The 55,043-nt window shown below is 69.0% G+C and carries 56 protein-coding genes and 1 pseudogene (2 of these 57 running past the window's edge); 27 read left to right on the forward strand and 30 right to left on the reverse strand.

Features of this window, described 5'->3' with window-relative positions:
- The 3 genes in view from EFJ44_RS03545 to EFJ44_RS03555 are tightly spaced (at most 11 nt apart) and all read right to left on the reverse strand, a layout consistent with a single transcriptional unit that may run on beyond the window.
- A protein-coding gene (locus tag EFJ44_RS03545; RefSeq protein ID WP_206426853.1) for a sensor histidine kinase crosses the window boundary here: on the reverse strand, positions 1-662 show its start. 1,264 nt of this gene lie to the left of the window's left edge; 662 of the gene's 1,926 nt are visible here — the first part of the coding sequence; its start codon is at positions 660-662; its stop codon lies beyond the left edge, outside the window.
- Between the two features lie 11 nt (positions 663-673).
- Entirely contained in the window at positions 674-1,294 is a 621-nt protein-coding gene (locus tag EFJ44_RS03550) for a response regulator (RefSeq protein WP_241209678.1), read from the reverse strand.
- Positions 1,295-1,296: 2 nt separating this feature from the next.
- The gene (locus tag EFJ44_RS03555) at positions 1,297-2,382 is read right to left on the reverse strand and encodes a sensor histidine kinase (RefSeq protein ID WP_125255788.1); all 1,086 of its coding nucleotides are present in this window, start codon (positions 2,380-2,382) and stop codon (positions 1,297-1,299) included.
- Between the two features lie 167 nt (positions 2,383-2,549).
- Here EFJ44_RS03555 and EFJ44_RS03560 point away from each other — a divergent pair, with 167 nt between their 5' ends.
- The 8 genes from EFJ44_RS03560 (at position 2,550) to EFJ44_RS03595 (ending at position 8,675) form a co-directional block, all read left to right on the forward strand.
- Positions 2,550-3,161 (forward strand): phosphoribosyl-AMP cyclohydrolase, encoded by a 612-nt coding sequence (locus EFJ44_RS03560; RefSeq protein WP_125255789.1) that lies wholly within the window; start codon positions 2,550-2,552, stop codon positions 3,159-3,161.
- Positions 3,162-3,223: 62 nt separating this feature from the next.
- Positions 3,224-3,901 carry an OmpW/AlkL family protein gene (locus tag EFJ44_RS03565; RefSeq protein WP_125255790.1) on the forward strand — a complete coding sequence of 226 codons (678 nt, stop codon included), beginning with the start codon at positions 3,224-3,226 and terminating at the stop codon, positions 3,899-3,901.
- A 93-nt stretch (positions 3,902-3,994) separates the two neighbouring features.
- Positions 3,995-4,648: a DUF2490 domain-containing protein gene (locus EFJ44_RS03570; protein ID WP_125255791.1), complete on the forward strand. Its 654-nt coding sequence runs from the start codon at positions 3,995-3,997 to the stop codon at positions 4,646-4,648.
- A gap of 213 nt (positions 4,649-4,861) precedes the next feature.
- Complete coding sequence (locus EFJ44_RS03575) at positions 4,862-5,053, forward strand: YdcH family protein (protein WP_125255792.1); 192 nt, start codon at positions 4,862-4,864, stop codon at positions 5,051-5,053.
- Positions 5,054-5,121: 68 nt separating this feature from the next.
- Complete coding sequence (locus tag EFJ44_RS03580; RefSeq protein WP_125255793.1) at positions 5,122-6,099, forward strand: TerC family protein; 978 nt, start codon at positions 5,122-5,124, stop codon at positions 6,097-6,099.
- Entirely contained in the window at positions 6,096-6,704 is a 609-nt protein-coding gene (locus EFJ44_RS03585) for a carbonic anhydrase (protein WP_125255794.1), read from the forward strand. Before EFJ44_RS03580 ends, EFJ44_RS03585 begins: the two co-directional genes overlap by 4 nt.
- A gap of 52 nt (positions 6,705-6,756) precedes the next feature.
- Complete coding sequence (locus tag EFJ44_RS03590; protein ID WP_241209664.1) at positions 6,757-7,608, forward strand: LysR family transcriptional regulator; 852 nt, start codon at positions 6,757-6,759, stop codon at positions 7,606-7,608.
- 101 nt (positions 7,609-7,709) lie between these two features.
- On the forward strand, positions 7,710-8,675 hold the full coding sequence (locus EFJ44_RS03595) for a sodium-dependent bicarbonate transport family permease (RefSeq protein ID WP_125255795.1): 966 nt from the start codon (positions 7,710-7,712) through the stop codon (positions 8,673-8,675).
- A gap of 287 nt (positions 8,676-8,962) precedes the next feature.
- On the opposite strand, the gene EFJ44_RS03600 is transcribed toward EFJ44_RS03595, so the two are convergent.
- Positions 8,963-11,320: an ATP-binding cassette domain-containing protein gene (locus tag EFJ44_RS03600; RefSeq protein WP_125255796.1), complete on the reverse strand. Its 2,358-nt coding sequence runs from the start codon at positions 11,318-11,320 to the stop codon at positions 8,963-8,965.
- Positions 11,321-11,435: 115 nt separating this feature from the next.
- Here EFJ44_RS03600 and EFJ44_RS03605 point away from each other — a divergent pair, with 115 nt between their 5' ends.
- The 7 genes and pseudogenes from EFJ44_RS03605 to EFJ44_RS13945 form a co-directional block, all read left to right on the forward strand.
- A complete protein-coding gene (locus EFJ44_RS03605) occupies positions 11,436-12,224 on the forward strand; it encodes a TetR/AcrR family transcriptional regulator C-terminal domain-containing protein (protein WP_125255797.1) in 789 nt (262 codons plus the stop codon).
- Positions 12,225-12,231: 7 nt separating this feature from the next.
- A complete protein-coding gene (locus tag EFJ44_RS03610; RefSeq protein ID WP_125255798.1) occupies positions 12,232-12,822 on the forward strand; it encodes an ASCH domain-containing protein in 591 nt (196 codons plus the stop codon).
- A gap of 13 nt (positions 12,823-12,835) precedes the next feature.
- Entirely contained in the window at positions 12,836-13,435 is a 600-nt protein-coding gene (locus tag EFJ44_RS03615; protein ID WP_125255799.1) for a uridine kinase family protein, read from the forward strand.
- Positions 13,436-13,671: 236 nt separating this feature from the next.
- A complete protein-coding gene (locus tag EFJ44_RS03620) occupies positions 13,672-14,187 on the forward strand; it encodes an RNA polymerase sigma factor (RefSeq protein ID WP_164511832.1) in 516 nt (171 codons plus the stop codon).
- A gap of 11 nt (positions 14,188-14,198) precedes the next feature.
- Positions 14,199-15,179, forward strand: coding sequence for a FecR family protein (locus tag EFJ44_RS03625; RefSeq protein WP_164511833.1), 981 nt, complete (start codon positions 14,199-14,201; stop codon positions 15,177-15,179).
- An 88-nt stretch (positions 15,180-15,267) separates the two neighbouring features.
- Positions 15,268-18,237 carry a TonB-dependent receptor gene (locus EFJ44_RS03630; protein WP_125255802.1) on the forward strand — a complete coding sequence of 990 codons (2,970 nt, stop codon included), beginning with the start codon at positions 15,268-15,270 and terminating at the stop codon, positions 18,235-18,237.
- 881 nt (positions 18,238-19,118) lie between these two features.
- Positions 19,119-20,519 (forward strand): annotated as a pseudogene (locus tag EFJ44_RS13945) (alpha/beta hydrolase family protein); the annotation flags it as partial.
- Positions 20,520-20,540: 21 nt separating this feature from the next.
- Here the strand turns inward: EFJ44_RS13945 and EFJ44_RS13950 are convergent.
- From EFJ44_RS13950 to EFJ44_RS03650, 5 genes are all read right to left on the reverse strand, one after another.
- Positions 20,541-22,304 carry an asparagine synthase-related protein gene (locus tag EFJ44_RS13950; protein ID WP_125255804.1) on the reverse strand — a complete coding sequence of 588 codons (1,764 nt, stop codon included), beginning with the start codon at positions 22,302-22,304 and terminating at the stop codon, positions 20,541-20,543.
- On the reverse strand, positions 22,304-22,972 hold the full coding sequence (locus tag EFJ44_RS03645; protein ID WP_125255805.1) for a lasso peptide biosynthesis B2 protein: 669 nt from the start codon (positions 22,970-22,972) through the stop codon (positions 22,304-22,306). Before EFJ44_RS03645 ends, EFJ44_RS13950 begins: the two co-directional genes overlap by 1 nt.
- Positions 22,973-23,021: 49 nt before the next feature.
- On the reverse strand, positions 23,022-23,153 hold the full coding sequence (locus EFJ44_RS14045) for a hypothetical protein (protein ID WP_277596043.1): 132 nt from the start codon (positions 23,151-23,153) through the stop codon (positions 23,022-23,024).
- A 12-nt stretch (positions 23,154-23,165) separates the two neighbouring features.
- Positions 23,166-23,291: a hypothetical protein gene (locus EFJ44_RS14050; RefSeq protein ID WP_277596044.1), complete on the reverse strand. Its 126-nt coding sequence runs from the start codon at positions 23,289-23,291 to the stop codon at positions 23,166-23,168.
- Positions 23,292-23,389: 98 nt separating this feature from the next.
- Positions 23,390-23,995, reverse strand: a complete 606-nt coding sequence (locus EFJ44_RS03650; protein WP_125255806.1) for a GntR family transcriptional regulator — start codon at positions 23,993-23,995, stop codon at positions 23,390-23,392.
- 216 nt (positions 23,996-24,211) lie between these two features.
- Between EFJ44_RS03650 and EFJ44_RS13755 the strand changes: the two genes are divergently transcribed.
- Positions 24,212-24,664 (forward strand): helix-turn-helix domain-containing protein, encoded by a 453-nt coding sequence (locus EFJ44_RS13755; RefSeq protein WP_164511834.1) that lies wholly within the window; start codon positions 24,212-24,214, stop codon positions 24,662-24,664.
- Positions 24,665-24,721: 57 nt separating this feature from the next.
- Here the strand turns inward: EFJ44_RS13755 and EFJ44_RS03660 are convergent, their stop codons facing one another.
- From EFJ44_RS03660 to EFJ44_RS03670, 3 genes are all read right to left on the reverse strand, one after another.
- Entirely contained in the window at positions 24,722-25,195 is a 474-nt protein-coding gene (locus EFJ44_RS03660) for a hypothetical protein (RefSeq protein ID WP_125255808.1), read from the reverse strand.
- Positions 25,196-25,571: 376 nt separating this feature from the next.
- On the reverse strand, positions 25,572-26,351 hold the full coding sequence (locus EFJ44_RS03665; RefSeq protein ID WP_125255809.1) for a hypothetical protein: 780 nt from the start codon (positions 26,349-26,351) through the stop codon (positions 25,572-25,574).
- Complete coding sequence (locus EFJ44_RS03670; protein ID WP_241209679.1) at positions 26,348-26,827, reverse strand: RNA polymerase sigma factor; 480 nt, start codon at positions 26,825-26,827, stop codon at positions 26,348-26,350. The genes EFJ44_RS03665 and EFJ44_RS03670 overlap by 4 nt, the downstream gene beginning before the upstream one ends.
- Before the next feature lie 130 nt (positions 26,828-26,957).
- Between EFJ44_RS03670 and EFJ44_RS03675 the strand changes: the two genes are divergently transcribed.
- Positions 26,958-28,250, forward strand: a complete 1,293-nt coding sequence (locus tag EFJ44_RS03675; RefSeq protein WP_241209665.1) for a S8 family serine peptidase — start codon at positions 26,958-26,960, stop codon at positions 28,248-28,250.
- Between the two features lie 101 nt (positions 28,251-28,351).
- Positions 28,352-29,038 (forward strand): hypothetical protein, encoded by a 687-nt coding sequence (locus EFJ44_RS03680; RefSeq protein ID WP_125255811.1) that lies wholly within the window; start codon positions 28,352-28,354, stop codon positions 29,036-29,038.
- A 171-nt stretch (positions 29,039-29,209) separates the two neighbouring features.
- On the opposite strand, the gene EFJ44_RS03685 is transcribed toward EFJ44_RS03680, so the two are convergent.
- Together EFJ44_RS03685 and EFJ44_RS03690 are read right to left on the reverse strand one after the other, a co-directional pair.
- The gene (locus EFJ44_RS03685) at positions 29,210-29,842 is read right to left on the reverse strand and encodes a DUF6082 family protein (protein ID WP_125255812.1); all 633 of its coding nucleotides are present in this window, start codon (positions 29,840-29,842) and stop codon (positions 29,210-29,212) included.
- 96 nt (positions 29,843-29,938) lie between these two features.
- Complete coding sequence (locus EFJ44_RS03690) at positions 29,939-31,072, reverse strand: cysteine desulfurase family protein (protein WP_125255813.1); 1,134 nt, start codon at positions 31,070-31,072, stop codon at positions 29,939-29,941.
- A gap of 83 nt (positions 31,073-31,155) precedes the next feature.
- Here EFJ44_RS03690 and EFJ44_RS03695 point away from each other — a divergent pair, with 83 nt between their 5' ends.
- From EFJ44_RS03695 to EFJ44_RS03705, 3 genes are read left to right on the forward strand one after another with little or no spacing between them, the layout of a single operon-like run.
- Positions 31,156-32,145: a DUF4007 family protein gene (locus EFJ44_RS03695; RefSeq protein WP_125255814.1), complete on the forward strand. Its 990-nt coding sequence runs from the start codon at positions 31,156-31,158 to the stop codon at positions 32,143-32,145.
- A complete protein-coding gene (locus EFJ44_RS03700) occupies positions 32,142-35,501 on the forward strand; it encodes an ATP-binding protein (protein WP_125255815.1) in 3,360 nt (1,119 codons plus the stop codon). Before EFJ44_RS03695 ends, EFJ44_RS03700 begins: the two co-directional genes overlap by 4 nt.
- Positions 35,498-36,325 (forward strand): phosphoadenosine phosphosulfate reductase family protein, encoded by an 828-nt coding sequence (locus EFJ44_RS03705; protein WP_125255816.1) that lies wholly within the window; start codon positions 35,498-35,500, stop codon positions 36,323-36,325. The genes EFJ44_RS03700 and EFJ44_RS03705 overlap by 4 nt, the downstream gene beginning before the upstream one ends.
- A gap of 11 nt (positions 36,326-36,336) precedes the next feature.
- Here the strand turns inward: EFJ44_RS03705 and EFJ44_RS03710 are convergent, their stop codons facing one another.
- The 4 genes from EFJ44_RS03710 to EFJ44_RS13760 form a co-directional block, all read right to left on the reverse strand.
- The gene (locus EFJ44_RS03710) at positions 36,337-38,397 is read right to left on the reverse strand and encodes a DEAD/DEAH box helicase family protein (RefSeq protein WP_164511835.1); all 2,061 of its coding nucleotides are present in this window, start codon (positions 38,395-38,397) and stop codon (positions 36,337-36,339) included.
- A gap of 110 nt (positions 38,398-38,507) precedes the next feature.
- Entirely contained in the window at positions 38,508-38,984 is a 477-nt protein-coding gene (locus EFJ44_RS03715) for a DNA phosphorothioation-associated protein 4 (RefSeq protein WP_125255818.1), read from the reverse strand.
- Positions 38,984-41,002, reverse strand: coding sequence for an AAA family ATPase (locus EFJ44_RS03720; RefSeq protein ID WP_125255819.1), 2,019 nt, complete (start codon positions 41,000-41,002; stop codon positions 38,984-38,986). The genes EFJ44_RS03715 and EFJ44_RS03720 overlap by 1 nt, the downstream gene beginning before the upstream one ends.
- Positions 41,003-41,004: 2 nt before the next feature.
- Positions 41,005-41,166 (reverse strand): hypothetical protein, encoded by a 162-nt coding sequence (locus EFJ44_RS13760; RefSeq protein ID WP_164511836.1) that lies wholly within the window; start codon positions 41,164-41,166, stop codon positions 41,005-41,007.
- Between the two features lie 358 nt (positions 41,167-41,524).
- Here EFJ44_RS13760 and EFJ44_RS03725 point away from each other — a divergent pair, with 358 nt between their 5' ends.
- Positions 41,525-42,499, forward strand: a complete 975-nt coding sequence (locus EFJ44_RS03725) for a hypothetical protein (RefSeq protein WP_125255820.1) — start codon at positions 41,525-41,527, stop codon at positions 42,497-42,499.
- A 62-nt stretch (positions 42,500-42,561) separates the two neighbouring features.
- Complete coding sequence (locus EFJ44_RS03730; protein WP_125255821.1) at positions 42,562-42,744, forward strand: hypothetical protein; 183 nt, start codon at positions 42,562-42,564, stop codon at positions 42,742-42,744.
- Positions 42,745-42,916: 172 nt separating this feature from the next.
- Here the strand turns inward: EFJ44_RS03730 and EFJ44_RS03735 are convergent, their stop codons facing one another.
- The gene (locus EFJ44_RS03735; RefSeq protein ID WP_125255822.1) at positions 42,917-44,383 is read right to left on the reverse strand and encodes a DUF2779 domain-containing protein; all 1,467 of its coding nucleotides are present in this window, start codon (positions 44,381-44,383) and stop codon (positions 42,917-42,919) included.
- Between the two features lie 130 nt (positions 44,384-44,513).
- Here EFJ44_RS03735 and EFJ44_RS03740 point away from each other — a divergent pair, with 130 nt between their 5' ends.
- Entirely contained in the window at positions 44,514-45,221 is a 708-nt protein-coding gene (locus tag EFJ44_RS03740) for an SOS response-associated peptidase (RefSeq protein WP_125255823.1), read from the forward strand.
- Positions 45,218-45,409 (forward strand): hypothetical protein, encoded by a 192-nt coding sequence (locus EFJ44_RS03745; RefSeq protein WP_125255824.1) that lies wholly within the window; start codon positions 45,218-45,220, stop codon positions 45,407-45,409. Before EFJ44_RS03740 ends, EFJ44_RS03745 begins: the two co-directional genes overlap by 4 nt.
- Here EFJ44_RS03745 and EFJ44_RS03750 read toward each other — a convergent pair.
- The 4 genes from EFJ44_RS03750 to EFJ44_RS03765 form a co-directional block, all read right to left on the reverse strand.
- Positions 45,406-45,762 carry a hypothetical protein gene (locus EFJ44_RS03750; protein WP_125255825.1) on the reverse strand — a complete coding sequence of 119 codons (357 nt, stop codon included), beginning with the start codon at positions 45,760-45,762 and terminating at the stop codon, positions 45,406-45,408. The two genes, EFJ44_RS03745 and EFJ44_RS03750, sit on opposite strands and share 4 nt — an antisense overlap.
- Before the next feature lie 22 nt (positions 45,763-45,784).
- On the reverse strand, positions 45,785-45,970 hold the full coding sequence (locus EFJ44_RS03755) for a hypothetical protein (RefSeq protein ID WP_125255826.1): 186 nt from the start codon (positions 45,968-45,970) through the stop codon (positions 45,785-45,787).
- Positions 45,971-46,246: 276 nt separating this feature from the next.
- On the reverse strand, positions 46,247-46,624 hold the full coding sequence (locus tag EFJ44_RS03760; RefSeq protein WP_125255827.1) for a hypothetical protein: 378 nt from the start codon (positions 46,622-46,624) through the stop codon (positions 46,247-46,249).
- Between the two features lie 979 nt (positions 46,625-47,603).
- Positions 47,604-48,377: a glutaredoxin family protein gene (locus EFJ44_RS03765; RefSeq protein WP_125255828.1), complete on the reverse strand. Its 774-nt coding sequence runs from the start codon at positions 48,375-48,377 to the stop codon at positions 47,604-47,606.
- A 68-nt stretch (positions 48,378-48,445) separates the two neighbouring features.
- Between EFJ44_RS03765 and EFJ44_RS03770 the strand changes: the two genes are divergently transcribed.
- Positions 48,446-48,859, forward strand: coding sequence for a MerR family transcriptional regulator (locus EFJ44_RS03770; RefSeq protein WP_125255829.1), 414 nt, complete (start codon positions 48,446-48,448; stop codon positions 48,857-48,859).
- A 3-nt stretch (positions 48,860-48,862) separates the two neighbouring features.
- Here the strand turns inward: EFJ44_RS03770 and EFJ44_RS03775 are convergent, their stop codons facing one another.
- The 7 genes from EFJ44_RS03775 to EFJ44_RS03805 form a co-directional block, all read right to left on the reverse strand.
- Positions 48,863-49,318, reverse strand: a complete 456-nt coding sequence (locus EFJ44_RS03775; RefSeq protein WP_164511837.1) for a DUF411 domain-containing protein — start codon at positions 49,316-49,318, stop codon at positions 48,863-48,865.
- Positions 49,318-49,752 carry a copper resistance CopC family protein gene (locus EFJ44_RS03780; RefSeq protein ID WP_125255830.1) on the reverse strand — a complete coding sequence of 145 codons (435 nt, stop codon included), beginning with the start codon at positions 49,750-49,752 and terminating at the stop codon, positions 49,318-49,320. The genes EFJ44_RS03775 and EFJ44_RS03780 overlap by 1 nt, the downstream gene beginning before the upstream one ends.
- Positions 49,753-49,763: 11 nt before the next feature.
- Complete coding sequence (locus tag EFJ44_RS03785) at positions 49,764-50,714, reverse strand: copper resistance protein B (protein ID WP_241209666.1); 951 nt, start codon at positions 50,712-50,714, stop codon at positions 49,764-49,766.
- 230 nt (positions 50,715-50,944) lie between these two features.
- Positions 50,945-52,750, reverse strand: a complete 1,806-nt coding sequence (locus EFJ44_RS03790) for a copper resistance system multicopper oxidase (protein ID WP_125255832.1) — start codon at positions 52,748-52,750, stop codon at positions 50,945-50,947.
- 128 nt (positions 52,751-52,878) lie between these two features.
- A complete protein-coding gene (locus tag EFJ44_RS03795) occupies positions 52,879-53,448 on the reverse strand; it encodes an RNA polymerase sigma factor (RefSeq protein ID WP_125255833.1) in 570 nt (189 codons plus the stop codon).
- An 8-nt stretch (positions 53,449-53,456) separates the two neighbouring features.
- Complete coding sequence (locus tag EFJ44_RS03800) at positions 53,457-53,870, reverse strand: Spy/CpxP family protein refolding chaperone (protein WP_338142274.1); 414 nt, start codon at positions 53,868-53,870, stop codon at positions 53,457-53,459.
- 23 nt (positions 53,871-53,893) lie between these two features.
- Positions 53,894-54,157: a hypothetical protein gene (locus EFJ44_RS03805; RefSeq protein ID WP_241209667.1), complete on the reverse strand. Its 264-nt coding sequence runs from the start codon at positions 54,155-54,157 to the stop codon at positions 53,894-53,896.
- A gap of 205 nt (positions 54,158-54,362) precedes the next feature.
- On the opposite strand from EFJ44_RS03805, the gene EFJ44_RS03810 reads away from it, so the two are divergent.
- Positions 54,363-55,043: the 5' portion of an acyltransferase family protein gene (locus EFJ44_RS03810; RefSeq protein WP_125255836.1), read on the forward strand. It continues 411 nt past the right edge of the window; only the first 681 of its 1,092 coding nucleotides appear in the window; it begins with the start codon at positions 54,363-54,365; the stop codon falls past the right edge of the window.

A 55,043-nucleotide genomic window follows, 5' to 3' on the forward strand; every position in this document is an offset into this window, starting at 1 on the left:
CGGACGATGCCGGTGAACAGCAGCTGGGCGGCGGCCAATCCGCCCAGCAGGCCTATGCCCGCCATCACCGCGGTCAGGATCCAGGTCCGTCGGCGCTCGGCGTCAGCGCGAGCCCGCCGTTGTTCAAGAAGTTCCGCTTCTCGACGCTGCATGGCGTCGATCTCGGCCCTGAGCTCGTCGAGAACGGCTTTGTTCGCGACAAGGGCTCGGGCCACGTCGGGCGCCTCAAGGCCTGCGGACGTGCCGGCCCCCGGCATGGCCGCCAGTTGCGCCAGCCCTTCGCGCTTAAGCACGACGAGGGCGTCGACCCGAGCCAGTCGGCTTCGGATCTCCGGGTCGCGCGCCGTCCGGCGCAGACGATCCAGCGTCGTCGGCAACAGGGCCTCCGCCTTCACGTAGGGCTCCAGAAAGGCCCGGCGCCCGGTCAGGCGGTACCCGCGAACGCCGCTTGCCGCCTCCGCCAAAAGGGCATGAACCTCGTGGATGTCGCGCTGGATGGCGAAGGTCAGCCGGACGCGGTCTTCGGCTTCCGCCTCGGCTCGCCCTGAAAGGTGCAGAGCGCCGATGCCGGCCAGAAGGATCGCCAGAGGCAGGGCGACCACGATCAGTCCCTTTGCTCCGAGACCTAGGTCCGACCAGGCCTTCGCGACGCGCCTCCCCACGGATCGCGCCGTCATGTCGGGGCCCGGGCGGCGAACACGGCAGCCTGGGTCCGGTCGGCGACGCCCAGTTTGGCGATGAGCTTCTCGACGTGAGCCTTCACAGTCCCCGGCCCTATGCCGAGCTTTCGGCCGATCTCCTTGTTCGTCATGCCCTCGGCGATCAGGGACAGCACTTCACGCTCACGCGGCGTCAGCCGCGCGAGATCGTCGGCGGTCGGACCTGAAGCGGGCGCCACGGCCATGCGCAGCAGGCCATGCGGCAAGGCGGTCCGTCCGGCCCCCACTGCGCGTACCGCGTGCAGCAGCTCCTCACGCCCGGCGTCTTTGAGCACATAGCCGGTCGCCCCGGCCGCGAGGGCGCTGCGGACATATTCCGGCGTGTCGTGCAGCGTCAGCAGCAGCACCCTCGCCGCGGACTCCGCGAGGATCCGGCTCGCCGCCTCGAGGCCGTTCATTCCCGGCCCGAAACGGACGTCGAGGACGGCGACGTCGACGTCGCCTTCGGCGCAGCGCGCGACGGCGGCTTCGGCGGTGGCGGCCTCGGCCACGACCTGCAGATCGGCCTCGCGCTCGAACACCGCCCGCAGGCCCGCGCGGGTCAACTCGTGGTCGTCGGCGATCAGGATCCGCACCGTCAAGTCCCCGTCAACGGCACGACCGCCCGCACGCGAAACCCGTGAGCGGTCGGGCCGGCCTCCAGACGGCCGGCGACGGCAGACAACCGCTCGCGCATGATGTCCAGTCCGAACCGCGGCGCGACGCTCCCTGAAGAGTCGATCGACCCAGGCCCGCCCGTGTCCTCCACGGTCAGGGCCACGAAGCCGCCATCCCCGTCCTGGGCGAGATCGAGCCGGACCGTCGCACCCGGCGCGTGCTTCGCCACATTGTTCAGAGCCTCCTGGCCGATGCGGAACAGGAGCGTTTCCAGCCAGGCCGGCAGACGCCCGGACAAGGCGTCCGAAACGCTGACCGCGTGCCCTTCCCCCTCCAGCCGTCTCGCTTCTTCACGCAGAGCGGCGGCGGCGCCCAGATCGTCCAGGCTGGGGGGGCGCAGGCCGGCGATGATGCCTCGCAGATCGGAGACGGCTCGCCGTGCTCCGTCGATCAGCGCGTCCAGCTCCCGAGCCTGAAGCGTCTCCGGCCCCGCGTCGAGGCGCAGAAGTTCCAACCTGCGATGCAGGGCCGCGACCTGCTGCGCCACGCCATCATGGAGATCGGCCGAAATCGCGGCCCTCTCGGCTTCCTGCGCCCCGACGACCTTGGACAAAACCTGCTCGAGCTCCCTCTCGCGACGTTCGAGTCGGCCGAGCAGTTCACTCTCCTTGCGGCCTTGCAGATCGACCGTCAGACGCGCCTCGATCATCTCGACGAGAAGGCGCAGCGTCTCCGCATCTTCGGGGGCGGAGATCGCGCCGGAGTTCAGCGGCCGGGAAAAGACCAGGCTGACCCCGGGACGCCCCTTTGCCGCCAGGGCGTCCAGTGGGACGACCAGAACGCCTTCGATCCCCGCCTTCGCTCCCTCGGAAATCATCCCGTCCGCATAGCCCGCGAACATGGCGGCGCGCCGCGCGGCATGGCTCAGGACGCGCTCCAGCCGATCCGGGCCGGCGCCCGCGAGATCGCGGCTGACCTCGATGAGCAGCCGCAGCCGGGCCGCGCGCGCTTCCGAGTCCCGAAAGAGGGAACGAAGGTCCGTGGTCAGGGCGGGGTCGGCGGACACAGCAGAGGCTCCGGACGGCGTCCAACCCTCCTAGCTCACCTGCGGCGAGCCGTCATATGCCGAGCGGCATAGGTCGTCCGGCCCGCCGTCAGGCCGATGTGGGCTTGGAGGCCGGGCGACATCTTCCCGCCGTCGCCGCGCCCTGCGGCTCACGAAAGGACGAACCGATGCGCAAGACCTTCGCTCTCACCGCCGTGGCCGGACTGCTGGTCGCCGGCTCCGCCTTCGCCCAGGCTCAGGGCCCCGTCGCCCAGACCAACGACGCCTATGCCGTCGCCAACCTGACCGGCTCCACGGCCGCCGCACCGATCACGGTGGCCGAAGTCGAAGCCGCTCAGCGCGCCTGGGGCGACGCCCTGGTGGCCATTTCCACCGAGTATGAGCGCAACGGCCATGCCGCCGCGACCCGGCTGGCCGGACAGGTCCTGGACGGCGCCTACGGCTATGGCTTGGGCCCCGTCGCCTTCAAGCCGACCCTGGCCTCGGGCGACACCACCTTCCGCACCTCGCGTGACGGTGCCCTTGCTTACTTCGTCGGCGGCGACGCCCGCTTCCCGGGCGACACCGGGTTCGCCCTGAAGGGCTGGCGCTCCTACGAGATCGACAATGCCGCGATCGTGATCAACGGCTCGACGGCCATCTCGACCGGCAACGTCATGCTGACCAACCGCGACGGTACGGTCACCACGGTCGACAAGACGTGGGGCTACGTCCGCGACCGCGACGGCGTCCTGCGCATCGTCCTGCACCACTCGTCGCTGCCCTACGCGCCGAACTGAACACTCAGAACGCCGGCCGCCGCTGCGCGCGGCCGGCGTTCGTCCTCTCAACCGGTGTCATCATGAAATTCCCCATCGCCGGCGCGGCGTTGACCGCCCTCGTCGCCTTGTCTGCCGCGCCCGCCCTCGCCCAGAACCCAGAGGGGCGCTTTCAGGTCAAGGGCTTCCTGACCGGCGTCCTTCCCGACGGAGAGATCACTGGGGTTCGGACCGACGCCATCGGCCTGCCCTCCGGTTCCCAAGTCAGCGCCTCGGATTCCTACGTCCCGACCGTCGCCGTCGAGTACTTCGTCACGCCGTCCTTCTCGGTCGAGACGATCTGCTGCGTGACGCCGCACGACGTCGAAGGCGAAGGCGCACTGGCCGGCGCGACGCTCATCGAGGACGCCATCATCCTGCCGGCGACGGTCACGGCGAAGTACCATTTCATCCTGGACGGCGGCTTCAAGCCCTATGTGGGCGGCGGCGTCACCCACTTCTTCATCTTCGACGAGGAAGTGGGATCCGACGCCGCTTCGCTGGGGGCCACGGACGTCGACCTGTCCGACGAGTTCGGCTTCGTGGTGCAGGCCGGCTTCGACGTTTCCATCAACGATCGCGGCCTCAGCTTCTCGGTGGACGCCAAGCGCTACTTCGTCGACACCACGGCGACGTTCCGTGCCGGTTCGGCGACGGCGCTGCAGACCGAGCATGCGCTCGACCCCTGGGTCATCAGCGCCGGCCTCAGCTACCGCTTCTGACGAAGAGGGCCGGAGAGGAAGGATTCTCTCCGGCGCCTTCTCCTTTGTGGCGAACGATCAGGTCGCCGCATCCCCCCATCCGAAAGACCCGACATGCACGCGCTGAAGCTTTCCCTGATGGCGGCCGGCTTTCTCGCCCTCGCCGCTCAGCCGGCGATCGCTCAGGACGAGGACGCTGAGCTTTGGTTCAATCCCGCCTTCGTCAAGACGATCGACGACCGCACCTCGGTCGAGCTGGAGACCGCCCAGCGCCTGCGGGCCGACCCGCGTCTCGACACCTATTTCGCCCGGCTTTGGTTGAACCGGGAGGACGGAAAGGGGCGCGAGTGGAGCTTCGGCGTGGAGCAGCGCTGGAACGGGCCCGACGAGCAGGAGATGCGCCTGCTGCAGCAGGTCGGCTATGACTGGGGGCCGGTGGAGTTTCGCACACGCCTCGAGCAGCGGTTCGTCGACGTCGATCCGCAGACCGGCTGGCGTCTGCGCCAAAGAATCGGAACCACCATTCCGCTGAGCGACGGCGAAGACGGGTGGGCCGTGACCGGGGACGTCGAGCTTTTCGTGACGCTTCGCAACACCGAGCCGGGCGGCCAGACCGGCGTCACGGGTCTACGCACCTTCGTCGGCTTCGAGCGCAGTTTCGGGCGCTACGATCTCAGCGTCGGCTACCTGCGCCAGCAGGACATCCGGGACGGCGTCGAAGACCGCGTCGGCCACGCGCCCTTCCTGGGCCTGACAGTTAACTTTTGATGAGAGCGTGAACCATAACGATCCGTGATGTCCGCGTTGCGCCTTTCTGATTGGCGCTCCGGCTGGCGCGTCACCAGACTGAACATGCGGTCCGGGCCCCTCTGGCGACTTCCCCTCAGTCGCGATGTCGGACCGCATCGAGCGCGCTCGATGCCGGCGTCAGCCTCCCCCTCCCTGCCGGCATCGGGGCGCTCCCAACCAGAGGAGCGACACATGACAAGAACCTACATCCACCGACTGCATGGGCGTCACGCCCTGCTGGAAAGCGCCCTGGCCCAGGAACTGCGGCGTCCGTCCCCCGACGCGGCGACGCTGGCGGCGATCAAGAAGCGCAAGCTGCAGCTCAAGGACCGGCTGCGGGCACTTGAAACTAGCCTCGCAAGGCCTCAACTGACGTCGATCTGACCTTCCCTCGACGCCTCGACCCCGCGGCTGAGATCAGGCTGCGGGGTCGCCTTTGCGCGTAGGACGCCATGGATTTCCTGACCCAAGAATTTCTGACCAAGCCCGTGTGGATGTGGGCGGCCTTCCTCACCATCGTCGCCGTGCTGCTGGCGCTCGACCTCGGCGTCCTGCACCGCAAGCATCGCGAGATCGGCGTGCGCGAGAGCCTCGCCCTGTCGGCGGGATATCTGACGCTGGGCCTCGCCTTCGGCGGCTGGGTCTGGACCTCGCTCGGCGCCCAGGCCGGCATGGAATACCTGACCGGGTTCGTCGTGGAGAAGTCGCTGGCGATGGACAACGTCTTCGTCATCGCGATGATCTTCGCCTACTTCGCCATTCCGCCTCACCTTCAGCATCGGGTCCTGTTCTGGGGCATCCTGGGCGTGATCGTGCTGCGGGCGATCATGATCGCCGGCGGCGCCGCCCTGGTCAGCGAGTTCGGCTGGGTTCTCTACGTCTTCGCCGCCTTCCTGATCGCCACGGGCGTCAAGATGCTGCTCATGGCGGACAAGGAGCACTCGCTTGAGGACAACGCCCTTCTGAAGCTCCTGCGCAAACGCCTGCGGGTCACGCCCGAGCTGCATGGCGAAAAGTTCTTCGTGAAAGCCCCAAATCCGAAAACGGGGAAGCTGGCGACCTTCGCCACACCTTTGTTCCTCGCGCTCGTCCTGATCGAGGTGGCCGACGTCATCTTTGCCGTGGACTCCGTCCCGGCGATTTTCGCCATCACCACGGACCCCTACCTCGTCTACACGTCCAACATCTTCGCGATCCTCGGCCTGCGGGCGCTCTACTTCGCCCTCGCGGCCATCATTCACCGCTTCGCATACCTCAAGTACGCGCTGGCCGTGCTCCTGATCTTCATCGGCTCGAAGATCTTCCTCGCCGACCTGTTCGGATTGGAGAAGTTTCCGCCGCAGGTCTCGCTTGGCGTGACCTTCGCCATCCTCGCGGCAGGCGTCTTCTGGTCGCTGTGGAAGACGCGGAGCGGGAGGGCGACGCCATGATGTCGGAAGTGGATCCGCTGATCGCGGGATTCGAGCGGGGTCTGGCCTCGACCCCGCCGTCCCGGATGCCGTGGTCGACGCCCCGACGACCGCACACGGCCGTCGTCGCCTGCTCGGACGGCGGCGCCGATCCGGAGCGGCTGTTCGACGCCTCCCCTGGGGAACTCTACGTCATCCGCAACCTCGGCGGCCTGGTGCCCGAGTATGCGCCGGACGGCGGCTGCCACGGGACCAGCGCGGCTCTCGAATACGCGGTGCGCGTGCTCAAAGTGCGGCGCGTGGTGTTGCTCGGACATGTCGGCTGCGACGGGGTCCACGCCATGATCAACGGACCGCTGAAGAACGCCCAGGATTTCGTCTTCCCGTGGATGGAACAGGCGGAAACGGTGATCTGGAATCTTCACCGACTGGAGCCGGGCCGCTCGATCCAGGACCAGCTTGAAGACGACGTTCTGCGGCTGTCATACGCGAACCTGCTGGGCTTTCCCTGGGTGCGCGATCGCGTTTCGTCCGGCAGTCTCAAGCTCGACGCATTCAAACACGACGCGAAGCGCAGCCGCCTCATCGCCGTGACGCTGGACGGGCGTCAGGTCGCGGCCGACTGAAGCGGCTACGACGTGGCTTGCGTAAAGCTTCCACGCAATCGAACGTGCCCTGGTGATCCGCAACACCCTCGACCTCGATCTTTTGCGCGCCTTCGTCACCGTCGCGGAGACGGAGAGCTTCACGCGCGCGGCGACGAGGCTGGGCCTGACCCAGCCGGCCATCAGCCTGCAGATCCGCCGGCTCGAGGATCACCTCGACCGCCGGCTGTTCGACCGGAACCAAGGCGGCGTTCATCTGACCGTGCAGGGCGGGGATCTGCTGCCTCAGGCGCGCCGTCTGTTGGCGGTGAACGACGAGATCGTGGCGGGCCTCGCAGAGACGGAGGTCGAAGGCGACGTCCGCTTCGGCGCGCCGGAAGACATCGCCTCAACGCACCTCCCCACCATCATCGCCCGCTTCGCCGAGCGGCATCCGCGGGTTCGCCTCTCGGTGACGTGCGACTTCACCGCCAACCTGATGACGGCCCTCTCTCAGGGTCGGATAGACCTGGCTCTGGTCAAACGGCGCCCCGCGCCCCGCGCCTCCAACGAACGGGTGTTCGAGGAGCGGCTGGTCTGGCTGGCCCGTGATCCCGGCCTGTTCGAAGCGCGCCCTGTTTCCCTGATCGTGGCCCCGGCGCCGGACGCCTATCGCGCGCGCGCGCTGGACGCCCTGCAGACTGCGGGGGTCGGCTTTCGGGAGGCGTTCGTGTCGCCCAGTCTGGCGGGACAGCTCGCCGCGGTCCGCGCGGGCCTCGGCGTGGCCATCGTGCCGGCGACCCTTGCGCCTCGCGACCTCGTGGTCGCGGGATCCCTGCTGCCCGAGCCGGAACCGGTCGAGATCGCTCTGCTTATTGGGAAGGGTCGTTCCGGCGGCGCGGTCGACATGCTGGCCCGCGAGGTGAAGGACGTCATATTCCGATGAGCCATAACATACCGTCATACGGCTCATCAGCTAGATAAGCTTGAGTTGGTATCCCCCGATCATCAGAAGCGGCCCCCGTCACTTGCCGGGAGCCGCGCCGCATGTCCTCCGCCTTCGATCTGCTGACCTCGCCGGCGATCCTGTTCTTCTTCATCGGCGTGATCGCGGCCCTGGCCCGATCCGACCTGGCCCTGCCGGAGCAGGCGGCCAAGACCCTGTCGCTGTACCTGATGCTGTGCATCGGCTTCAAAGGCGGGGTGGAGGCGCGCGCGGCCGGTCTGTCGGCCGACTTCGGCGTGGCCGCCACGCTGGGCCTCGCGCTCAGCGCCCTGATGCCGCTGGCGGCCTACGCCATCCTGCGGCGGGGCACTAAGCTCGACCGTCCCACGCTCTGCGCCATGGGCGCAACCTACGGCTCGGTGTCCGTGGTCACCTTCGCGGCGGGTCAGCAGCACCTGACGGCCACCGGCGTCGATTTCGGCGGCTACATGGCCGCGGTGCTGGCCCTCATGGAGACGCCGGCCATCTTGACCGCCCTGATCCTGCTGAACCGCGCGGGCCGCGGCATTCCCGGAGAGCGGACCAAGGTCATCAAGGAGGTCTTCGTCAACGCCGCCGCCGTGATGCTGATCGGCAGCTTCGTCGTCGGCGCGATCTCGGGCGAGCGCGGCATGGAGCGGCTGGAGCTCTTCGTCGGCCCGCTGTTTCAGGGGGCCCTATGCTTCTTCCTGCTGGACGTCGGCCTGATCGCGGCGCGCCGGCTGATGGCCGACCACCGCAAGATGACGCCCGGCGTGATCGCCTTCGCCGTCGTGTTCCCGGTGATCGCCGCGCTGGCGACCCTGGCCTCGTCCCGCGCGCTCGGCCTTGAGCAGGGCGATGCAGCCTTGATGGCCGTCCTCGCCGGTTCCGCCTCCTACATCGCCGTTCCCGCCGCCATGCGGCTCGCCGCGCCGCAGGCCGACGCCGGCGTGTTCGTTTCGTCCTCCCTCGCCGTGACCTTCCCCTTCAACCTCGTCCTCGGAATCCCCGCCTATGCGGCGCTCGCCGCCTGGTTCTGGGCCTGAGGACCTTTCCGAAGTTCCTTATGATCACGTTTCGCAGACGCCTGATAGAAACCGCGGCCTCGAGGGACTGAACGCCCCCGCCCTTCCCGTGACCGCCCCAGGCCGCCAGGGATCAAGATCGGGTCGGAAGGCCAGCGTCTTCCAGCGGCTGGGCGCGATGTCCAATCGGCAGGGGAAGCCTTCGGGTCGATCGCCGAACTCCGCTTCCCTCCTTGAGCCACGAGATCGCGAAATCTGTCGAACGCGACGGCCGGATTGCGAAGGATCGGACGAACTTCGTCGCCGCTTCACCGATCGGAAGACGTCGGCCGAGGCTCGGCGAAATCCGCCTTAGATTTCCCGTCGCCTATGCCGCGACGTTCCAGAAGTCGGCTTCCGGCCCGCTCCGTCAGATCTGATGCCTGGCGAAGATGGCTTCCCGTCACCGATCGCCGGCAGCCCGGCAGATCGGCGGGGACGCCCTGAAACACCACTTCGCCGCCGTCCTGACCCGCGCCCGGGCCCAGATCGATCACCCAGTCGGCGCTGGAGATGACGTCGCGATTGTGCTCGATGACGACTACGGTGGAGCCCTGGTCCACCAGACGATCCAGAAGACCGATGAGGGTGTCGACGTCGTTCATGTGCAGCCCGGTGGTGGGCTCGTCGAGGATGTAGACGCGCCCCGAGGCGCCGAGCTCGGAGGCCAGCTTCAGGCGCTGGCGCTCGCCGCCCGACAGCGTGGACAGCGGCTGACCGAGGGTGAGATAGCCGAGGCCGACGTCCTCCAGTCCCGTCAGGGTCCTTTGGATGGGCTTTTCGGTGAAGAAGGCGGCGGCTTCGGAGACGCCCATTTCGTAGACGTCGCTGATGGAGCGGCCGCGCAGCCGATGCTCGAGGACCTCGGCCTGGAACCGGCGGCCTTCGCAGGTCTCGCAGATGGTGATCATGGGATCGAGGTGGGCCAGGTCGGTGTAGATCACGCCGAGGCCTTTGCAGTCCGGGCATGCGCCCCTGGAGTTGGCGGAGAACAGGGCCGGGTCCTGTCCGGTGGCCTTGGCGAAGGCCTTGCGGATCGGATCGAGGATGCCGGTGTACGTCGCGGTGTTGGACCGGCGGGAGCCCGAAGAGAGGTTCTGGTCGATGATGACGGCGTCCGGGCAGACCAGGGGCAGGCAGCCCTGGATCAGGCTCGACTTCCCGGAGCCGGCCACGCCCGTCACGACGGTGAGCACGCCGATCGGGACGTCGACGGCGACGTCCTTTAGATTGTTCAGTGAGGCGTCGCGGATCTGTATCCAGCCGCCGGGGGTTCGCACGGACGTCTTGATCGACCGGCGGCGGGTCATGTGCCGGCCGGTCAGGGTGCCGCTGGTCAGCAGACCGGCGACGTCGCCCTCATAGACGACACGTCCGCCCTGGGATCCGGCCTTCGGCCCCATGTCGACGACGTGGTCGGCGATGGCGATCATCTCAGGCTTATGCTCGACGATGAGGACCGTGTTGCCCTTGTCACAAAGGGTGCGCATCAGGCCGGTGAGGCGGCCGACGTCGTGCGGGTGCAGCCCGACCGAGGGCTCGTCAAAGACATAGGTCATGTCGGTGAGCGCCGAGCCGAGGTGACGCGCCATCTTCACCCTCTGGCTTTCGCCGCCGGAGAGGCTGGAGCTCTCCCGGTCCAGCGTCAGATAGCCCAGGCCGATGTCTTCGAGCGTCTGGAGCCGCGCCCCCAGAGCGTCGATCAGCGGCGCGGCCTGAGGGGTTTGAAGGGCCCGAACGAGATGAAGAAGCTCGCCGACCTGCAGGGCGCAGAGCTCGGCGATGTTGTGGCCGTCGATCCGGCTCGCACGGGCCTCGGCATTGAGGCGCGCGCCGTCGCAGTCGGGGCAGATCGCGCGACTGAAGAGGCGGTCGTACTCCGCGCGCATGTGGGGCTGCAGGGTCTCGGGATCCTTGGCCCCAAGCGACCGCATCAGCCGGGGGATCACGCCCTCATAGGTGACGTTGATGCGGTTGACCTTCACCTTTCGGCCGTCGTCGAGGTCGAAGAGGTTCGCCCGCTCCTCGGCTGAATAGTCCTGAATTGGGCTGTCCGGATCGAACAGGCCGGAATGCAGATAGGCCCCCATCCACCAGCCCTCGACCTCGAAGCCGCGAGCCAGAAGGGCGCCCTGCCGGAGCGATCGAGACTCGTCGACCACGGCCTCCATGTTCAGGGTGACGACGCGCCCCACGCCCTCGCAGGTCGGGCACATGCCGCGGGGGTCGTTGGCGGAGTAGCAGCCCGGCGACGGCAGCGCCGGGACGGCGATGCGCGAGAACAGCACGCGCAGCACCTGCGCCATGTCGGTCACCGTGCCCACGGTGGAGCGGGCGTTGCCGCCCAGCCTCTGCTGGTTGACCACGATGGCGGCGGAGATGTTCTCCAGCCGATCCGCGTCCGGCTGGCCGTAGCGAGGCAGGAACTGCTGGACGAAGGCCGGATAGGTTTCGTTGATGAGCCGCTGGCTCTCCGCGGCGAGGGTGCCGAAGACGAGGGAGGACTTTCCCGACCCGGACACGCCGGTGAAGACGGTGATGCGCCGCTTCGGGATGTCCAGGCTGACGTTCCGGAGATTGTTCTCGCGGGCGCCGCGGACGCGGATCACGTCGTGAGGCTCTGACATGGCGTGGCGTCTCTCGTCTGAAGCGCGATGGAGACTGCCCATCGCATGAACTCTGTAGGGCGCACGGGGTTTACGAGTTATTCCGTACGGCGTAAAGCGTTGCGTCGGAGGTCTGATGGCAAAATTCGAAGGGCGAGGCGGGGATACGAAACGCGGCCTGGAGCTGCTCTGGGGCATCCGGGCCGGGCCGCGTCGCGGGCCGAAGGGGCGGCTCGACGTGCCCCGCATCGTGGAGGCGGCGATCGCCATCGCCGACGCCGAGGGGCTGGCCGCCGTCTCCACCCGACGGGTGGCCGAGGCGGTCGGGGTCTCGGCCATGAGTTTCTACACCTATGTCCCCGACAAGGCGGTGCTTCTGGACCTCATGCTGGACGCGGCGGCGGGGGACGAGGCCGCCCTGCCTACGGAGGCCGACGGGCCGCGTGACTGGCGCGAGGACGTAAGGCGGCTGGCGGTCGCCCAGCGCGCCTGGCTGCTGCGCCATCCCTGGATCCTAGAGGTCACGACCCATCGCCCCGGCGTCGGGCCGCAGGCCATCCGCACCTACGACCGAATGCTCTCGGTGTTCGCCGACCTCGGGCTGGACGAGGTCGAAATGGATCTCTCCGTCACCCTTCTGGTCGACTATGTGCGGGGCTCGGTTCGCAACCTCGTCCGCGCGGCTCAGGTGGCGCGCGACACGGGCCAGAGCGACGAAGACTGGTGGCGCGAGGTCGGACCGGTCCTCGCCCAGGTCGACCTGTCGCCCTGGGCGCTGGCGGCTCATGTCGGCGCCGTCGTGGGCGACCTGTACGGCGCGGGGGATCCGGAGCTGGCCTTCGCCTTCGGACTGGATCGGATACTGGACGGCCTGGAGGCGCTGATCGCGCGAAAGGGCGCGGGCGCGCCGGCTCGGCAGGATTGAGGGCCTCATGCTGTTTCGACGCGAGATCCTGGACCGGATCGCGACCGGCGAGGTGACCGTCGCCTTTCGGGTCTGGCGGCGCCCGACGGTCCGCGCGGGCGGACGGCTCATGACGGCGATCGGCGAGCTGGCGATCGACGCCGTGACGCCGGTCGAGATCGGGGCTCTCTCAGAGGCGGACGCGCGAAGGTCGGGCGCGGAGAGCCTCAGGGCGCTCGTGCGCGATCTGTCCGGCCGTGAGGGGATGCTCTACAGGATCGACTTCCGGCGAGCAGGGCCTGATCGGCGCGTCGCTCTTGCGGGACGACCGGCGGGCGCGCCCGAAGACCGGGCGGAACTGGACGAAGCCCTGGCCCGGCTGGACCGGGCCAGCCGTACCGGACCCTGGACGCTCGACCTTCTCACCAGGATCGACGGGCAGCCTGAGACGCCGGCTCGGCGGCTTGCCGACGAACTGGGCATGGAGACCCTCGCCCTGAAACGAAGGGTGCGGCAGCTGAAGGCGCTCGGGCTGACGGAAAGCCTGCGGACGGGCTATCGGCTGAGCCCTCGCGGCCGCGATCACCTTCGCGCCCGGATGAGGAAGGACTCGGGCTGATGGATTTTTGCACATGACGAGCGGCGCCGTTTCAGTCGCGGGCCTGGTCGCGGACGTCTCTGCGATCAGGGTCGGGGATCGTCCGGTCATCGTCGGCATCGACGGACGAAGCGGCGTGGGCAAGTCCACGCTCGCGCGGGCAATCGCCGCACAGACCGCGGCGACGGTGATCGGCGGCGACGACTTCTTCGCCGGCGGCACGACGCTCGTCGACGCTCCGCCGGAGCATCTGGCGGACCTCTGCATCGACCGGCAGAAGCTTCTCAGGGTTCTCGAAGACCTGCGATCGGGGCGGACCGCCGCCTGGCGCGCCTTCGACTGGGAGGCGTTCGACGGGCGCCTTGAGGTCGCCCTGACCCAGGCAGCGCCGGCCGACGTGATCATCGTCGAGGGCGTCTACAGCTGCCATCCGGACCTGCGTCCGGTCCTCGACCTGAGGGTGCTGGCGAAGGTCGCACCGGACGTCCGGGAAGACAGGCTGAAGGCGCGCGAGGGCGAGATCGGACCCTGGGATCGCCAGTGGCACGCGGCGGAAGACTGGTACTTCGCGACCCTGGCCCCCGACACGGCCTTCGACCGCGTCGTCGACACGACGGACGAGTACCGCCTCTGATTGCACGGCGCCCCGCTTGATCTCATGACGGGTTCGGACCGATAGTGTCCGGGCGTCGCGCTGCGACGCCGAGGCGTGAGAACCTCGCTTGAGACGACTTCACCGATCCGCGGCAGCGGCGTGGCGAGCGCGTATGTCCAGGCTCCTTCGGGGGCTAAAGGCGCCTGCGCATGCCTCAAGCATGTTCTCAACACCCGGTGCTTCGGCCGGGCTCGCCTCGAGATGGAGGCGAGCCCGTGTCGAACTCTGCAGACCCCCTGCCCTTGCCCGAGCCCGATCCGGTCGAGCCGGGCCCGGGGGCCGACATCCTGTTCCGGGGCCATGCCGGCTGGCTGCGGTCGCTGCTGCAGCGCCGCTTCGGGACCGAGGCGGCCGAAGAGCTGGTGCAGGACACCTGGGTCCGGGTCCTGGCCTCGGGACGCGTCTCGGAAATCCGCAGCCCCCGGGCCTTCCTCTGGCGGGTGGCGTCGCGGCTGGCGCTGGATCGGGCGAGGCGAAGCGCACGGCGGCCGCGTCCGACGGCGTGGCGCGAGGACGCCGGCCCCGGCGTGGCGGGCGAGCAGGCCGAGCGCCTGCTGCTCAAACAGGTGATCCTGGATCTGCCGGATCCGCTGCGGGAGGTGTTCCTGCTCAGCCGCGTCGGCGGACTGACCTATGAATCCATCGCCCGTCACTTGAATATATCCGTGAAGACGGTCGAATGGCGCATGTCCCGGGCTCTGGCCCGATGCGCCGAGCGGCTGGACGACTGAGGCGGAGGCGGATGACCCGATCGATCCCCGACGCGCGGATCCGCGAGGAGGCCGCCGACTGGTTCGCGCGGCTCAACGCCCGCACGGTCAGCGTCGGCGACCTGGAAGCCTTCCGGGCCTGGCGCGCGACGCCGGCCCATCGCGACGCCTATGCGGCCGTCGAGGCCGCCTGGGCGCGCGGCGGCGAGCTGCGCGACGACCCCGAGATCCAGGCGGCCCTGGCCGAGGCGGTGGTGCGTCCACATCGCGGGCCGCGCTTCCCCATGCGGGGCGTCGCGGTCGCGGCGGGGGTGGCGGCTCTGGCCCTCGTCGGGGCCGGCGGCTGGTGGCTGCAGACGCGTCCGGTCACCTACAGCACGGAGACCGGGGAGCGTCGGCTCGTGCGGCTGGAGGACGGGTCCGAGGTGCATCTGGACACCGCCACCCGTCTGATGGCGCGGCTGCGGGACGGCCGGCGCGACCTCGTTCTGGTGTCCGGCCAGGCCCTGTTCAGCGTCGCCCATGATCCCGCGCGACCCTTCACCGTGCGGGCGGGAGACGTGAACGTGGTCGCGCTGGGCACCCGCTTCGACGTTCGGCGCGAGGGGGAGGCGGTGCGGGTCACCCTGCTGGACGGCGGGGTCTCGGTGAAGGCGGAAGGGTCCCGGGCCGGCGACTGGCGCCTCGCGCCGGGACAGCGGATCGTCGCCGGAGGTCCGGCCGCGTCGGGTCAGGTGCGGGGGCCGGTGCGGGTCGACGTGCGCGCGGCCGTGGCCTGGACCGAGGGGCGGCTGGAGTTCGACGGCGTGGCCCTGTCGGAGGCGATCGCCGAGGTCAACCGCTATGAGACCCGTCCGCTGCGGCTGGCGGCGGGGGTCGACGCCGACCTGCCGATCAGCGGGGTGTTCGACGCCGGGCACGGGCCGGCCTTCGCCGAGGCCGCGGCCCAGCTCCACGGGCTGAGGGTGCGGATCTCGCCCGAGGAGATCCGGCTCGAGCCGGGGTCGGGATAATTTTTCTCGTCGGCCCGTCAGGGTGCGCCGGACCGACCGGCGTCTTTCTCCCTGCCGCCCCTTTGCGGCCAACGACGGGGAGACGCCCATGAGGCTCAGACGGATTTTGACCACCACCGCCCTCGGCCTCATGCCGCTGGGCGCCCTTGCCATCCCGGCCAGTCCGGCGGCGGCTCAGACGCCGGCCGAGGCCGTCGTCGACTTCGCCCTGCCCGCCGGGCCTCTGGATCGGAGCCTGCGGCTGGCCGGGTCGCAGTCGCGCCAGAGGCTGCTGTTCGATCCCTCGGCGGTGGCCGGGCGCACGGCCCCGGAGGTGCGGGGACGCATGACGGTCGACGCGGCCCTGGCACGCCTGCTGGCCGGGACCGGGCTCGAGGCGCGGCGCACCGCTTCGGACGTCCTGGTCGTTCGGCCGATCCAGATCGCGGAGGCGCTCGAGGTCACCGAGGTCGAGGAGATCGTCGTCACCGGCACCCTGATCCGCGGGGCCGGCGACGGCCCCTCGCCGGTGACCACGGTGACGCGGGCCGACGTCGATCGGCTCGGCTACGGCGGGGTCGCCCAGGCCCTTCAGGCCCTGCCGCAGAACTTCGGCGGCACCGGCAATGAAGGCGCCCTGCAGAACGGCGCCGACACCAGTGCGTCCAACGGCAGTTTCGCGTCGGGCGTCAATCTGCGCGGCCTGGGCAGCGACGCCACCCTGGTCCTGGTCAACGGACGGCGCATGGCCGGCTCGGGAGCCCGGGCCGACTTCGCCGACATCTCCACGATCCCGACGGCGGCGATCGAACGGATCGACGTCCTGCTGGACGGGGCCTCGGCCCTCTACGGCTCCGACGCGGTCGGGGGCGTCGTCAACATCATCCTTCGCCGCGACTTCGACGGCGGCGAGACCCGGCTGAGGGCCGGGTCGACGACCGACGGCCCGAGCGGGGAGTGGACCTTCGCCCAGAGCCTGGGCCGGCGATGGACCACGGGCGGGGGCTTCCTCAGCTATGAGCATCAGGACCGAGAAGCCCTGCCGGCCTCGGCCCGCGACCGCGCCGGCGACGCCGATCTGAGGCGGTTCGGCGGCAGCGATCGCCGCTCGATCTACGCCAACCCCGGCAACATCGTCAGATTCGACGCGGCGCGCGGCGGCTATGTGCCCCTGTTCGCCATCCCCGAGGGTCAGGACGGGACGGCGCTCAGCCCCTCGGACTTCCGCCCCGATCGCGTCAACCTGGAGAACACTCGCGCCGGGATGAACGTGCTCGGCCGTCAGACCCGGCACAGCGTCTTCGCCGCCGGCCATCAGTCGCTGGGCGAGCGGCTGACCCTGAGCGGCGACCTACGACTGGGATGGCGCGACTGGGAGACGGTGGGCACGCCGGCGCCGGCCCTGATCACGGTGGATGGGCGCAATCCCTTCTTCGTCTCGCCGACCGGGGCGACGTCGCACCAGATCGCCTATAATTTCGGGGAGGACATCGGCCGGGCCCGGATCTTCGGCGAGACGGAGAACGCCGGGGTCAGCCTGGGCGCCGAACTGAAGCTGTTCGGCGACTGGCGCGCCGACGGCTATCTGGCCTGGGCGCGCGAGAAGACGGAAGGCGGCTTCTCCAACCAGATCAACACCACCTTCCTGAACGAGGCTCTGGGCCGGACCGCCGACAATCCGGCGACAACCTACAGCGCGGCCCGCGACGGCTTCTTCAATCCGTTCGGCGACGGCTCGAACACGCCCCGGGCGGTGCTGGACTTCATCTCCCAGGGCGGGTCGCTGTCGCTCAACGAGTCGGAGGTGACGACGGCCAATCTGCAGGTCGATGGGACGCTCATGACCCTGCCGGGCGGCCCGCTCCGCCTTGCGGCGGGGGTGTCGGCGCGTCGCGAGATCCAGCGCGACGGCGGCTTCTCCTTCACCTCGGGCCTCACGCCCTCGCCCTACGCCTCGCGGGAGTTCACCCGCGACGTGGCCGCCGCCTTCCTGGAGGCCCGCGTCCCCCTGTTCGGCCCGGACAATCGCCGGCCGGGCTTGGAGCGTCTGGAGCTGTCGCTGGCCGGTCGGGTCGAGGACTATGACGACGTCGGCTCCTCGGCCAACCCCAAGCTCGGGGTGCTCTGGGATCCGACGGAGGACTGGCGTGTCAGGGCCAGCTGGGGGACGTCGTTCCGGGCCCCGGCCCTGGTGGAGCTGAACGACCGGCCCGCCAACAGTCCCAGCCTCCTGCCGCGTGGGGCGGGCCAGACCCTGACCATGCTCCGCTACGGCGGCAACCCGGACCTCGAGCCGGAGGAGGCCGAATCCTGGACGGCCGGGATCGAGTTCCGGCCCCGCGGCATGCCCGGCCTGAGGCTGTCGGCGAACTGGTTCTCGACGCGGTTCGACCGCCGGATCGGCCGGCCGGTGCTCGACAACATCCTGGGGGCGCTGAGCGATCCGGCGCTGGCCGCCTTCGTGCGTTTCATCAATCCTGCGTCCAGCGCCGAGGACCGGGCCCTGATCCAGTCCCTACTCGACGATCCGGCGACGCGGCTGGCGGGCACGTTCCCGGCCGACGCCTACGGGGCCATCGCCGACGCCCGCTACGTCAACACCGACCGGCTGGAGGTCGAGGGCGTGGATCTGTCGGGGTCCTGGTCCTTCGAGCGCGGTGAAGACCGGTTCACGATGAGCGGATCGGCGTCCTGGCTGCTGCGCTATGAGAGCCGGTCGACGCCGACCGCCCCGACGGTGGATCGGCTCGACACGCCCAACAATCCGCTCGACCTGCGTCTGCGCGCGGGGTTCGACTGGTTCCGCGGACCGTTCGGCGCGGGCCTGACGCTGAACCATGCGGACGGCTACGCCGATCTTCAGGGTCGGTCGATCGACGCCTCGACGACGGCGGATCTGCAGCTGCGCTGGACGCCCGAAGGCGGCCGGCTGGACGGGGTCTCGGCGGCGCTCACGGTGCGCAATCTGTTCGACGCCGATCCGCCTTTCTACGACGCGCCTCAGGGCATCGCCTACGATGCGGCCAACGCCGACGTGCTCGGCCGCTTCATCTCGCTGCAGGTCACGCGGCGATGGTAGGGGGCCGGACGTTCGCCGGCCTCCTCGCATCCCTCAGCCTGATGCTCTCCGCTCCCGCGGCGGCCCAGAACGGCCACAAATTATTCGCGGTCGAGGATCTGCTGGCGATGGAGGCCTTCGCCGGGGCGCGCGTCGACCGATCGGGGCGGTGGGTGGTCTGGGAGCGTCGTGGCCGGTCCGACGGGGCGGCCACCTACGCCTATGGGGCGCTCACGACGGACCTGCTCACCGACCTGGTGGTGGTCGACGCCTCCGGCCGCCGTCCGGATCGGGTGATCGGGGCGGAGGACACGGCCGGCTATCGAGCGGGGCCGATCTCGCCCGACGGTCGCCGGATGATGGTGCACCGGCTGACGGCCGAGGGCCGGACTCTGGGCATCCTCACCTTCGAGACCGGAGAGATCGTCTGGACCGACCTGTCGGTCGATCTGCCCATCCTCGGAAGGACGGCGGCGTGGAGAAACGACCGTGAGATCGTCGCCCTCCTCACCCCCGAAGGGCGCCAGCCCCTCTACTACCGCCTCGGCTGGGAGGTGCAGGCCCGGACGTCCGACGCCTGGGCCCAGGCGCTGGAGGGCCGCGAGAGCACGGCCCTGCAGGTCTGGAGCGGTCGGAACCGGGACCGGCGCCCGCAAAGGACCCCGGGGGCCCTGGCGGTTCTGGACGTCGAGACCGGAGCGGTGCGTCGCCTCGCCGAGGGCGAGATGTTCGACCTCGAGGTCTCGCCGGACGGGACGCGCGCGGCCGTGCTGGAGAACGGCGAGGAGGTGCAGACCGACGGCGGGCGTCTGGCGATCGGCGATCCGACCCGGCGCCGACGGCTGCGGCTGATCGACCTCGACGACGGCCGCATCGTCGAGGCCCTGTCCGATCTCGACGTGATGAGCCACCTGCTGACCTGGTCGCCGGAAGGGTCGGAGCTGCTCGTCTTCGCGCGTTCGCCGGGGGCAGACTGGGCGAACGGCGGGTTTCACCGGGTGAGTCGCGACGGCGGGAGCCGCGTCGTGGCTCTGGCCGGGGCCCGGCCGGCGGTCCTGCGTATCGGGGGCGAGCGCATCCCCATCGTGCGCGGGGGCTGGGTCGCCGGTCGGCCGGTCGTCCTGATCGAGGCCGAGGACGGTCCCCTCTGGCTCGATCCGGAGACGGGAGAGCGGCGGGCCCGGGACCGGTTCGGAAAGCTCGTGCGAGACGGCGACGAGACGCTGTTCGACGGGGGCGAGGGTCTCGGTCGCTGGGGCGGTCCGCTCGCCGAGGGGCTGCGGCTGGCCGAGGACGGGGCGACGCGCGATGGCGGGAGTCGGGCGAGCTGGAACCCGACCGGCGCGGCCGCCTCGACGGCGGTCGACGCCTCGGGGTGCCTGAGAGTGGAGCGGGGAGGCGAGGCCTTCTGCCCCGAGGGCCCGGGCCGTCGCGTGGCCGCCGCCGGGGCGACGGCCGTCTTCGTCGAGGCGCGGGACGACGGGACCACCCTGGTCCGGCTGCAGCGGCCAGACGGCGGTCGGGACCTCACCCGTCTCAATCCCGACCTCGCGGACGTCGCCTGGGGCGAGATCCGGGAGGTCGGTCACGCCGGGATCGACGGCCGTCCGCTGAAGAGCTGGCTGCTCGTGCCGCCGGGCGATCCGCCGGCGGCGGGATGGCCGCTGGTGGTGACGATCTATCCGGGGCGGACCCACGAGACCGCGCCGGCGGCGCTGCGGCCGGGATCGGAGGGCGGCTACGTCAACGCCCATGTCCTGGCCGCCGCGGGCTACGCCGTCCTCGTGGCGAGCCTGCCGCTGGAGGACGACGTCGACGGGGCCCTTCCGGACCTCGCCGCGCGGATCGATCTCGCCGTGGACGCCGCCCTCGCGCTCGGCGGCCTCGACGGCGATCGTCTGGCCCTGCTCGGCCACAGCTACGGCGGTCGTGGGGTGCTGGTGGCCGGGACCCAGACCGGGCGCTACCGAGCCCTGGTCGCCTCGGCCGGGGCGGCGGACTACGGCAGCGGCCTGCACGACACCCTGCACGCCCAGGCCTCGCCGGAGGACGGGATTCTGATCAATGCGGTCAGCGGCTGGTTCGAGGTCGGACAGGGTCGGATGAGGTCTCTGCCCTGGGACGATCCCCCCGCCTGGACGGGGGCCAGCCCCCTCTACCGGGCGGACCGCATCCGCACGCCGGCGCTGCTCATCCACGGCGACCTCGATCCTCAGGCGTATGAAGTCATGTTCGCGGCGCTCTACCGGCTCAACCGCGAGGCCTCGCTGATCACCTATAGAGGCGAAGGTCACAACCTCGCCAGTCCAGCCAACGTCGTCGATCTACACCAGCGCGTCCTGGCCTGGCTCGAAGAGCGGCTGGCCCCGCGCGGCGAGACGGGCGCGCCAGCGCCGCAGCCACACCTCGAGCACGAGACGGATGAGGACCATGTTGTAGGCGCCGTCGGCGATGAGATGGGCCGGGTCGAGGTCGGCGCGGAGGGCGTCGGGGTCGACCAGTCCGGCTGAGACCAGCGCCCCGTCGATCAGGAGGTCGTTCGCAAGGGGCAGGGTCCGTCGCACGACCTGGCCGTAGTAGGTGCTGAGCTCGCCCTTGCCCCGGCGGCTCAGCACCGCGTCCGGAAGGCGGTCGGCGAAGAGCCGCCGGGCGAGGTCCCGGTCGCGGCCGCCTTCGACGAGGACGTCGGCGGGGATGCCGAGACCGGCCTCCATGACGGGCTGCGTCAGCAGCGGATGAAGGAGCTCGGCGGCGCGGCGGCGCAGACAGTCGCCGTGGAAGACCTGGGCGTTGACCAGCTGGCGGATCTGGCCGCGCTTGGCCGGAGGGACGGCGTCAAGGTCCGTGAGCCAGGGATGAACCTCCGGGCCGGGCGAAGCGCCCGCTTCGGGGTCGGCGCGCATCCCCAGACCGAAACGATGGCGCACGGCGTCGCCGGCCACCCTCCAGGCCGAGCGGCGGGTCCAGCGCGCCAGCCGGTGCAGGAAGCGCGGATCGAGGCCCCGAAGACCGCGCCGGGCGAGGCGGTCGGCGGCGACCGCGGGCGTGCCGTACTGAAAGAAGACGGCGTCTCCGCCCTGCCCCGTCAGGAGCGCGGAGGCGCCGTGGTCGGCCAGCAGCCCGGCGGTCTCGGCGTCGTACTCCACGTCCAGGCCCTGAAGGCCGGGACGCAGGCCCTCGGCGAGACGCTCCAGATCCGTTCGGGTCAAAGCCGCCGGGCTCTTGGGGCGTTCCAGCAGCCGCAGGTCCGCCCGTTCCGCCACGGCCCGGGCCCAGGCGCGCTCGTCGCCCTCCGGCTCCATGGGATGGAAAGTGAGCCAGGGGGAGACGCCATCCGCGAGACCCAGCCGCGCCGTCGTGCCGGCGACGACGGCGGAATCGAAGCCCCCCGAGATCTCGCCGATGACGCGGGAATGGGGCGCGAGAAGGTCCCGGGTCGCGGTTTCGACGGCGATCCGGAGATCTTCGGGCGCCACGGCACGGGTCGCGGCGCGGGCGGGGGTCCAGACCTGCCGGACGTCCGGCGCCCCGTCACGGGTGAGCGTCAGGACCGCGCCGGGGGCGACCGCATGGATCTCGCGAAGGGCCGAGGCGCCCGAGGCGGCCGCCGGATGGGCCAGGATGAGGGCGAGGCGATCGAGGTCGACCTCGATCTCGTCCGGCAGGAGGTCGTCGAGCCCGGAGTGGGCGTCGGACGCCGCCACCCACAGCCGGCCGCGCCGCCAGACGAAGGCGTCGAGCGCCCCGGCCGGATCGCGGATCACCGTGACGGCCCCGTCGGCGGGGCCGCTGAGCAGGGCGACCCAGCCGCCCCAGCCGTCGCTCATGAGACGCGAGGCGAGGCGGAGGGGCGAGGTCGGCGCCGGACGGTTGGCCGGCGGCCCGTGACGGCGGCCCAGCAGCAGGCCGTCCGCCAGCGGAATGACCGGCAGGCGAGAGGCGGCGGACGTCCAGACGGCCGGGCGCCGTGAGACGCGCCGCCAGCCGGCCGCGGCGAGGCGCGGAGACAGGACGGCGAGCGCCGCCTCCAGCCGCGCGTTCTGCGGATCATGGGCTCCGATCGCCAGCCAGTCGGTCGGGCCCGGCATCAGACCGCCAGAATGGGCGTGTAGGCCGAGAGCCGTTCGACGTCGTCGTTGAGACAGACGTCCTCGCGCTGGACCCAGCAGTGGGCCCGGAAAGGCCAGGTGCGCACACCGAACACCCAGCGCGCGGTCAGACCGCGGCGCCGGAGAAAGGCGACGAGCAGGGCGGAGCGGCGCAGGCAGGCGCCCTCGAACGGCAGCCAGGGCAGCAGCTCGGAGAAGACATGGGCGGCGTCGTGGACCGCCGACGGGTCGCCGGCTTCAGGGGGCGGCTCGAGCGCGACGCGGTCGCGGGGCGCGGCCAGGGCCAGAAGCCGCGCCGTGGTCGGATCGTCGCCGCATCGCGCGAGGTCGACGAGGGCGAGGACGGCGGACAGGAGATGGTCGGCGCGAACCCGCGCCCGTGCCCTGTCGCGCAGGTCCCGCGTCGGGCGGGTGATCGGCGGCGAAAGGACGGGTTCGGCCGCATCGGCGTCGGATGCGAAGGGCACGACGTAGCCAGCGTCGCGAAGCGCCGCGGCGCCGGGGGCGGTCAGCTTCGGATCGCCGTGCGGCCCGTCGCGGTCCACGACGTCGGGAAGGCAGAAATAGGCGTCGGCGGCGAGGTCCAGGACCACGAGATCGGCGCCGACGGCGGCGAGACGGGGCGTTCCGGGCGGAGGGAGCGGCATGGGGCGCAAGCCGTGTCGGACGCCGGACCGAAGCCCGGCGTCCTGCGGATCAGCGGGACCAGCCCGCGACTTCCCAGAGACTGGTCGGGATCAGCTCGGGCACGCCCTTCTCCAGGTCGGCGCGGGTCCGGCGACGCGCGGCGCCCAGGGGAATGAGGGCGGGGGGTCGTGAGGTCTTCATCTCAGGTCTCCTTCAGTCGGTTTCGAGGGTGCGGAAACGGAAGACCGGAATCTCTTCCAGCATTCCGGTCTCCTGGTCGGCACGGGTCCGTCGGCGAGCGTCGCCGAGACGGATCAGGCGCGCGGGGGACGGCGTCATGATCGGCTCCTTGGGATGGGCCCGCGGGATGCGGGCCCGATCAGGGAGCGGCCGGCGCGGCCTATATTCAAACAATACCTGGGCTATATCTGCGCAGGTCACGCGCCTCTCTGCATGTGAAGCGCGATGCGGTCCGCCAGACCGCAGCGCTGGCGGTGGTGAGCGTCGAAGAGCTCCAGAAAGAGCGGCTCCTCGCCCGCGCGCGCGGCGGCCAGCAGGGCGTGAGCGTCCGGGGCCCAGTCGGGGCGAAGCGCCTCGGCGCCCCGGCGGATCGGCACGAGCCGCTCGGCGACGTGGGCGTGGGCTTCGGCGAGCGCCGCATTGCCCGAGCCGTCGACGATCGCCGAGAACAGGGCCTCGAAGCTCGCGCGGTCGACGGTTCCGGCGGCCTTCTGCAGGCGGGCGGTGCGTGGGCCGTGGAGCTGAAGGGCGGCGTGGACGTAGGCCCATTCCAGCTCCCAGAGATCGATGACGTCCGGCGCGGTCAGGGCCGGGAAGAAGTAGCCGCGCCCCCGGCGACGTTCGATCAGACCCTCGCCGGCCAGACAGGCCAGGGCCTCCCGGACCGGCGTATGGCTGTAGCCGATCTCTTCGGAGAGGTCCTTGACCACCAGGGGTTCGCCCCAGCCGAAGCGGCCGGAGGCGGCCAGATCACGGATCGCCTTCAGAGCGTCGCCATAGGGGTCTCGGGAGAGGGGCTCCATCCGTCGCACCGTTTCCGCGACGCGCCGAACACGGACAGGGGCGCGCCTTCCAGGATCAGGGTGGGCGGCTTCAAGACCACAGGGCAAGGGCGTCCGTCATCCTCGGCGCGTATCTCGAGCCTAACCCGCAAAGAAGTTGCGGGCGCCCCGCAAGAAGTCTGCGGGCCTGAGGCGGGCCTCTGGACAGGGTCGGCGACGCGCGTTCAGGTTGAGAGCATGACGCCGATCCGTTTCGCCGACGAGAGTCATCGCCAGGGCCTGTCGGCGGCGCTGAAGGCGGTGCGCCGGCGGCGCGGCAGGACCGCCGCGGAGGTGGCGGAGGTCATGGGCATGCCGCTACGCTCCTACGAGCATTTCGAGGCGGGTCAGGGGCGTTTCGACTTCGACAAGGTCCGGCGCTTCGCCGAGGTGCTCGAGGCCGATCCCTTCGCCATCCTGACCGCCGTGCAGATCGCGGCGCCGGCCTTCGCCGCCCGCTGCGCCGACAACAAGATGATGCTCGCCCTGCTGATCCGCCTGGAGGAGTTCCAGCGCGAGCTCGGCGAGACGGTGGCGGACCTCGACCCGGCCCTGGTGCTGGCGGAGTTGGGCGAGGCCTTCGGCCGGATGGACCGGGAACTGCGCCGCCGCGCACGGCTCGAGGAACGTCCGGCCGACTACTTTCCATGAGCATCGGTCGGTTCGGGCGGCGCCTGGCGGGCGCGTCGACCCCTCGCGGGCGACCGCTCAAAGGAGATCATGACCGCCGGGCCTGGCCCGCGTCGCCCGGCTGCGGGCCGCGGCGATCAGGCTTCGGTCGCCTTCCTCCCTCTCGATCTCCAGGGTGATCGAACCGATGCGCCAGACTTCGCTGCGGGTCAGTCCCAGGCGATAAAGGCCGACGAGACGCCAGCGCCGATCGTCCAGAAAATGGGAGATCTCGACCGGGCAGACGACCATTCCGGCGGCCCCGCCGACGGCGGGACGCGGATCGCCGAGTTCGTGGCGAAGGGCGTCCAGGCCCGGCACGGTTTCACGCCAGCCCCGCACCACCTCGTCCGCGCTCAGCCGTTGAGGCGTTCCCCCCAGAAGACCCACGTAGTCGAGATCCACGACCGGCGCGAGACGGCGTCGCGCCCCTTCGAAGTCGGCCACGTCAAGGGCGGCGAACAGCCCTCTGACCGCGGCGACGAGTCGGGCTTCGTCGGCTTCCCTCGTCATGACGGCGCCGCCCAGGACGGACCTTCACCGTCGTGCGGGCGACTGCGGGCCCCGACGGGGGCGGCCGGCACGCCATGGGGCGGGGCGATCGGAAGCGCGGCGCTCATTGTCCGCGCCACCTAGGATCGCCCGGGGGGCGATGCAATGCGGCGGAGCGTCATCGGCCCTGCCGAGCAACCCGTCGGCGCGGTTCCGGCACGGGACTGGCACGCTCCCCCGACCGGCGGCGCACTCCAAGCGCGATGGCCGTGCCACGAGCTTCCCACGCCGGCGCCTTCAATCGTCGTCTGTTAACGTCGTCACCGTGCGGGGCTGCCGGCACGGCCGGAGCGTCGGGATCACCCGTCTCAGGCCGAACCGGCCGCCGGGCGCGCCGTCATGACCCGACGGACGCCTCCGTGCCCGCCGCGTCGCCCCTCGGGTCAGGGCTCCAGCCGCGGTCTCGCGCCCGGGCCTCGGCGACGGCATCGGCGGTCGTCCCGGCGATGGACTCATCGACGGCGGCCAGCACCGCGGCCGGGGTCTCGGAGGACGCCATGCGCACCTCTCCGTCCGCTGGAGCCAGAGCCGCCAGCGCCGTGACCGTCCAGGCTTCGCCGGCCCGGCAGGCGAGGCCGCCCCAGCCGTCGCGCTCGGACTGGAAGGTCCGGCACCAGCGGCCGTCCACGTCCTGGAAAGTCAGGCCGACGGACAGCCCCTGCGCGTCCGCGCCGTCCGACGCCAGGCGCCGGTCCAGCACGCGCTGGAGGCCTGCGTCCGCGACGGTGCGATCCGGGCGCAGCGTCAGGCCCGCGTCGCGGTCCGCGATCGGGCCCAGCAGCAGACCGCCCACGAAAGCCGCCGTCGCGAAGGCCGCCCAGGGCACGGCGTGACGCGGCGCCAGCAACTCTCGGAACCGGGCGCCCAGGCCGGCGAGCGCCTGAGCTCTGGGGACAGAGGCGCCTGCGGCGGCGATGCGGCGGGCCAGGTCGGCGTCGCGCGGGTCGACGGCGATGGGGAAGGCCGCGGCCAGCGCCCGGCGGGACCGGGTCATGGCCTCCATGCGCGTGGCGAGCGCCGGGTCCGTGCGGGCGGCGGCCTCCAGGCGCGCGGCCGCGTCGGGGGACAGTTCGCCGTCGCTCCAGCGCATCAGGGTTTCGTCGTCGGGCCGGCTCATCCCGTCACTCCCTGTGCGGCGAGGGTCTCGATCAGGCTCTGCCGGCCCCGCACGAGCCGGCTGGTCAGGGTGCCGGCCGGCACGCCCAGGACCTGGGCGGCCTCGGCGTAGGACAGGCCTTCGATCAGCACCAGAGCGACGGCGTGCCTCTGGTCGTCGGGCAGGGCGTGGAGCGCGTCGCGGGCGGCGAAGCCGTCGGCCCGCAGCGCCTCCCCCGCCTGGGCGGGATCGGCCGCGCGGGCGGCGCCCTCCTCGTCGGAGGTCAGCAGGCGGCCCCAGCGCTGGGCCTTGCGGCCCTCGTCGATGGCGACCCGTCTCATGAGGGTGAAGGTCCAGCTGTCGAGTCGCGTCCCCGGTCGGAAGCCGGATCGGGACGCGAGCGCCCGTTCGACGGTCTGCTGGACAAGGTCCTGCGCGTCCGCATCCGCGGGCCGCAGGACTTTGGCAAATCGGCGCAGGCGCGGAAGAAGCTCCACAAGCCCCGTCTGAAATTCGTCCAAGAGCGTTCCTCGTCCATGAGGATGAAACGACCGGCGCGGGACGTTTCATCCCTGGCATATCGAGAATGGACGGCGTTTCATTGCAAGTCGACCGAGGAGCGGAGACGTGAAGGGATCAACGGCCTGGACGGGGGCTTTTGCGACGGTGATGGTGGCGCTCGCCTGCGCCACGCCGACGGCGGCGCAGATCGGGCCGCTGACGGCGCCCCGGCTGCCGGGCCTGCCGTCAGGCGTCACCGATCGGCTGCCGGAGGTCGGGCGGGTGGACGGTCTGGCAGACCGCCTGGTCGATGACGCTCTGAGGGCCCCTTCGCGGCTGACCGGGCTGGCACGGCGATCGCGCGGAGCGCTGGAGGTCGATCCTCTGGGCTGGCCGGTCGTGGCCTCAGAGATCGTGGCCATCGATCTGTCCGACGACGCGCGACGTGCGGCGGTCGAGGCCGGATACCGAGTGCTGCGCGAGGAACGGCTGGAGGCGCTGGATCTGACGACGACGGTCCTGGCCCCGCCGCCGCGCCTGTCGCTGGCGCGGGCCGTGACGCGGCTGCAGGCGCTCGCCCCCGGGGCGGAGATAGCCTTCAACCACGTCCACACGCCCGCCGGCGAGACCGCTTCGGCGGACGCGGCCCGCGCGAGGCCGGGACCGCCGCCGGGGGACGCGCGGCTCGGGCTCATCGACACCGGCGTCGACGCCGCTCATCCGGCCCTCGCCGGGTCGCGGGTCAGCCAGAGGGGCTTTGCCGGAGCGCCGCGCGTCGGGGCGCACGGGTCGGCCGTCGCCTCGTTGATGGTCGGGCGCAGCGGCGCCTTTTCGGGCGGCGCCCCGGGCGAGGCGCTGCTGGTGGCCGACATCTATGGCGGCGAACCGGCGGGCGGCTCCTCCACCGCCCTGGCCCAGGCGCTGGCATGGATGGTCGAGCAGGACGTGGCGGTGGTGAACGTCAGTCTCGTCGGGCCTCGAAACGGCCTGGTCCAGCGCGCTGTGGCCCGCGCCCAGGCGCGCGGCGTGATCGTCGTGGCGGCGGTGGGCAATGAGGGCCCGGCCGCCCCGCCGCTCTATCCGGCCGCATACGAGGGCGTCGTCGGCGTCACGGGCGTCGGGGCCCGCAACCAGGCGCTGCCAGAGGCCGCCCGTGGACCCCACGTCGATTTCGCGGCTCCGGGCGCCGACATGGCGGCGGCAGGAGCAGGGGGCGGCTGGACCTCGGTTCGGGGGACCTCCTTCGCCGCCCCGATCGTGGCCGGGCTGCTCGCGACGCGCGGCGAGGCTGTCCTCTCTGAACAGGCCGCCGATCTGGGCGCGCGCGGCCGCGACCCCGTCTACGGGTCCGGCCTGGTCGGGACGACGTCTCGCACCCCGCCGTCGAGCGTCGGCGCGCGCGGTCGCCTGCGACGCTGACGGGGGGCTCGCAACAATTCCCGACGGCGGGATGAAACGCCGAGGCTCGGTCGTTGGACTCCGTGAGGGCGAAGCGCCCCGGATCTTTGCAGGAGACGACGATGAAGAAGACCCTGATCATGGCGACCGTGGCTATCGGAATGGCCCTGGCCAGCGCCTCCCACGCCCAGGTGCTCGGGGGCTCGGGCGGCCTGGGCGGAGGCCTCGGCGGGGGACTGGGAGGCCAGTCCGGCGGTCTGGGAGGATCTCTGGGCGGGAACGGCTCCCTGAGCGGCGACCTGACGGGCGGGCTGGATGGGTCGCGCCTGCGCGACCGCGCGACCGGAGCGGCCACCGGCACTCTGTCGCGTGCGGAACGCCGGGCGGAGCGCGCCAGGGCGCGAGCCGAAGCGGAAGCCGAACGGGCGCGCGCTCGGGCGAGCCGGGCGGCGGGCGCGACGCGTGATAGCGCCGAAAGCCTGGCGGGAGCGGGCCAGGGAGAGGCGTCCGGGATGATCGGCGGAGCCGGTTCCGCGAGCGGCGCTCCGGGTCAGGCCCAAGGGTCGGGCATGTTCGACGGCGCCCTCTCCGGGCGGGATATCGATGGTCGGGGCGCGTTTGCAGGCTCCGGCGAGGCTTCGCGGTCGTCACGGGCGGAGGAGACGTCGGACGCCTCCGAACCGACCCCGCGGCGACGTGGCCGGGCGCGCTCGGACGCCAGTGCGGGCGGGACGGTCTCGTCCGATCGGGGCGGGGCCTCCGCTTCCGCAAGCGTCTCCGCGGGCGCCGACGCGCGCCGCGGAGACTGATCGCCTTCGACGTACGAACGGCGGGCCCCGTCACCCTGGTGGCGGGGCCTCTTCGGCTGAGGGTCACGTCCCCTTTGGGTCAGCCTCCGGTCGGCGTCTGCGACGTCGAGCGCTCGGTCAGGGTCCCCGCGCGGCTCTCACGGTCGCGCGCCGTCGATCAAGCCCGATCCCTCAGAGGAACTCAGCGGTCGGCTGCGCCCCCGGCTCGCCCACGCCTCTGAGCGCGAGATACCGACCGTCCACCAGCTCGTGGAACTTGAGATGTCCTCCGCCAGCGCGTTCGGCGTGTTTGCGACGCGAGTCCCTATTCTTCTCCCAGAACAGCATCATCGGGCCGTGGAGGCGTTCCTCGATGAGCAGGCTGAGCTGGTGATCGTCGAGGAGCTCATTGTCCATCATCATCTCCCAGTGGGAGAGGATGAGGTTCACATAGAGCGACTCCTTGTCGGACAGGGTGCGTCTGGCGCCCGACCAGACGTTGTGCAGATCCTGGTCATGGATCGAGAGCTTGAGCAGCTCCATGTGCAGAAGCCTGAGCTGCAGCGCAGTATTGCGCTTGGCGTCCTGATTCTGGACGTGCAGGGCGCGGCGCTGCAGATCGATGGTGTAGAGCAGGCCAAAGGCGGCGAAGCCTGAGAACAGGGCCGAGAAGAGCCCCAGAGCCTCGGAAATGTCGCGCGCTCGCGCCGGACTGTTCACGAACTGCCAGTTCACCGCCCCCGCCAGCACGAGCAGGTGGGCGAAGAAGAGCAGGACCAGGACCCCGAATATCCCCGCGAAGACGTACCAGGGTCGGTTGGACATCCCTCACCTCCGACATAGCCAGGCTCGGCGGCAGAATGTGGGATGGCCGTTGGATTGTGAAGCGTCCGAACGCCGTAAGGGCTGGGCTCGTTGACCTTAAGCCCTGGCCGCCGCGGCGATCAAACCGGCGGCGGTTCGGACCTCGGCGACGGTCGTGAAGCGCCCCAGGGAGAGCCTTAGCCCTTCATGCGCCGCGTCGGCCGACCATCCGAGGCTCATGAGCACGTGGGAGCCATGCATGACGCCCGAGGTGCAGGCCGATCCGGCGGCGACTTGGACGGTCGGCTGCAGCCGAGTGACCCAGTCCTTGGCGTCTCGACCCGGCAGGCGCAAATGCAGGCATCCCGGATGACGCGGCGCAGCCTCGCAGGTGATCACAAGGTCCGGCAGACGCTGGATCAGCTCGTGCGCCAACCGTTCCCTCAACGATTCGACCGTCGAGCGCTCTTCCTTGCTCAGCAAGGTCATTGCGAGCCCGAACCCGGCGCACAGCGGGGTCGGAAGCGTGCCGGGTCTCAACCCGCCCTCCTGCCCGCCGCCGAACATCAGCGGACGTGGACGCCATGGGGCGGTCGAAGACAGATAGAGCGCGCCCACGCCCTTGGGCCCGTAGAGTTTGTGGCTTGAGAAGCTCGCAGCGTCCACGCCCCAGTCGAGCATGTCCAAGTCCATGGCGAGCGGCGCTTGGGTCGCATCGGTATGCACGAACGCCCCGAACGGCTCCGCGCGGGCCACGACCTCAGCAATCGGCTGAATCGTCCCGATCTCATTATTGACCGCCATCACAGACACGACGGCGACGTCCTCGCCCATCAGATCTTCGAGGCGGTCGAGATCGACGAGACCGGTCGGCAGGATCGGAATCATGTCCACGGTGAAGCCGAGCGGTTCGCACGCCCGTGCGCATTCCAGGACCGCCTTGTGCTCGAAGGCCGAGATGAGGATGCGGCGACGATAAGGCGGCGCGCCGAGCGCGGCCCCGAGGACGCCAAGATTGTCGGCCTCGGTCGCTCCGGAGGTAAAGACGATCTCGCCGTCCGCCGCTCCAATGGCGGTGGCGATGCGTGATCGTGCCTGCTCGACGACGCTTGCCGCCGACCAGCCGCCCGCGTGATCCTCAGCGTGGGGATTCGCGAACGATGCGACCGAAACTGACGTAACGAGCTCCGACACCCGGGGGTCGATCGGGGTGGACGCCTGATAATCGAGATAGATGGGTGAGGGCGTCATTGTGCTCCTGGTGACGTCCACCAGTCCCGATTGACATAGCCCGAGAGAGGCGGTGTTATCAACTGGACAGGAGTTCCAGGCTCATGGCGCTAAGCCTTCTCGACATCGACGGCGCCCGGCTTCAGCTCGCCGGACACGAGACCTTCCCGCTCCGATATGGATGGCTAAAGAAGGCTTACGACGCCGTGGCCGAAGTTCAGGCGGGCGCGGACGGCGATCCTGTCAATGTCTTCGCAGACGAGGCGGCCATCGCGAGGTTCGGCGTCGGTCGAAACATGGTGCTCTCGATGAGGCACTGGTCTTTGGCAAGCGGCATACTGCGTCTGGATGAAAGTCATGCTGGGCGCATCCCACGAATACTGACGGGCCAACTTGGTGATTTTCTATTCGGCGACTCGCGCGACGCCCATTTGGAGCATCCCGCTTCACTCTGGTTGATCCATTGGAGTCTGGCCTCCACGCCGAGCCGAGCCGGCGCCTGGTACTGGGCATTCAATGAGTTCAACGAACCGTCGTTCGATCGCGAGCTCATGACGCAGCGGCTGGCGCGCCGGTGTCGCGAGCTGCAGGAGGCGGGGCGTCTGGACCGTGCCGCGAGCCCCGTCGTGCTTAAGCGGGACGTCGAATGTCTCGTGCGCACCTATCACGCCGCGGCGGCCACGGGGCGGCGCGCGCCTGAAGACAGCATCGAGTCGCCGCTCGCAGAGCTGGGATTGATTCAGCGGGCGGCTTTCGGCGACGCCTTTCGGTTCCGACGTGGCCCCAAACCCTCCTTGCCCGACGAGGTTTTCGCTTTTGCTCTGATCGACTTCTGGCGGCGGCTTCATCCGGGCCGAAAGTCCTTCTCGGTGGACTTTCTGACCTATGAGCGAGGCTCGCCGGGGCAGGTTCTCCTCCTCGACGAGGACTCGGTCGCCGAGCGTCTGTCCCGTTTGGAGGCGCTCACTGACGCAGGCCTGACCTGGGACGAATCTTCGGGCATGCGGCAGGTGTATGCGGCCCGTCTGGATGAGATCGACCCCTGGGCCATCCTGGCGCGCCTCTACGACCGCGACATGAGGCTGGCGGCATGACCGGCCGGCTCTCGGAGCGCATCCGGGTCGCCCGGCGGTTCACGCGTGCCGTTCGCGTCGACGACGGTCACGCCGATGGGGCCGCCCTTGAGGGCTACGTCTGCTCGCAGTCGGCGGTGGAGGCTCTCCTGTCCATGGCGCGCCACTCCGGCGAGACTGGGCACGGCGCCTTCACCTGGACGGGACCCTACGGCAGCGGAAAGTCGAGTCTGGCCGTCGCCCTGGCGACGCTCGCCGCCGGAACTCCGGCGGCCGCGGAGCCCCTCTTGGCGACCCTGGCACCTTCAAGTCGAGACGAGCTTCGCGGATTTTTCCGGCCGAGCGCGACGCCCTGGCGCGTCGCGCCCGTGGTGGGAACGCGCAGCGATCCCGGCGCGGAGATCGAACGGGCGCTCGGGGACGCGATCGGTCGCGACAAGGCGCTCGCGAGACGTGACGGCGAAGCTTTGGCCCGGTGGGCCATCCGCGTGTCGGCCGATCCGAAGACACATGGCCTCATCGTCCTCGTCGACGAGATGGGGAAGTTCCTCGAGCACGCCGCGCGCAGCGGCGGCGATCTGCATGTTTTTCAGGAGCTGGCGGAGGCGGCGTCTCGGGCGGACGGACGATTGATCGTCGTCGGCATTCTTCACCAGGCCTTCGACGAGTATGCGCAGCGTCTGGGACGGGACGCGCGCGACGAGTGGCGCAAGATCCAGGGCCGCTATCTCGACGTGGCCGTGAATCTCGCGGCCGAGGAGCAGCTGGACCTCATCGGACGCGCCATCGAGGGCGACAAGCCGGCGGCTGGGAACGCCGTGAAGACCGTCGCGGCGGCGCTGCGGCCGGCCCGTGTGGGCAGCGGTGCTCATGTGGAGGCAAGGCTGGCGGCCTGCTGGCCGCTGCATCCCGTCGCCGCGGCGCTGCTGGGGCCCATCACCCGGCGTCGGTTCGGACAGAACCAGCGCAGCCTCTTCGGCTTCCTGTCCTCGGCGGAGCCCTTCGGTTTTCAGGCCTATCTGCAAACTGCGGACGGCCGAGACGCAGCGCCCTACTCCGCAGCTTCGCTGTGGGATTATCTTCGGGCCAATCTGGATTCGGCGATCCTGGCCTCACCGGACGGCCACCGATGGGCGACCGCGCTTGACGCGCTTCATAGGGCGGAGGTGCGCGACGCCACTCCCCTGCACCTCGACGTCCTCAAAACCGTCGCCCTGATCGACCTCTTCAAAGACCGCTCAGGCCTGATCGCCAGTCCGGAGGTTCTGCAGACCGTCGTCCCCGAAGACGTCGACGTCGGCGGACTGTTGCGGGACCTGCAGACGTGGTCCGTGGTCATCCATCGCGCCCATGCGGGGGCCTATGCCCTCTACGCCGGCAGCGACTTCGACATCGACGCCGCCGCGGAGGCGGTGCGGCGCGCGGGCGTCACCGTCGACTTTCGTCGTCTCGCGCAGCAAGCCGCCCTACAGCCGATCCTGGCCAAGCGTCACTATGAGACCACCGGAGCCCTGCGGTGGTTCGAGGTGGAGTTGACCCCGCTTCAGGACGTCGAAGCGCGAATTCGCGCCTATGCGCCGGCTCCCGGAGCGGCCGGCCTGTTCGTCCTCGCCCTCAGCACCCAGGCGGAGAGTCAGAGGCAGGCCGCCAAGATGCTCGACGCCGCGCTGGAGCATGCCGGCTCTCAGCTGGTGGTGTGCGGATGGAGCCGGGACAGCCTGACGCTGCGCGAGATCGCCCTGGATCTCGCCGCGCTGGAGCATGTGCGCGCTCACAGTCCTGAGTTGGAAGGCGACGCCGTCGCGCGACGGGAGATCGACGCCCGTCTCGCCCGTCTGTCGGCCGACCTCGAGGATCGGTTGGGAGAGGCGATCAACAGCGTCGATTGGCGTCTTCCGGGCGAGGCCCGCAAGGTTCTGGACGTCCACGCCGCGGGGCCGGCAGGATTGAGCGTCCTGGCGTCTCGGCTGGCCGACTGGCGCTACCCCTTGGCGCCCCGGCTCCCCAATGAGCTCGTCAACAGGACCAAACCGTCGTCGAGCGCCCAGGCGGCGGTTCGAGCGCTTCTCTACGCCATGGCCGAGCGCGACGATCGCGAACGCCTGGGCTTCGAAGGATTTCCTGCGGAAGCCGGGCTTCATATCAGCCTGCTCGAGGCGAGCGGACTGCATCGGTTCGACCCTGGGGGCGGGCGTTGGCGGTTCGTCGCGCCCAAGGACGGCGACGCGGCTCGGCTTGCGCCTCTCTGGCAGGCGACGGACGCCCTGCTCGAGGCGGGTGACGCCCTCGTCGGTGCGGCGAGGATCTATGAGCTGTGGCGGTCGCCCCCTTTCGGGGTGAGAGACGGCCTGCTGCCGATCTTGCTGGTGGCTTATCTGCTGACGCGCGCCGGGCGAAGCGCCCTTTACCTCGACGGCGTGTTCCGGCCGTCTTTGGACACCTTCTTCATAGATCGTCTGCTCCAAGAGCCGGCGAGCGTCTCCCTGCGGTCGGTCGAGCTCTCGGAAGTCGACGTGGCCTACATCGCCGCCATGGCTGAAGCGCTGTCGTCGGAGGAGGAACGGGTGCCCCCCACCTCCCTGGAAGTGGCCCGCGCCTTGGTGCGCCAAGTGCGCGAGCTGCCGGTTTGGACCCTCAGGACGAGCCGGCTCAGTCCGTCGGCGATCCAGCTGCGGGATCGGGTGAAGGCTTCGAGCGATCCGAACCGTCTTCTGCTCGAGGACGTGCCCGAGGCATTGGGAGAGCCCATCGGGTCCCTTGCGGCGGTGACCATCGCGCGCAAGGTCTCCGCCTTGCTCGATGAGCTTCAGAAGGCCTATCCGGCCATGCTCCGCGATCTCGAGGCGGCCTTGAGGTCCGAACTGAGGGTGCGAGGGGACGGCGAGCTGCCGCTGGAGCGACTGCGTCGGCGATCGGCCAATGTGCTCGGCCTGGTCGGCAATTTCCGGTTGGACGCCTTGGCGACGCGGCTGATGAGCTACACCGGGCGGCTTGAGGAGGTGGAAGGTCTGGCCAGCCTGGCGGCCAACAAACCACCCCGGGATTGGGTCGACCGGGACGTCGACGCCGCTCGGGTCGAATTGGCGGCTCTGGCGCAGCAGTTTCTGAAGGCCGAGGCGCTCGGCCATCTGAAGGGCCGTGCGGACGGCCGGATGGGCGTCGCCGTCTACATCAGCGACCCCAGCTATCCGGAGCCGCAGGTTCAAGAGATCGACGTCAGCATCGCGGATCGCGAGCTCGCCGATGAGCTGGCGGGTCGTCTGCTGGCGGTCATGACCAAGGAGGGCGTGAGCCGGGACGTGGCGATCGCGGCCGTGGCCAGGCTCGGGCTGGGCCTGCAGGTCCTTGACGATCAGGGAGCCGCGCAGGTCGCATGATGGAGCGGCACGTCCTTGGGATATCGGGCGGGCGGGACAGCGCGGCCCTGGCCGTCTACATGCGCCAGCAGCGGCCGGAGCTCGACATCGAGTATTTCTTCACCGACACCGGCAAGGAACTGCCGGAGGTCTACGAGTTTCTCGGTCGCCTGGAGGGCTTTCTCGGCAAGCCGATCGAACGTCTCAACCCGGATCGGGACTTCGATTTCTGGCTCAAGGAGTACAAGGACTTCCTGCCCTCGCCCCAGACCCGGTGGTGCACCCGGCAGCTGAAGATCAAGCCGTTCGAGGCGTGGGTGAAGCCGTCGGTGCAGCGGGGCGACATCGTCCACAGCTATGTGGCCATCCGGTCCGACGAAGATTACCGCGAAGGCTATGTGTCGGGACAGTCCAACCTCAGGGTCCATCTGCCGTTCCGCGAAGCCGGGATCGACAAGGCGGGCGTCACCGAGCTTCTGGAAGCTGCTGGCGTCGGGCTGCCGAGCTATTATCGTTGGCGGTCGCGGAGCGGATGCACCTTCTGCTTCTACCAGCAGAAAATCGAATGGGCGCGGCTGCTCGAAGAGCATCCCGACGCCTTCGAGGACGCCAAGCGCTATGAGAAGACGGCGCTGGAGCACGGCTCGCCCTTCACCTGGAGTCATGGCGAGAGCCTCGAGCAGCTGTCGCGTCCCGAGCGCCTGGCGCAGATCCGCCTCGACCATGAGCGTCGCGTCGAACGGCTGAAGAAGAAGCGGCTGATCAACGCCCTTCACGACGACGCAATTGAGATGGACGAGGTCTACGGCTCAGCCGGGAAGATGTGCGTCACCTGCCACAAATGAGCGACCACCCTCTAGAGGATGTGCTCTAGGTCGTAGGCCGTCAGAATCGGGCGAAGAGCCGCGTAGGCTTGGTTACGGTTCTCCGCGAGGCCTGAGAACTCCGCCACCCGCTTCAGCTCCGCGGTGATGAGCTTCCTGGCCGCGCCGCTCTCGTCATGAGCGTCTTCAGGCAAAACCACGACATAGTCGTGGATGTGGGCGAGCGTCTTGCCCGGAGATCGGCGCAGGATGCGGCCCCGGCGTTGGATGAACTGGCGGGGATCGCGAGAACTGGCGAGGATGTAGGCCGTGTCGCAGGCCGGGACGTCGATCCCCTCGTCCAGGCATTTGATGGCGACGAGCCCGTCGATCGCCGCGGTCTTGAAGGCCTCGAGGATGAGATCGCGGTCGCGTCGAGACTCACGCGCGGTGAACCGCGACACCTTCCACCCCAGCCCGTCGAGGAGTCGGCTGACCGCTTCGATCTGGCGCATGGGCTGGCCTTCGTCCGCTACATCGCCCTCTTCGATGCCGTCGAGGTCGACCTGACCGTCGCCGCAGTAGAAGAGCGCATGCGGCGTGGGTTGCTTTCCGGCGAGCGTGTGCTCAAGCGCGCCCATCTTGTTGGCCGCAGAGCCTATGATGCGGGCCCGCTTCATCAGCAGAGCCGTCAGTGCGGCGCTCGGCGGACCGGAGCTCTTGTCCTCGCGGACGAAGGCGCGGGCGATGTCGTCCGAAAGGCTGATGAACTCGTCGGCCTCATCGGCCGTCAGGGGCACGACGACGGGATAGTAGTTGTAAGGGGTGAGCACCTTGTCGGTGATGGCCTGGGCCAGTGTGTAGCTGAACACGACGTCGCCGTAATAGGCCTTGAGCCGGTCGTTTCGCTCATCGTCCAGATAGTGCATCGGCGTCGCCGAAAGGCCGATCCGGTAGTCCGCGTTGGCCGGCAGGGACGAAGCGAGGGCTGCGGACCCGTGGTGGTGACATTCGTCGCCGATCCACAGCAGGCGGGTCTTCGGGACGCGCGCGAGGAGGGATTGAAACTCCGGGGATCGGAGCGTGCGGTTGACGACGACGATCGCCTGGAAGGCATCGGACCCGCCCTGCATGTCCAGCACGCGTCTTTGCAGCTCGTCGTGCCAAAGGTCTTTGGACACGTAGCACTGCAGCGGACGGATGTTGAACGCTTCCAGGATCTCGCACCATTGATCAGCGAGGCTCTGGTAGGGCGCTGCGATGACGACCGTCAGGCCCGGCACGCCCTTGGCCATCTGCACCACTGCATAGATCGCGGTGATGGTCTTTCCGGCGCCGGTGGCCAGGTCGAAGATCCCGCGATAGCCGTTGGCCTGCCAAGCGCGCAGAGCCTGACGCTGATGCTCGCGCATCTGGAAGGGCATGCCGTTGATAGTGGCCGGGGGACGCGGTCGGCGCGCGTCCGCATCGACCGAAGCGGCTTCCTGTTCGTCCCGCGCTTTGAGACGAGCTGCGATGAGCGCTTCGCGCTCGCTGTCGGGTGGGGCGTCCAGGGCGGCCGCGACCTCAAGCAGATTGTCTTTGAGAGCCGCGGGCAGATCGATCACGACCGTGCCGCGACTGCGATTGTCCCAAAGCCGTTCGAAGCTCTCCCGATGCGGCTCATGCCAAGCCGCCAACTCCGGCCGCCAGGTCGGGAAGACGTTGATGGATTCGTAGTTCTGCGTCGGCAGAAGCGCCGCGGCGCTCTCATTGGCCGAGCCGGAGAAGACGACGGCGTCGCCCGCTTCGTCCGAGATGATCCCGACCTTGTCATGGTAGATCCCGTTCGGGCGCAGAGCCACGCGGATCTCCAGGCGGCCTTGGGCGATGAGCCAGGCCAGGGCCTTGAAGCGGTGCTGAAACAGCTCGTCGTCGACGCCGGTCACCGCATCGACCATTTCGGCCCCGATCCGATCCGACACCTCCTTCAGCCGCAGGCCCTCCCGCACGGCGTCGACGTCGCCTTGAGCCGTGAAGGCGCCGACAACCAGGCGTATCCGGCCGTCGCCCTTGATGAAGACGGTGAGGGCCTGGGCGGCTTCGCTCAGCGAGGAGGCCGAGAAATAGCCCACCGCGCGGTCGTAGCGCTTCGCCGTGGCGAGGGCGGGGAAGTAGAACTGCCGCAGGATGTCGTCCTGATCGGACTTGTAGACGCCTTTGAGGGCAATGCTTCGCAGCATCCCTAGAAGGTCACCGCGCCAAGGTCGGGTTCGGGCGTCGCCGGCTGCAGGTGGCCGCGCTCCCGCAGCAGGGCCAGAAGGGCCTTGTCGGGGTATTCGCCGCCATTGCGCAGAAAATAGTCCTTGATCAGAGCCAGACCGCCGTTGGCGTACTCCTCGAAGATGGTGGCGCATCGCCCTTCTTCGCCCTCGCGAAGAATCTCGACGTCCTGCTCTTCGGCGACGGCCAAGGTCCACAGCAGGTCTTCCGCGGCGGCGTCGGCTTCGAACTGCTGATAGGAGATGTCCTCTGTGCCCTGCGAGCGATCGAGCGGGAGCCGACGACCTTCCGAGAAGCCAAGGAGGGCCGCGAAACACAGCACTTCGCGCAGGGTCGGAAACAGCTTCCGATCCGATCCGGGCACAGGCTGGCTGGCGAGCCGCTGGACGAGGTCCTCATAGACACGGCTGCGGTGGATGTTGGGAGCGCGGTCGGACATCAGCGGGTCACCCGAACGAAGGCGCTGCCGTCGTGTGGCGCGCCAAAGACGGCGGTTTCGACGTCCTTGCCGTGGAACTGCCGGACCTCGACCTTGCGGCCGTCTCGATCCGCCCGGTTGTGACGCACGAGCACGACCTCTTCGCCGATGCGGTCGCCGAGCGCCTCCATGACGGGACCCGAGGCCTGGGACTTGGACAACATCAGAACGACCTGCCCCGCCATCTGCGGGATGAAGGAGGCGGTGGTGCGTCGGTACTCCTCATCGAGCTGCCCGAACGGGGAGTCCAGAACCAGCGGCGCGACCGTGCCTTTGAGCAGCCGGCGGTCGGACGCGTTCTCACGAACCCGAGCGAACTCGACGAGGGCGGCGGTGAAGGCCAGGCCCAGGAGCTGGTTCTCGCCGCTCGACTTGGGCATCTGGGTGCCAGCGTGGTTGACGAGGCTGATGGCGTAGTCGTTGCTCATGCTCAGCTTGAAGGCCTTACGGCTGGTGTCGGCCAGGATGCGGTTGATCGAGGCCCGCAAGACCCCTCGGGCCTCCTCCTCCTCCCGCTTCAGGTCCAGTTCCAACTGCCCCTTGAGCCGCTCGCAGAGGGCGTAGCGGGTCATGAAGACGCGTGAGCCGGCGTCCTCATCCGCCAGCTTCTTCAGCTCGCGCTCGGCCGACGCCTTTTCCTGTTCGGCCGCTGAGATCCGGTGATCGAAGCCGCCCAGCTGCTGGCGCTTCAGGTTGGCTTCCTGGCGCAGTTCATTGCGCTTGGTTTCGCGCTCGGCGATATCGTCGAAATCGATGCCCTTCAGGCTTTCGGAGACGTCATCGAGTTCCTGCTCGTGGCGCGAGATGTCTTCGCGGGCCTCGTTGAGCCGCTTGTTGGCCGCGTCGAGGCGTGCGGGAGCCTTTTGGCGTTCCGACTTGAGCTGCGACAGGCGCGCCTTGACCTTGCCGATCCGGCTGCGAAGCGTGGCATTGGCCGCCTTGTGCAGGAGGCTCGACACAGCGGCGTGGGCGTCCGTGCCGGGTTCGAGGTCGGCGCCGCAGATGCAGCGCTTGAGATCCAGGATGTCGTGGACGAACTCCTCATTGTAGGGCGAGGGTAGCCGTCCCTTGGTCTCCTGCTGGTCCAGGTGGTCCATGGCCAGTTCGGTGATCTTGGTCGACACCAGGAACCGGCCGTTGTCGCCCAACCACTTCAGCACCTCGGTCTGGGCGTCCGACTCGCGCGCCCGGGCCCTCTTGAGCTCGTCCTTAGCTTTATCACGACGCGCCTGAAGGGTCTTGGCGGCCGCAGAGTTGCGCAGCTTGTCATCGATGTCGGCAATCCGCTGATCGATCGCCTCGATCTCACCCAAGAGGCCGTCCTTGGCGACATGGGCTGCCGTGATCTGACCAGCGAGCGCGTCGATCCGGGCGCTCAACGCATCCATCGACGACGACGCCTTGGTATTGGGCATCTGACGCCGATACCAGGTGGCGGTTTCCTCGAGGTCGCCGATGGCGGTTTCGATGAGCGAGCAGCCGAGGATGTCCTGCACCGCTCGGCGCACGGCACGGCGATTGTCTTCGCCGAGGAAGAACTCCGCGTGTTCGCCATCGAACAGGAAATGGCCAGCCATGCTCTTGGGGATGACCGTGTTGATGAAGGCGTCGGCGTTCGGCAGGGTGACGTGGCTGCCGCCGTCGATGCGCATTATGGTGAATTCACGGTCGCCGCCGCCGCCTTTCGTGAAGCGGCGGGCGCGGTAGCGGCTGGCATTGTGTTCGAAGAGCACTTCGACAAAGGCGTGCTGCGCGCCGGCGGCCCGGGCGTCGTAGTTGACCAGATCATCACGCTTCTCGAAGCGTTCCGTGGTCTGGCCGTAGAAGCACCAGAGCAGGGCATTGAGCAGCGTGGTCTTGCCGACGCCGTTCTCGGCATGGATCAGGGTGACGTTACGTTCGGGGTCTTGAGAGAACTCGATCGAATGCTCGCCGAAAAAGCAGCGAAAATCCTTTAGGGTGATCCGCGACAGCCACATCCTCAGGCGGCTCCCGAAGGGGTGGCCCGGTCGATGATGTCGCGCAGCCGCTTGCGACGCTCGTGATCCTTGCCCTTGTTCTCGAAGAAGTACTCGCGCTGCAGCTCGACGATCTGCTCGATCACGCGCGAGAGCTCCGCGTCCTTCGTTGGCTCTTCGCTCATGCTCACTCCCCCCACGGCGTCGGCGTCACGCCAGGCGCCTCGCCGCGTGCGGGCTGATACCATCCTGGCGATTGCCCGGTTGTAAAGAGGCGATCGGCGCAAAGTCGGATCGAAGACGACCTAAGGACCGATCCCTCTTTTTAGGCTCTGGTTTTCCGACCGGTTTCGTCAGATTGGTGCAACCTTTCTCTGTCGAAAGCTTCATGCCGAGCGTCCGGCCTACAACCCCAACTTGCGGCTTGATCGTGGTGCTCCTGCAGCGGCAAGGTCGGTTGTGCGAGCGGAAGGCGGCAGCAGACCTCGCCGGTGACGGCTGCGGAGATGGGCGAGGGCGGTGGGTCGCCATTGGGAGGGGACGATGGGTGAGATAGAGGAGCTGAAAGCCCGGCTGAGGAAGGGCGAACAGTCCTTCTTCGACAAGTTTTCGGCGCGGATCACCTACGTCGAGCGCCTTCGACCGATCTTTGGCTTCGTCGCCGTGGGTGGGGCGATGGTGGCCGCCATTGCGCGCTTCATTCCGGGCCCCTGGGGTTTGGGTCTGGTCGTCACCGGCGCCGTGGTCGCGGCCGCCGGTGGCGGCTTCGTCGTTCTCATGGACTTCAAGAAGCTCGAAATCTCGCAGGAGGGCCGAGACGCCCACAAGACGGCCGACGACGCGATCGAGGCCTTAGCCGCCAAGACTGCTGAGCTGGAGGCCGCAGAGGACCGCGTCAAACAGACAGCGGCTTTCGACCGGAAGCGGCTGGCGAGGATCGAGGCGACGCGGCTGATGATCGAAAGCGTCGAGGCCGCCTTTCTCAAGCAAGCCGACGTGCCGAAGTCCGCACAGCAGATGTTGGAGCGGGCCATATCGAACCTCAGGACCGCCGTCGATTATCAGGCCGGCGATTTCCTCACCTTCACCATCTTCCAGAAAACGGGATCCGGCGCGCAAGAGCAGATGACGCCCATCGCTCGAGAATGGACGGATGAGCGCGATGCGCTGCGCCTAGGCCGATCCTGGAAGCGTGGTCGCGGCTACACCGGGCATCTATGGAGTCTGGCTAGGGACAATCCGTTTGCGAGCGTCGTGGAACCCGACACGCGAAAGCGGGAAGCTCAGGAACGCTACAAGGTTGATAAGCCGGACGCTGCGCGAGAGTCGCGGTACCGGTCGGTGGCGAGCTTCCCGATCCTTATCGGTGCGGACAATGAGATCTGGGGCGTGGTGACCGCCACGAGCGATCGCGTGGGGGTGTTCGACCGTTCCGGGGATCTTCCGCACCAAGGCGTGGAGACCGTGCGCGACGTCGCCATGGTGGCGAGCCTCTTGGCGAAGTTGAGCGCTCCCTAGCGGGCCTCGCTTGTTGCGTCAGGACCCCTGTGGCATCATCTGAGAGCGTGAAGGAAAACACGATGTCGGAACTAGAGAAGCTCGAAGCGGAGTATCGTCGGCTCGCGACGAAGGTCATCTACGCGGGCTTCGAAGGCGGCGTAGACCCCGAGGATCAGGCTCGGCTGGAGCGCCTGTCGGAGGAGTTGCTCCGCCGAAACGCCATCGGATCGAGCGAAAGCGCCAGAGAGCCTGTGGCGGCCTAAGCCCGCGTTGGGCTCGAGCCCTCCCCTCGCCTACCCGTCATCTTGAGAACGCCGACCTCGCGCGGCGTCCAGAAGCAGCCGATTGAAAGGCCGACGGCGTCTTTCCGGAACCTGCGCGCGCGGGTGACCCGATTCCCGGTGTCCGAAGATCAGCGCGAACACCCCTCCACCATCAGCCTGTCTCAGGAGCGGCCAGCGTCCTGACAAGCTCGACCATGGCCCAGGTGTCGCGCTCGCAGTAGCGGAGCATCGCCTCGTTCAAAGCTTCGCGTCTCTCCGGCGGGGTGGCCCGGTCGACCGCCTCGATCCAGGCGCATTGGGCCGCACGACCGTCCTGGACCTCAAGATCCTCATAGGAGAGGTCTGGGACCGCGGTCGGGAGAACGTCCTTGATCGAGAACGACCCCCTCATGTCGGGGTGGTAGTAGTGGGCCCTCACCAGAGGAAGCAGGTCGACGAGGCGGTCGATCAGCGCCTGAAGCGCGGGGGCGAGGTCCGGACACCGCTCGGCCAGAGCTTTGAGCCCTCCCCGTTCGGTGGGCAGGTTGTAAGTGATGATGGGGCCGAAGTCGCCGAGCGCCGCGATCAGCGCTTCGGCGCAAGGGCGACTGGGATCCTCACCGCTGAGGTCGAGAAACTCCGAATGGGACATGGTCCCGTCCGCGCGCTCGGTGTGGCAGGAAAACTGGAACGGCAGCGCCTGATAGGGCTTCGAATCCGCCCAGATGGGGATGACCGGGGCGATGGTCTCGAAGTCGAGATAGTGGCGTGGCTGGCCCCATGCGGCGATCGCCGCGATCAGACCTTCACGATCATGATGCGGGCGCTGGTCGCGGGTCACCTGCAGGATCCGCTGCTGTATCGGGTCTTCGAGCAGCCCGTCCGGGACGTCTCGGAGGTCCAGATAGCCGGCCTCGGCCAGGCGACGGCCGGCCGCCTTTCCGGCGGCTCCCGGAAGCAGGGACACCGGGAAGTCCGGGGCGGCCGGGGCGCCGCGCGCGCAGTGGCTGGTGTAAGGGCACGCGGACGGCGAGCGGCAGTGATCGCCGATCGCCGTTTGCGGCTCCTCCAGGCCCAAGGCGGCGGCGCGCGCGACGAGGGCGGCGCGTCCGGCGAGAGCCTCCTGAAGCGCCTGGCCGCCTTCATGGTCCTTGAAGATGCCGGCGTATTCGCCGTCCCCTGCATAGACGAACCGGTTGTCGATGTGCCGCACGACGGCCCGGCTGACCGTCACGCCGCAGCCCTCGAGCACCCAGAGCTGGGTCGACAGGTCGGCGAAGTGATGGGCCTTCGGCTTGCTGCTGGCTTTCACTTCGGCCAGGCGCCAGCCGTCCTCCTCAGGGATCAGAAGATCGGCGCGGACATACACGTCGCCATGGTGGAAGGCGGCTTCAAAGATGGGCCGATCTCGCGCCGCCATGGCGTCCGCCGTCTCCGCCAGCGCCGCTTCACGGTCCTTCGCCTCGATCAGCCGCCCCTCCGGCAGCAGGCGTCGAGCGAGGTCGCCGACGCGGCGGCCGTCGGCGAAAACGTCGTCGTCGATCTCCGCCGCCAGATCGGGACGGTGGCGCGACAGCCAATGCCGGCGCTCGCACTGCTCCAGTTCGGCGAGAGAGGATTTGGTCAGAGGTCCCGGCATGGCCAGAACGATAGATCGTCGAGCCGTCAGTTGTCAGGGGGCTCAGCTCCTAACCGGCGTGGCCGCCGACCCGGCCGCACCGTCCGACTTCCGGCTTCACAGTCCGGTCGCGGCCTGAGAACCTTCCCGCATGTGCAACCTCTACACCCTCCGCAAAGGCCCGGCGGCGATCCTCGACCTCGCCCGCGCCATGCGCAGCGACGTGGGCAATCTCGAGCCTCGTGACCTCTATCCGGACTATCCGGCGCCCATCGTTCGCACGGGCGCGGACGGCGAGCGGGAGCTCGTGCTGGCCAGATGGGGGCTCCCGTCGTCGAAGAAGGCGCTGCTCGACGCCGCGACGAAGCGGGCCGACAGGCTCCGCGCCAAAGGCGGGGAGGTCGACTTCGGTGCCCTTCTGGCGATGGAGCCGGACTCTGGGACGACCAACGTCCGGAACACGTCGAGCAGCCACTGGAAACCGTGGCTGGGGCCGGCCAACCGGGCGCTCGTGCCCTTCACGGCCTTCAGCGAGCCGGGCCGCGACGCGGAAGGTCGCTACCGCCCGATCTGGTTCTCCCTGCCGGGGGATGAGCCGCTGGCCTTCTTCGCCGGAATCCAGGTCCCCCAGTGGACCTCCGTGCGAAAGATCAAGACCGGACTGGAGACCCTAGACCTGTTCGCCTTCCTGACGACGGAGCCCAATGCCGAGGTCGGCGCGGTCCACCCCAAGGCGATGCCGGTCATCCTGACGAGCGCGGAGGAGCGCGAGGTCTGGATGCGCGCGCCGTGGGAGGAGGCCCGGGCGCTGCAGCGTCCCCTGCCGGACGGCGCCCTGTCCGTCATCGACCGGCCATGATCGACCTCATCCCGCCCTGGCTGGAAGCGATCGCTGGGATCCTTGGCGTGTCGTTCGCCCTGTCCGGGATCGCGCGCGCGCAGAGGTTCGGCTGGCGGGGCCCGCAGGACCGCACGACGGCATATGGCCTGCTGATCCTCGGGGTCCTGCTCATGGGCGTCGGCCTGATCCGATGGGCCGGCCTTTAGGAATCCAGGCGGTCCTTTGGCTCATGGCCCTCGCGAGCATCACGCACGTGCGGCGGAGCCGATCCGTCAGGAGAAGACCAGAGCGGCCAGAAGGCCAAATGCCAGCCGGGCGGGCTGCCCATGAAGATCATCATGCCGTCGCAGCCCACCCGGCGGCAGCGCGTCGTGCGGCCCCACGGCCTGAACGCGCGCCCGTTCATCCTGATCAGGACCTCGTAGTCGCAGAGGAGTTCGAGCTGGCAGTGCAGACATCGCGTCCGCAGCCGCCAGCCGTCGCGCTGCATCTGACCCGCCTGGTTGTGTGGATGCAGCAGCTCCGACAGGTCTCGGCGCTCCGGTTTCTTGTAGCCCATCGCTGGCGGGTGAACGATACGGCTACCGGAGCGACCGACGGGCGTAGGCCGGCAGTCCGGCCGCGATCTCGGCGAGGAAGGCGCTGTAGGCGTCCGGCGACCGGATGATCTCCTGCGCTCGCTTGTCCGAGACCTGTGTGCTGGCGAGGCGCTCCATGAGTCTGTGCTGGTCGTCGGCGCGTGCGGGGAAAGGGATGCTGTGCTGCATGATGTCCTCCGAAACCCGACCCGGGGGCATCCGGCCGCGAAGGCGTGGGGTCGTCCAGCAGAAAGTTCTGGTTTTGTTCTGTCTTCCACAGCGATGGTTGCGTGCAGACCGCTGGCCGACGCGCATTGCGACGTGAAGGGTCGGCTGAGTGCCAAGACCGGACATTCTTCGCCGGCTTGAAAGCGGACCTTCGCGCTGCCGCTCACTCGGAGACCGTTTTCGACCCTCGCTGCATCGGCAGGATGACTGTGAGGAGCCGGGGCGGCGGCGGAGTGGCTACCCAAGATCCTCAACCACGACGTCGAGGACAAAGGCGTCCCCGCACTCCAAGACCTTCTGGAAGTAGTCGTAAATCCACGCGGCGATGGATTCCGGATCGCGCGCCGCCAACGTGACGGTCAGATGATTTGCCGCCTCGAAAGATGTGATGACGGCCGGACCCAGGGAGTAGAGCAGGTCATCTGACGGGGGCTCCTCGCCGAAGTAGGCGGCGTTGACGCTGTCGGCCATGTACTGGACCCAACGGTCGGCGTCGCCCTCCAGCGTGAGTGTCAGGCACATGCTGTCAGGCCCCGCGATCATGCGGGCAAGCACGGGCGTCATCCCGTCGATGAGATCGTCGCGATGAGGGCTCGAGGTCGGTTCGTCAGTCACTGCGTTGTCCCAAGCCGTTCGCTGCCGATCGCCTGCATCTGGCCCAGACGACCCTGCCAAGTCTGATGTCGACCCTCAAGGGACCGTCGCCCCGACCCCATTGCGGACGTGGCCCGATAGGTCCACCCTCCAGAGATGGGCTGGACGACGAGGACACGCACTGCAGTCCGAGGCCGGTCCCAACCGAGGCGGCGCGTTATGAGCAGTTTCAAGGCTCCGCTGAGCGATCCAGCTCAGCGCGAGCATCAACCGAACACCCCGTCTTGGGCAGTCGAAGAGGACCGGCGCGCGAGGCAAGAAAATCGAGCGGACGCCGCGGAAGGCCACTACTATGTCTGGCTCCTAGTCGGTGCCGTAGTTCCGCCATTGGCGGCCCTAGCTTGGCGGCTCGTATCGTAAGCATTTCTACTGGAGCAACTAGCCGGGGGCCGTCTCCTTGGCGCAATTCGTCTGGAAGCTGGGGGAGCAAGTCCGCTCCACGCCGACAGCCTAACGTTTGCAGACGACCCGTTGCGGACGGCTGCAACGTGATGGAAGCTGCCCCAATGAAACGTCTCATCATCGCAACGGTGGCCCTGCTCTCCGGCTGTTCCACGGTGACGCATACTTACACTGTCGAGACTCAGGATGCTGAAAGCCCGGTTGTGTCTGCGACGGTCTCGGTGTGCCGGCAGCCAACATGGACGCTTGAAAAATCAGGAACCCGCTTCGCTGGGGTAAACCGCAAACGTTGTGAGGGGTCCGGCTTGATCCGGATGACTCATCAGGACGGGACGACCACTGACTGCCAAGTCGGATACGTGACGACGATGGATCAGACATTAGCTTTCAACGTCAGAGGCCGGTCGTGCGAACCTCACCCTTAAACGTCCGCTTTCCACCCATAGCGGACGTTCGAGCTAAGATCGGCCGTGTCGTCGCCATCGCGCCAGCAGCGGACATCAGCTGCTGGCCTCAAAGCAGACGCTCAGATGCGGTTTCACATCGGCATCAGAGCCGCCATCGGGCTGAGCTCCATCACCAGCATCCAAACCGCCATGGCGATCATCATCAGGTTCTCCGTAAGCGACAGGAAGCCCAGCGGCACATTGCTGTCGCCGCCGACGCAGGCGCATTTCAGTTCGCGCTTGTCCATGTAGACGGCCTTGAACACCGAGACCGCGCCGATGCCGCCGATGAACAGGGCGATCGGGACCGACAGCCAGGTCAGGACCCCCGCCAGCATCAGGGCGCCGGCCCCGAACTCGGCGAAGGGGTAGATCTTGCCATAGGGCACCCACCGCTTGGCCAGGAGGTCGTAGTTCAGGAACATGGTCGAGAAGCTCTCGACGTTCTGCAGCTTGAGCATGGCCAGCGCCATCATCGACAGGGCGATGAACCACTCCGCCGCCTGAACCGTCAGGGGCGTTCCGTGGACCGTCAGGCTCAGCATCGCCGCCATCACCGCCGTGGTCAGGAACACCACCAGCACGGGCGTGTAGGTCAGCGCCTTGGGGTCGCGGACCTTCAGGCCCAGGAAGCGGCGCAGGTCGTCGTGGCCGCCGATGCGGCGGCCGTCGATGAAGACCTGGGGCGTGGTCGTCACGCTGTGTTCGGCTTTGAAGGCGTCGACCGCCTCGCGCGTGGTCAGCCAGCGGTCGTCGACGGCGTAGCCCCGGCTCTTCAGCAGATGGCGGGCCTTCAGCCCCCACGGACAGGTGTGGCCGGGCATGACCATCCGATGGAGGACGGCGGTTCGGGACGTGTCGGACATGATTCACTCCTTGGCTTGGCAATCCGGAGCGCTCTGCTTAGGTTCCGTACTCAAGTACGGAGTCAACCATGAAGGTTCGAACGATCGCGGGCCTGGCGCGCGAAGGCGGCGTGGGCGTGGAGACGATCCGCTTCTACCAGCGGCGCGGCCTGATGCCGAAGCCCGAGCGGTGGTCTTCCAGCGGCGTGGGCGAGGGCATTCGCCGCTATGGCGATGAGGATGTGCGGCGGTTGAAGTTCATCCGCTCGGCCCAGACGGCGGGCTTCACCCTGGAGCAGATCCGGGAACTTCTGTCGCTGGACGCCGGCGAGGATCGCGAGCGCGCACGTGCCCTGGCGGCCGAACGGCTTGAGGCGCTGGACAGGACCATCGCCGATCTGGAGCAGGCGCGCGCGGGGCTGAGGCGGCTCGCGGGCGCCTGCGCGTCGAAGGACAGCGGGCCGTGCCCGATCATCGCGGCCTTCCAGGGCGAGGCGGCCTGAGGGTCAGGCTCCGTTGTGGCGACCGAAAACAGTCGCCTCGCCCGCGCGATTGATCAGCAGGGTGACGTAGGGCCGGCGCCCCGCCGCCTCCATGCCGGGCGAACCTGCGGGCATGCCGGGCGCGGCCAGCGCCACGGCCGCGGGGCGTTCGCGCAGCAGGCGCTCCACATCGGCGGCGGGCACATGACCCTCGATCGCGTAGGGGCCGACCACGGCGGTGTGGCACCCGGCATAGCGGTCCGGCACGCCGTATCGCGCACGGATCGGGGTCAGGTCCTCGCGCTCAACCACCTCGACCGTCCAGCCGGCCTCGCGCATGTGCGCCACCCAACCGTCGCAGCAGCCGCACCACGGCGTCTTGTAGGCCGTCATCCGCCGATCCTTAGCCCTCGCCGCGCCTGCAGAGGCGAAAGCGACGGCGCCGCCCAGCATCAGGCGGCGGGTCAAGCGGGCCGTCATCAGTGGACCATGAAACGGACCGCGCCCGTCATCTCATGACCGTCCGCGCCTTCGGCGGTCCAGTTCAGGACGTAGTTGCCGGGCGACAAGGTCGGCAGGTCTGCCGACACCCGCGTCGTCGCGGCGGCGGCGGCGACCGGGACGGTCACGGGGGCCTGACCTTCGGCCGTCACGGTGATGGCCTTGAGCGTCATCGCGTGCGGAAAGGTCGCGGTGAACCAGTCCGGCGAGCCGTTGGTCATGGCGCCGTCCGCCGGACTGGTGACGACGCCGTGGGCGGCATGCCCGGCGTGATCGGCGTGCGCCGCGGCGGTGTGGCTGGACGGCGGATCCTGGTCGGCCTTCTGGCAGCAGCAGCAAGGAGCCGCCGCGTGCGTCAGGGAGGGGACCAGGAGGGTCAGGGCCAGAGCGGCGGCGGGGATGATTTTGCGCATGAACAGGTCTCCTAGAACCAGGCCTTCAGGCCGATGACGAACCGGGTGTGCTCGGGTTCTCCGCCCGCCGCGCGGGTGAAGTCGGCGGTGTCGCCGAGCTCCCGGCTCCACTCCACGCCCACATAAGGGGCGAACTCCTTGGCGATTTCATAGCGCAAGCGCACGCCCGCCTCGACATGGGTGAAGCCCGAGCCCAGTCCGAGCTCCGGCACGTCGGAGGCCGAGGCCTCGACCTCGACGCGCGGCTGCAGGATCAGCCGCTGGGTGACGCGCTGGTCGTATTCGGCCTCGACCCTCGCGGTCAGGTCGCCCTCGGTCGACAGGAAGGCGGCGGCGTCGACTTCCCACCAGTAGGGGGCCAGGCCCTGAAGCCCGAGCACCAGATGGGTCGGGTCCTCGCCGTTCTCCCGGAAGTCCTGGCGCACGCCCGCCTGCACGTCCCAGAAGGGCGAGATGGCGCGGCTGTAGAGCGCCTGGACCTCGCCCTCCGCCTCGCCGTCGAAGTCGCCTTCACCCTCGGACTTCCACCAGAAGCGGTTGATGTCGCCCCCGGTCCAGCCCGCGACGTCCCAGGCCCAGCCTTCCTCGCCGTCGTCGAAGCCGACCTCGAGCCTGTCGACGATGACGGCGGTGGCGCGCACGTCGCCGTTCTCGCGCCTCAGGACGTCGCGGGCGCCGCTCATCTGGTCCGCCCCCCAGATGGCGTCGGCGGCATGGGCCGGACCGGACAGGGCGGCGGGCGGCAAAGGCGGCTGGCGCGGACGGCCCTCGTCATCCGCGCTGGTCGGCACGTCGGGCGGCCCCATGTTCATCGTCGACATGTCATGCCCGGCGTGCGGGTCGGCTTGGGAGGGGCTCATCGTGGACATGTCGTGGCCCGCGTGCGGATCAGACTGGCTCGGCGCGGTGGTCGGCATGTCGTGACCCGCATGGGGATCGGCGGTCGAGGGCTGCGCGGGCATCTGGTGACCCGCGTGCGGATCGGCTGCGGGCGGAGCCTGCGCAGGCATGACGTGACCCGCGTGAGGGTCCTGCGCTGGCGGCCGGGCGGACGGATCAGGCGTGGCGACCGGCGCGGGCGCGGGTCGAGTCTGCGCCGACGGCATCCGGTGGCCGGCGTGAGGGTCTTGGGCCTGGGCGCTGAAGGCGCTGGCGGCAAGGATCAGCGGAGCGAGGGCGACCGAGAGGCGGTTCACGACGCGGCTCCGTCCATAGGCCGCACTGTGACGACATTGAACATGCCGGCGTGCATGTGCATCAGCATGTGGCAGTGGAAGGCCCAGTCGCCGGGCGCATCGGCCGTCAGGTCGAAGGTCACCTTGGAGCCTGGTGCGACGTTGACCGTGTGCTTCAGCGGCTGGTGCCCGGCAGGACCACCTGTCACCAGTTCGAAGAAGTGGCCGTGCAGGTGGATCGGGTGGGCCATCATGGTGTCGTTGACCAGGGTCACCCGCACACGCTCGTTCCGCTCGAAGCGGATCGGCTCGACGATCTCGGAGAACTTGCGCCCGTCGAAGCCCCACATGAACCGTTCCATGTTGCCGGTCAGATGGATTTCCAGCGCGCGGGACGGAGGCCTCTGATCCTTGTTAGGGGCCAGGGACACCAGGTCGGTATAGACCAGCACCCGGTGAGGGACGTCTTCCAGCCCCATGGGCCGCTCACCCAGGCGGTTGGCCGGGTCCGACGAGATCATGTCCACCCCGACGCCGACCGCCATGCCGGCGGGGGCGTTGTCCGGATTGCGCATGTCATGGTCCATGCCGCCGTGACCCATGGCGGCATGGTCGACCGGCGCGGCGGCAGGCCCCCCGTGACCCATGCCGGAATGATCCATCCCGCCGTGGCCCATGGCCGAGTGGTCCATGCCCGCCATGCCGCCCATGCCCATGTCGCGCATGGTGAGCGTCGGGACCTCGCGCAGCGGCGGGACCTCGGCCGTCATGTCCGGACGGGGCGCCAACGTCGCTCGTGCCATGCCGGAGCGATCCACCGACTCGGCCACCAGGGTGTAGGCGCGGTCGTTCATAGGCCGGACGACGACGTCATAGGTCTCGGCGACCGAGATCTGGAACTCGTCGATCTCGACGGGCCGCACGTTCTCGCCGTCGGCATTGACCACCGTCATGGCCAGGCCGGGGATGCGGACGTTGAAGATCGACATGGCCGAGGCGTTGATGATCCGCAGCCGCACCCGCTCGCCGGGGCGGAACAGGCCGGTCCAGTTCTCCTGCGGCCCGTGGCCGTTGATCAGATAGGTGTAGGTCGAGCCGTTGACGTCGGCGATGTCGCGCGGGTCCATGCGCATCTGGCCCCACATGCGCCGCTCCTCCAGGCTCATGCCGTCCTCGCCGGAGATCAGGCCTGACAGGGTCGTGCGCGAGCGGTTGAAGTAGCCGGGGCTCTTCTTCAGCTTGTCGAGAATTTCGTGCGGATGCATGAAACTCCAGTCCGACAGGACCAGCACATGCTCGCGGTCGTAGGCGATCGGATCGGTCCCCGCCGGGTCGATGACGATCGGCCCGTAGTGGCCCATGGCTTCCTGAAGGTTGGAGTGGCTGTGATACCAGAAGGTGCCCGACTGCCGTATCGGGAACTCGTAGACGAAGGTCTCGCGGGCCTTGATGCCGGGGAAGCTGACCCCCGGCACGCCGTCCATTTGGAACGGGACCAGCAGGCCGTGCCAGTGGATCGAAGTGTCCTCGTCCAGGCCGTTGGCGACCGACAGCCGCACGTTCTGTCCTTCGCGAAGGCGGATCAGAGGGGCCGGCAGGACGCCGTTGATGGTGATGGCGTGTCCCGTCCGACCGCCGACGGTGAAGGGCGAGTGGCCCACGGTCAGATCGACGTTCGGCCCGGTCAGGGTCGGGAGGTCGGCGCGCAGGCCCGCCGAACCCGTCTGCGCCCAGGCGGGCAGAAGTCCCGATAGGCCCGCCACGGCGCCGCCGGCGACGGCGCCCCGCAGAATCGATCGGCGATCGAGATTTGTCGTCATCATGCTTCAGGCGCGCCCTACAAACGTTTCTTGCGTCGTTGGTCCAGATACGCATGAGCGGCCCTGATCCCTTGTGTCAGGTCGCCGCAGCGTCTCCGTGTATGCGGATGCGCCTTCCCACCTTGGGAAGGTCAAGCGCCTGATCGCGGCGAGGCTTGCAGGGTGTCAGCTAGGCGGCGGCGCGCCCTTGCGATCCGCGTCTCCACGGCCTTGGTCGTTACTCCGAGGATCGCGGCGATCTCCGCGTGAGACCGCCCCTCGAATGCCGAGAGCAGCAAAGGCCCCTTCAGCGTGTCGGGCATGTCGACAAGCGCCCTTTGCATCTGCTGGTAGCGGCGCTGGGCATCCAGGCGGACTTCCGCCAGCGGCACATCCTCGCCGACCGCCGCCGCTTCCGGCGCATCCAGCCCCATCACGCCGCGCACCACGCGCCGGACAGCCCGGCGGCGGCCCCAGTCTCGGCATTTGTTTAGCGCGATCGACCGCAGCCAGATGTCGAAAGGTCGGGCCGGATCATAGCGTCGGATCGACAGCCAGGCGGCGGCGTATGTCTCTTGGAGCAGGTCGTGGCTCTCGTCCTCGTCTCCGACATAGCGGCGAATGAAGCGATACAGGTCCGCCTTCGTCCCCGTCATCAAGGCGCTGAAGGCCGCCCGATCACCGCTGGCCGCGCGGGCCTCGATGCTGTCCTCGACCCCCACCGCGTCGCTTAGTCGGTTTCGCGGCGCAGGGCGTCCACGACCGCGTCGTCAAACACCTCCGCCTGCGCGGGCGTCATGACCGAGCGCATGTCGTAGACGTGAGTGATCGTTTCCTTTTGCAGGTCGCCCATGGCGGCGTGGAAGTGATCCACCGCCGCCTGGACCTCCGCCGTGTTGCCATCGCTGGCCGCAATGGCGGCGGCGAGTTCGCGATGTGCCGCCTCCACCTCGGTCTCCAGAGCGGTGCGCCGCTCGGCAAAGCGGGCCTCGATGGCGTCGAGGCGGCGATCCTGTTCGGGGCTCAGGTCCAGCTCTTCATGCACGATGCTGTGCAGGCTGGGCGCCTGGCGCTCACGCATCATCCAGGCGGCGGTGGCCCAGGTGGCGCCGCTGCTGACGACCGCTGCCAGGATCGCCGTCAAAACGATCGATCTCCAGTGCGCCCTCATCCGACGCCGTCCAGTCCGCCAAGGGGTCCGAGGTTGGCCGCTACGCTGAAGACCTGCATCTCGGTGGGCTCGGGTTGACTGGCCAGCATCAGCCCGCCGTTCGTCGCGCCGACGCCGAGCGCGACCACCACGGCCACCACGCGGGCGTTTCGGCGACCTGACCGTGCCCGAAGCGCATCGACGCGCGCCCAGACGGCGGGTTCGAGATCCATCAGACCCGCCGCGCCCGACGGCGGGTCCATGGCCAGCAATTCATCCATGTCGTCAGTCATCGCGCACCTGCGTCACGCCCCACGGGTTCTACGCGCGCCAGCCCGACCTCCCTCATGAGGGGGCTAGGCGCGCCGCGCGTAGATAGCAGAGATCGATCGCGGAAGGCCGGGATCGCGCCGGGGGCGCAGATTGACGAGACATGGGGTCACGTCGGCGGCGCCGTTTCCGGACGCCCTGGAGCCGCTGACCGGCGTGAGGTTCTTCCTCGCGCTCGGCGTCGTGCTGTTCCATTTCCAGCTCTACTGGACCCTTCCGCCGGAGGCCGCAGGGCTGCTGAATCGTGCGCGACTGGGCGTAGACGTCTTCTTCATCCTGTCAGGCTTCATCCTGACCCACGTCTACCTGCAAGGCGAGCGCCCGCCGGACTACCGCCGCTTCCTCGCCGCGCGGTTCGCACGCATCTATCCGGCGCATCTGTTCATCCTGCTGGCGATGCTAGGCTTGGTCCTCGCGGGTCCGGTGTTCGGGATCGGGCTGGAGCCAGGCAGGTTTAACCCCGGCGACTTCGTGCAGACCTTGTTGTTGGTCCAGGCATGGTTTCCGCGTGACACCCTCGCCCTGTGGAACGGTCCGGCCTGGTCGTTGTCGGCGGAGTGGTTCGCCTATCTGGCCTTCCCCGCCTTCGCCTGGATCGCGATCCGGCTTCGACGCCGGCCTTGGGTGATCATCGGGCTCGCGACGGCCGCCTTCATCTTCCTCGACGCTATCTATCAGGCCTGGTCGGGCAAGGTCCTGCCTCGCGCGGAAGACAGCATGGGCATTCTCCGGATCATCCCGGAGTTCCTCTTCGGCATCGGCCTCTACTACCTGGGCCAGGGCTGGACCTGGTCCCGCAGCGTCGCGGCCGTCATCGCCTTGTCGAGCACGATGGTT

This window comes from Brevundimonas fluminis (assembly GCF_003934285.1).
Classification (GTDB): Bacteria; Pseudomonadota; Alphaproteobacteria; order Caulobacterales; family Caulobacteraceae; genus Brevundimonas; species Brevundimonas fluminis.

Coding starts and splice junctions, on each gene's coding strand:
- EFJ44_RS03745 (WP_125255824.1), top strand. CDS start 45,218: ATGATCGACCTCATCCCGCCCTGGCTGGAAGCGATCGCTGGGATCCTT.
- EFJ44_RS03720 (WP_125255819.1), bottom strand. CDS start 41,002: ATGTGGCTGTCGCGGATCACCCTAAAGGATTTTCGCTGCTTTTTCGGC.
- EFJ44_RS03650 (WP_125255806.1), bottom strand. CDS start 23,995: ATGGAGCCCCTCTCCCGAGACCCCTATGGCGACGCTCTGAAGGCGATC.
- EFJ44_RS03730 (WP_125255821.1), top strand. CDS start 42,562: ATGTCGGAACTAGAGAAGCTCGAAGCGGAGTATCGTCGGCTCGCGACG.
- EFJ44_RS03765 (WP_125255828.1), bottom strand. CDS start 48,377: ATGTCCGACACGTCCCGAACCGCCGTCCTCCATCGGATGGTCATGCCC.
- EFJ44_RS03615 (WP_125255799.1), top strand. CDS start 12,836: ATGACGAGCGGCGCCGTTTCAGTCGCGGGCCTGGTCGCGGACGTCTCT.
- EFJ44_RS13760 (WP_164511836.1), bottom strand. CDS start 41,166: ATGAGCGAAGAGCCAACGAAGGACGCGGAGCTCTCGCGCGTGATCGAG.
- EFJ44_RS03575 (WP_125255792.1), top strand. CDS start 4,862: ATGACAAGAACCTACATCCACCGACTGCATGGGCGTCACGCCCTGCTG.
- EFJ44_RS03665 (WP_125255809.1), bottom strand. CDS start 26,351: ATGAGCCGGCCCGACGACGAAACCCTGATGCGCTGGAGCGACGGCGAA.
- EFJ44_RS03740 (WP_125255823.1), top strand. CDS start 44,514: ATGTGCAACCTCTACACCCTCCGCAAAGGCCCGGCGGCGATCCTCGAC.
- EFJ44_RS03715 (WP_125255818.1), bottom strand. CDS start 38,984: ATGTCCGACCGCGCTCCCAACATCCACCGCAGCCGTGTCTATGAGGAC.
- EFJ44_RS03660 (WP_125255808.1), bottom strand. CDS start 25,195: ATGACGAGGGAAGCCGACGAAGCCCGACTCGTCGCCGCGGTCAGAGGG.
- EFJ44_RS03695 (WP_125255814.1), top strand. CDS start 31,156: ATGGCGCTAAGCCTTCTCGACATCGACGGCGCCCGGCTTCAGCTCGCC.
- EFJ44_RS03785 (WP_241209666.1), bottom strand. CDS start 50,714: ATGCCCGCGCAGCCCTCGACCGCCGATCCCCATGCGGGTCACGACATG.
- EFJ44_RS03750 (WP_125255825.1), bottom strand. CDS start 45,762: ATGGGCTACAAGAAACCGGAGCGCCGAGACCTGTCGGAGCTGCTGCAT.
- EFJ44_RS03790 (WP_125255832.1), bottom strand. CDS start 52,750: ATGATGACGACAAATCTCGATCGCCGATCGATTCTGCGGGGCGCCGTC.
- EFJ44_RS03770 (WP_125255829.1), top strand. CDS start 48,446: ATGAAGGTTCGAACGATCGCGGGCCTGGCGCGCGAAGGCGGCGTGGGC.
- EFJ44_RS03580 (WP_125255793.1), top strand. CDS start 5,122: ATGGATTTCCTGACCCAAGAATTTCTGACCAAGCCCGTGTGGATGTGG.
- EFJ44_RS03755 (WP_125255826.1), bottom strand. CDS start 45,970: ATGCAGCACAGCATCCCTTTCCCCGCACGCGCCGACGACCAGCACAGA.
- EFJ44_RS03690 (WP_125255813.1), bottom strand. CDS start 31,072: ATGACGCCCTCACCCATCTATCTCGATTATCAGGCGTCCACCCCGATC.
- EFJ44_RS14050 (WP_277596044.1), bottom strand. CDS start 23,291: ATGACGCCGTCCCCCGCGCGCCTGATCCGTCTCGGCGACGCTCGCCGA.
- EFJ44_RS03645 (WP_125255805.1), bottom strand. CDS start 22,972: ATGCCGCTCCCTCCGCCCGGAACGCCCCGTCTCGCCGCCGTCGGCGCC.
- EFJ44_RS03685 (WP_125255812.1), bottom strand. CDS start 29,842: ATGTCCAACCGACCCTGGTACGTCTTCGCGGGGATATTCGGGGTCCTG.
- EFJ44_RS03600 (WP_125255796.1), bottom strand. CDS start 11,320: ATGTCAGAGCCTCACGACGTGATCCGCGTCCGCGGCGCCCGCGAGAAC.
- EFJ44_RS03680 (WP_125255811.1), top strand. CDS start 28,352: ATGAAGAAGACCCTGATCATGGCGACCGTGGCTATCGGAATGGCCCTG.
- EFJ44_RS03560 (WP_125255789.1), top strand. CDS start 2,550: ATGCGCAAGACCTTCGCTCTCACCGCCGTGGCCGGACTGCTGGTCGCC.
- EFJ44_RS13755 (WP_164511834.1), top strand. CDS start 24,212: ATGACGCCGATCCGTTTCGCCGACGAGAGTCATCGCCAGGGCCTGTCG.
- EFJ44_RS03805 (WP_241209667.1), bottom strand. CDS start 54,157: ATGGATGAATTGCTGGCCATGGACCCGCCGTCGGGCGCGGCGGGTCTG.
- EFJ44_RS03565 (WP_125255790.1), top strand. CDS start 3,224: ATGAAATTCCCCATCGCCGGCGCGGCGTTGACCGCCCTCGTCGCCTTG.
- EFJ44_RS03700 (WP_125255815.1), top strand. CDS start 32,142: ATGACCGGCCGGCTCTCGGAGCGCATCCGGGTCGCCCGGCGGTTCACG.
- EFJ44_RS03735 (WP_125255822.1), bottom strand. CDS start 44,383: ATGCCGGGACCTCTGACCAAATCCTCTCTCGCCGAACTGGAGCAGTGC.
- EFJ44_RS03780 (WP_125255830.1), bottom strand. CDS start 49,752: ATGCGCAAAATCATCCCCGCCGCCGCTCTGGCCCTGACCCTCCTGGTC.
- EFJ44_RS03725 (WP_125255820.1), top strand. CDS start 41,525: ATGGGTGAGATAGAGGAGCTGAAAGCCCGGCTGAGGAAGGGCGAACAG.
- EFJ44_RS03605 (WP_125255797.1), top strand. CDS start 11,436: ATGGCAAAATTCGAAGGGCGAGGCGGGGATACGAAACGCGGCCTGGAG.
- EFJ44_RS14045 (WP_277596043.1), bottom strand. CDS start 23,153: ATGAAGACCTCACGACCCCCCGCCCTCATTCCCCTGGGCGCCGCGCGT.
- EFJ44_RS03705 (WP_125255816.1), top strand. CDS start 35,498: ATGATGGAGCGGCACGTCCTTGGGATATCGGGCGGGCGGGACAGCGCG.
- EFJ44_RS13950 (WP_125255804.1), bottom strand. CDS start 22,304: ATGCCGGGCCCGACCGACTGGCTGGCGATCGGAGCCCATGATCCGCAG.
- EFJ44_RS03775 (WP_164511837.1), bottom strand. CDS start 49,318: ATGACGGCCCGCTTGACCCGCCGCCTGATGCTGGGCGGCGCCGTCGCT.
- EFJ44_RS03625 (WP_164511833.1), top strand. CDS start 14,199: ATGACCCGATCGATCCCCGACGCGCGGATCCGCGAGGAGGCCGCCGAC.
- EFJ44_RS03595 (WP_125255795.1), top strand. CDS start 7,710: ATGTCCTCCGCCTTCGATCTGCTGACCTCGCCGGCGATCCTGTTCTTC.
- EFJ44_RS03630 (WP_125255802.1), top strand. CDS start 15,268: ATGAGGCTCAGACGGATTTTGACCACCACCGCCCTCGGCCTCATGCCG.
- EFJ44_RS03610 (WP_125255798.1), top strand. CDS start 12,232: ATGCTGTTTCGACGCGAGATCCTGGACCGGATCGCGACCGGCGAGGTG.
- EFJ44_RS03570 (WP_125255791.1), top strand. CDS start 3,995: ATGCACGCGCTGAAGCTTTCCCTGATGGCGGCCGGCTTTCTCGCCCTC.
- EFJ44_RS03585 (WP_125255794.1), top strand. CDS start 6,096: ATGATGTCGGAAGTGGATCCGCTGATCGCGGGATTCGAGCGGGGTCTG.